The sequence below is a fragment of the uncultured Clostridium sp. genome (genome assembly GCF_900547735.1).
Taxonomy (GTDB): Bacteria; Bacillota; Clostridia; order Lachnospirales; family Lachnospiraceae; genus Otoolea.
In genome coordinates this window covers 1-57,671 of the sequence record NZ_URHZ01000030.1, presented here as the reverse complement: position 1 = coordinate 57,671, position 57,671 = coordinate 1, and the positions used below count along the sequence as shown (strand labels likewise).

The 57,671-nt window shown below is 49.0% G+C and carries 54 protein-coding genes (1 of these 54 running past the window's edge); 51 read left to right on the top strand and 3 right to left on the bottom strand.

Going from position 1 to position 57,671, the window contains the following annotated elements:
* From QZT18_RS11390 to QZT18_RS11345, 10 genes are all read left to right on the top strand, one after another.
* Positions 1 to 728 carry the 3' portion of a YicC/YloC family endoribonuclease gene (locus tag QZT18_RS11390; protein WP_227030071.1) on the top strand. 151 nt of this gene lie to the left of the window's left edge, so only the last 728 of its 879 coding nucleotides appear in the window; the start codon falls outside the window, past its left edge; its stop codon occupies positions 726 to 728.
* A 30-nt stretch (positions 729 to 758) separates the two neighbouring features.
* On the top strand, positions 759 to 1,379 hold the full coding sequence (gene gmk / locus QZT18_RS11385) for a guanylate kinase (RefSeq protein ID WP_294148130.1): 621 nt from the start codon (positions 759 to 761) through the stop codon (positions 1,377 to 1,379).
* A gap of 17 nt (positions 1,380 to 1,396) precedes the next feature.
* Complete coding sequence (gene rpoZ, locus QZT18_RS11380; protein WP_003504161.1) at positions 1,397 to 1,657, top strand: DNA-directed RNA polymerase subunit omega; 261 nt, start codon at positions 1,397 to 1,399, stop codon at positions 1,655 to 1,657.
* Positions 1,658 to 1,742: 85 nt separating this feature from the next.
* Positions 1,743 to 3,080: a 30S ribosomal protein S12 methylthiotransferase RimO gene (rimO, locus tag QZT18_RS11375; RefSeq protein ID WP_294148128.1), complete on the top strand. Its 1,338-nt coding sequence runs from the start codon at positions 1,743 to 1,745 to the stop codon at positions 3,078 to 3,080.
* Positions 3,064 to 3,606 (top strand): CDP-diacylglycerol--glycerol-3-phosphate 3-phosphatidyltransferase, encoded by a 543-nt coding sequence (pgsA, locus tag QZT18_RS11370; RefSeq protein WP_227030073.1) that lies wholly within the window; start codon positions 3,064 to 3,066, stop codon positions 3,604 to 3,606. Before rimO ends, pgsA begins: the two co-directional genes overlap by 17 nt.
* A gap of 2 nt (positions 3,607 to 3,608) precedes the next feature.
* Positions 3,609 to 4,862 carry a competence/damage-inducible protein A gene (locus QZT18_RS11365; RefSeq protein WP_294148127.1) on the top strand — a complete coding sequence of 418 codons (1,254 nt, stop codon included), beginning with the start codon at positions 3,609 to 3,611 and terminating at the stop codon, positions 4,860 to 4,862.
* 70 nt (positions 4,863 to 4,932) lie between these two features.
* Positions 4,933 to 6,234 carry a hypothetical protein gene (locus QZT18_RS11360; protein WP_294148124.1) on the top strand — a complete coding sequence of 434 codons (1,302 nt, stop codon included), beginning with the start codon at positions 4,933 to 4,935 and terminating at the stop codon, positions 6,232 to 6,234.
* Between the two features lie 121 nt (positions 6,235 to 6,355).
* A complete protein-coding gene (locus QZT18_RS11355; RefSeq protein WP_243125211.1) occupies positions 6,356 to 6,544 on the top strand; it encodes a hypothetical protein in 189 nt (62 codons plus the stop codon).
* 5 nt (positions 6,545 to 6,549) lie between these two features.
* Positions 6,550 to 7,512 carry a DUF2953 domain-containing protein gene (locus QZT18_RS11350; RefSeq protein ID WP_294148115.1) on the top strand — a complete coding sequence of 321 codons (963 nt, stop codon included), beginning with the start codon at positions 6,550 to 6,552 and terminating at the stop codon, positions 7,510 to 7,512.
* A gap of 1 nt (position 7,513) precedes the next feature.
* Entirely contained in the window at positions 7,514 to 7,915 is a 402-nt protein-coding gene (locus QZT18_RS11345) for a GerW family sporulation protein (protein ID WP_294148112.1), read from the top strand.
* 387 nt (positions 7,916 to 8,302) lie between these two features.
* On the opposite strand, the gene rpmB is transcribed toward QZT18_RS11345, so the two are convergent.
* The gene (rpmB, locus tag QZT18_RS11340) at positions 8,303 to 8,488 is read right to left on the bottom strand and encodes a 50S ribosomal protein L28 (protein ID WP_125140421.1); all 186 of its coding nucleotides are present in this window, start codon (positions 8,486 to 8,488) and stop codon (positions 8,303 to 8,305) included.
* Between the two features lie 209 nt (positions 8,489 to 8,697).
* Between rpmB and QZT18_RS11335 the strand changes: the two genes are divergently transcribed.
* The 4 genes from QZT18_RS11335 to QZT18_RS11320 all read left to right on the top strand — a co-directional run bounded on the left by QZT18_RS11335 (position 8,698) and on the right by QZT18_RS11320 (position 13,562).
* Positions 8,698 to 9,054: an Asp23/Gls24 family envelope stress response protein gene (locus tag QZT18_RS11335; RefSeq protein ID WP_125140420.1), complete on the top strand. Its 357-nt coding sequence runs from the start codon at positions 8,698 to 8,700 to the stop codon at positions 9,052 to 9,054.
* A gap of 13 nt (positions 9,055 to 9,067) precedes the next feature.
* On the top strand, positions 9,068 to 10,738 hold the full coding sequence (locus QZT18_RS11330; RefSeq protein WP_294148109.1) for a DAK2 domain-containing protein: 1,671 nt from the start codon (positions 9,068 to 9,070) through the stop codon (positions 10,736 to 10,738).
* Positions 10,739 to 10,882: 144 nt separating this feature from the next.
* Entirely contained in the window at positions 10,883 to 13,003 is a 2,121-nt protein-coding gene (recG, locus tag QZT18_RS11325; protein WP_294148107.1) for an ATP-dependent DNA helicase RecG, read from the top strand.
* Positions 13,004 to 13,031: 28 nt separating this feature from the next.
* Positions 13,032 to 13,562 (top strand): GNAT family N-acetyltransferase, encoded by a 531-nt coding sequence (locus QZT18_RS11320; RefSeq protein WP_294148104.1) that lies wholly within the window; start codon positions 13,032 to 13,034, stop codon positions 13,560 to 13,562.
* Here the strand turns inward: QZT18_RS11320 and QZT18_RS11315 are convergent.
* Positions 13,537 to 15,006, bottom strand: a complete 1,470-nt coding sequence (locus QZT18_RS11315) for a GntR family transcriptional regulator (protein WP_294148102.1) — start codon at positions 15,004 to 15,006, stop codon at positions 13,537 to 13,539. The genes QZT18_RS11320 and QZT18_RS11315 overlap by 26 nt on opposite strands.
* 259 nt (positions 15,007 to 15,265) lie before the next feature.
* On the opposite strand from QZT18_RS11315, the gene QZT18_RS11310 reads away from it, so the two are divergent.
* Positions 15,266 to 17,476 (top strand): EAL domain-containing protein, encoded by a 2,211-nt coding sequence (locus tag QZT18_RS11310; RefSeq protein ID WP_294148100.1) that lies wholly within the window; start codon positions 15,266 to 15,268, stop codon positions 17,474 to 17,476.
* A 68-nt stretch (positions 17,477 to 17,544) separates the two neighbouring features.
* On the opposite strand, the gene QZT18_RS11305 is transcribed toward QZT18_RS11310, so the two are convergent.
* A complete protein-coding gene (locus tag QZT18_RS11305) occupies positions 17,545 to 18,759 on the bottom strand; it encodes a ribose-phosphate pyrophosphokinase (protein ID WP_294148098.1) in 1,215 nt (404 codons plus the stop codon).
* A gap of 182 nt (positions 18,760 to 18,941) precedes the next feature.
* Between QZT18_RS11305 and QZT18_RS11300 the strand changes: the two genes are divergently transcribed.
* The 36 genes from QZT18_RS11300 (at position 18,942) to QZT18_RS11125 (ending at position 56,949) form a co-directional block, all read left to right on the top strand.
* Positions 18,942 to 20,321: a DUF512 domain-containing protein gene (locus tag QZT18_RS11300; protein WP_294148096.1), complete on the top strand. Its 1,380-nt coding sequence runs from the start codon at positions 18,942 to 18,944 to the stop codon at positions 20,319 to 20,321.
* Between the two features lie 49 nt (positions 20,322 to 20,370).
* A complete protein-coding gene (gene der / locus QZT18_RS11295) occupies positions 20,371 to 21,705 on the top strand; it encodes a ribosome biogenesis GTPase Der (protein ID WP_294148094.1) in 1,335 nt (444 codons plus the stop codon).
* A gap of 2 nt (positions 21,706 to 21,707) precedes the next feature.
* On the top strand, positions 21,708 to 22,343 hold the full coding sequence (plsY, locus tag QZT18_RS11290) for a glycerol-3-phosphate 1-O-acyltransferase PlsY (RefSeq protein WP_294148092.1): 636 nt from the start codon (positions 21,708 to 21,710) through the stop codon (positions 22,341 to 22,343).
* A 14-nt stretch (positions 22,344 to 22,357) separates the two neighbouring features.
* The gene (locus QZT18_RS11285) at positions 22,358 to 23,368 is read left to right on the top strand and encodes an NAD(P)H-dependent glycerol-3-phosphate dehydrogenase (protein ID WP_294148090.1); all 1,011 of its coding nucleotides are present in this window, start codon (positions 22,358 to 22,360) and stop codon (positions 23,366 to 23,368) included.
* A gap of 381 nt (positions 23,369 to 23,749) precedes the next feature.
* Positions 23,750 to 24,970: an ABC transporter substrate-binding protein gene (locus QZT18_RS11280; protein ID WP_294148088.1), complete on the top strand. Its 1,221-nt coding sequence runs from the start codon at positions 23,750 to 23,752 to the stop codon at positions 24,968 to 24,970.
* 126 nt (positions 24,971 to 25,096) lie between these two features.
* Positions 25,097 to 25,978 carry a branched-chain amino acid ABC transporter permease gene (locus tag QZT18_RS11275; protein ID WP_294148086.1) on the top strand — a complete coding sequence of 294 codons (882 nt, stop codon included), beginning with the start codon at positions 25,097 to 25,099 and terminating at the stop codon, positions 25,976 to 25,978.
* A 10-nt stretch (positions 25,979 to 25,988) separates the two neighbouring features.
* Positions 25,989 to 27,053: a branched-chain amino acid ABC transporter permease gene (locus tag QZT18_RS11270; RefSeq protein ID WP_294148084.1), complete on the top strand. Its 1,065-nt coding sequence runs from the start codon at positions 25,989 to 25,991 to the stop codon at positions 27,051 to 27,053.
* Between the two features lie 3 nt (positions 27,054 to 27,056).
* Positions 27,057 to 27,815, top strand: a complete 759-nt coding sequence (locus QZT18_RS11265) for an ABC transporter ATP-binding protein (RefSeq protein ID WP_294148082.1) — start codon at positions 27,057 to 27,059, stop codon at positions 27,813 to 27,815.
* Between the two features lie 13 nt (positions 27,816 to 27,828).
* The gene (locus tag QZT18_RS11260; protein WP_125140407.1) at positions 27,829 to 28,539 is read left to right on the top strand and encodes an ABC transporter ATP-binding protein; all 711 of its coding nucleotides are present in this window, start codon (positions 27,829 to 27,831) and stop codon (positions 28,537 to 28,539) included.
* 311 nt (positions 28,540 to 28,850) lie between these two features.
* Positions 28,851 to 29,183, top strand: a complete 333-nt coding sequence (locus QZT18_RS11255; protein ID WP_294148078.1) for a hypothetical protein — start codon at positions 28,851 to 28,853, stop codon at positions 29,181 to 29,183.
* Between the two features lie 50 nt (positions 29,184 to 29,233).
* Entirely contained in the window at positions 29,234 to 29,719 is a 486-nt protein-coding gene (locus QZT18_RS11250) for a hypothetical protein (protein WP_294148076.1), read from the top strand.
* 167 nt (positions 29,720 to 29,886) lie between these two features.
* A complete protein-coding gene (locus QZT18_RS11245; protein WP_294148074.1) occupies positions 29,887 to 30,273 on the top strand; it encodes a BlaI/MecI/CopY family transcriptional regulator in 387 nt (128 codons plus the stop codon).
* A gap of 422 nt (positions 30,274 to 30,695) precedes the next feature.
* Positions 30,696 to 32,087, top strand: coding sequence for a M56 family metallopeptidase (locus tag QZT18_RS11240; protein WP_294148072.1), 1,392 nt, complete (start codon positions 30,696 to 30,698; stop codon positions 32,085 to 32,087).
* 23 nt (positions 32,088 to 32,110) lie between these two features.
* Positions 32,111 to 32,839 (top strand): hypothetical protein, encoded by a 729-nt coding sequence (locus tag QZT18_RS11235; RefSeq protein WP_294148070.1) that lies wholly within the window; start codon positions 32,111 to 32,113, stop codon positions 32,837 to 32,839.
* A gap of 22 nt (positions 32,840 to 32,861) precedes the next feature.
* Positions 32,862 to 33,155, top strand: coding sequence for a hypothetical protein (locus QZT18_RS11230; RefSeq protein WP_294148069.1), 294 nt, complete (start codon positions 32,862 to 32,864; stop codon positions 33,153 to 33,155).
* 242 nt (positions 33,156 to 33,397) lie between these two features.
* Positions 33,398 to 34,873, top strand: a complete 1,476-nt coding sequence (gene spoIVA, locus QZT18_RS11225) for a stage IV sporulation protein A (protein ID WP_294148067.1) — start codon at positions 33,398 to 33,400, stop codon at positions 34,871 to 34,873.
* Between the two features lie 61 nt (positions 34,874 to 34,934).
* Positions 34,935 to 36,536, top strand: a complete 1,602-nt coding sequence (locus QZT18_RS11220; RefSeq protein ID WP_294148066.1) for an MBL fold metallo-hydrolase RNA specificity domain-containing protein — start codon at positions 34,935 to 34,937, stop codon at positions 36,534 to 36,536.
* Positions 36,537 to 36,580: 44 nt separating this feature from the next.
* The gene (gene rnhA, locus QZT18_RS11215; RefSeq protein WP_294148065.1) at positions 36,581 to 37,063 is read left to right on the top strand and encodes a ribonuclease HI; all 483 of its coding nucleotides are present in this window, start codon (positions 36,581 to 36,583) and stop codon (positions 37,061 to 37,063) included.
* 139 nt (positions 37,064 to 37,202) lie between these two features.
* Positions 37,203 to 38,117: a lysozyme inhibitor LprI family protein gene (locus QZT18_RS11210; RefSeq protein WP_294148063.1), complete on the top strand. Its 915-nt coding sequence runs from the start codon at positions 37,203 to 37,205 to the stop codon at positions 38,115 to 38,117.
* A gap of 223 nt (positions 38,118 to 38,340) precedes the next feature.
* Positions 38,341 to 40,947 carry an alanine--tRNA ligase gene (alaS, locus tag QZT18_RS11205; RefSeq protein WP_294148129.1) on the top strand — a complete coding sequence of 869 codons (2,607 nt, stop codon included), beginning with the start codon at positions 38,341 to 38,343 and terminating at the stop codon, positions 40,945 to 40,947.
* Positions 40,948 to 41,148: 201 nt separating this feature from the next.
* Positions 41,149 to 41,325, top strand: a complete 177-nt coding sequence (gene rpsU, locus QZT18_RS11200; RefSeq protein WP_003504099.1) for a 30S ribosomal protein S21 — start codon at positions 41,149 to 41,151, stop codon at positions 41,323 to 41,325.
* 207 nt (positions 41,326 to 41,532) lie between these two features.
* Positions 41,533 to 43,332: a DUF6020 family protein gene (locus tag QZT18_RS11195; RefSeq protein ID WP_294147903.1), complete on the top strand. Its 1,800-nt coding sequence runs from the start codon at positions 41,533 to 41,535 to the stop codon at positions 43,330 to 43,332.
* Positions 43,333 to 43,386: 54 nt separating this feature from the next.
* The gene (locus tag QZT18_RS11190; protein WP_227030096.1) at positions 43,387 to 43,659 is read left to right on the top strand and encodes a YabP/YqfC family sporulation protein; all 273 of its coding nucleotides are present in this window, start codon (positions 43,387 to 43,389) and stop codon (positions 43,657 to 43,659) included.
* A 19-nt stretch (positions 43,660 to 43,678) separates the two neighbouring features.
* Positions 43,679 to 44,902 carry a sporulation protein YqfD gene (locus tag QZT18_RS11185; protein WP_294147896.1) on the top strand — a complete coding sequence of 408 codons (1,224 nt, stop codon included), beginning with the start codon at positions 43,679 to 43,681 and terminating at the stop codon, positions 44,900 to 44,902.
* The gene (locus QZT18_RS11180) at positions 44,889 to 45,941 is read left to right on the top strand and encodes a PhoH family protein (protein WP_294147893.1); all 1,053 of its coding nucleotides are present in this window, start codon (positions 44,889 to 44,891) and stop codon (positions 45,939 to 45,941) included. Before QZT18_RS11185 ends, QZT18_RS11180 begins: the two co-directional genes overlap by 14 nt.
* Entirely contained in the window at positions 45,938 to 46,435 is a 498-nt protein-coding gene (ybeY, locus tag QZT18_RS11175; protein ID WP_125140397.1) for an rRNA maturation RNase YbeY, read from the top strand. The genes QZT18_RS11180 and ybeY overlap by 4 nt, the downstream gene beginning before the upstream one ends.
* The gene (locus QZT18_RS11170) at positions 46,432 to 47,553 is read left to right on the top strand and encodes a DUF3048 domain-containing protein (RefSeq protein WP_294147889.1); all 1,122 of its coding nucleotides are present in this window, start codon (positions 46,432 to 46,434) and stop codon (positions 47,551 to 47,553) included. The genes ybeY and QZT18_RS11170 overlap by 4 nt, the downstream gene beginning before the upstream one ends.
* Positions 47,534 to 49,207, top strand: a complete 1,674-nt coding sequence (locus QZT18_RS11165; RefSeq protein WP_294147887.1) for a polysaccharide biosynthesis protein — start codon at positions 47,534 to 47,536, stop codon at positions 49,205 to 49,207. The genes QZT18_RS11170 and QZT18_RS11165 overlap by 20 nt, the downstream gene beginning before the upstream one ends.
* Before the next feature lie 98 nt (positions 49,208 to 49,305).
* Positions 49,306 to 50,055: a GNAT family N-acetyltransferase gene (locus tag QZT18_RS11160; RefSeq protein WP_294147885.1), complete on the top strand. Its 750-nt coding sequence runs from the start codon at positions 49,306 to 49,308 to the stop codon at positions 50,053 to 50,055.
* 363 nt (positions 50,056 to 50,418) lie between these two features.
* Complete coding sequence (locus tag QZT18_RS11155; RefSeq protein ID WP_294147879.1) at positions 50,419 to 50,799, top strand: hypothetical protein; 381 nt, start codon at positions 50,419 to 50,421, stop codon at positions 50,797 to 50,799.
* 110 nt (positions 50,800 to 50,909) lie between these two features.
* Positions 50,910 to 52,139 carry an NAD(P)/FAD-dependent oxidoreductase gene (locus tag QZT18_RS11150; protein WP_294147876.1) on the top strand — a complete coding sequence of 410 codons (1,230 nt, stop codon included), beginning with the start codon at positions 50,910 to 50,912 and terminating at the stop codon, positions 52,137 to 52,139.
* A 2-nt stretch (positions 52,140 to 52,141) separates the two neighbouring features.
* On the top strand, positions 52,142 to 53,767 hold the full coding sequence (locus tag QZT18_RS11145) for an NAD(P)/FAD-dependent oxidoreductase (RefSeq protein WP_294147875.1): 1,626 nt from the start codon (positions 52,142 to 52,144) through the stop codon (positions 53,765 to 53,767).
* A 227-nt stretch (positions 53,768 to 53,994) separates the two neighbouring features.
* On the top strand, positions 53,995 to 54,840 hold the full coding sequence (gene proB, locus QZT18_RS11140) for a glutamate 5-kinase (protein WP_294147872.1): 846 nt from the start codon (positions 53,995 to 53,997) through the stop codon (positions 54,838 to 54,840).
* Between the two features lie 91 nt (positions 54,841 to 54,931).
* The gene (locus QZT18_RS11135; RefSeq protein ID WP_227030108.1) at positions 54,932 to 55,159 is read left to right on the top strand and encodes a DUF896 domain-containing protein; all 228 of its coding nucleotides are present in this window, start codon (positions 54,932 to 54,934) and stop codon (positions 55,157 to 55,159) included.
* Positions 55,131 to 55,706, top strand: coding sequence for a 5-formyltetrahydrofolate cyclo-ligase (locus QZT18_RS11130; protein WP_294147868.1), 576 nt, complete (start codon positions 55,131 to 55,133; stop codon positions 55,704 to 55,706). Before QZT18_RS11135 ends, QZT18_RS11130 begins: the two co-directional genes overlap by 29 nt.
* Entirely contained in the window at positions 55,699 to 56,949 is a 1,251-nt protein-coding gene (locus QZT18_RS11125) for a glutamate-5-semialdehyde dehydrogenase (protein WP_366925860.1), read from the top strand. The genes QZT18_RS11130 and QZT18_RS11125 overlap by 8 nt, the downstream gene beginning before the upstream one ends.
* The last annotated feature ends 722 nt before the right edge of the window (positions 56,950 to 57,671 follow it).

Genomic DNA, 57,671 nt, shown 5'->3' with positions numbered 1-57,671 from the left:
ACCTGCTTAAGAAGTATATCCAGCGCGGCAAGGTGGATCTGTTTATTTCCTATGAAGACTATACCGAAGGCCGGATGTCTCTTAACTACAATGCCTCTCTGGCGGCAGAATACATGGAATATTTCCGCAGGATGTCGGAGCAGTTCGGCATTGAGAACGATGTCCGGGTGTCGTCGCTGGCAAGATTTCCTGAGATCCTTACGATGGAGCAGGAGCCGGAGGATGAGGAGCATATGTGGAAGATTCTGGAGGAGGCCGTCAGCGGAGCCGCCGTCAGGTTTGTAGACAGCAGAATCACGGAAGGCGAGAACCTGAAGAATGATCTTCTGGGTAAGCTTGACTATATGACCGGTCTGGTGGACGAGGTTGAGAAACGCTCGCCGAAGATCATGGATGAATACAGAACCAGGCTGGAAGAGAAGGTGAAGGAGCTTCTGGAAAGTTCTTCCATCGATGAAGGCAGAATCGCCGCAGAAGTTACTATTTTTGCCGATAAGATTTGTACCGACGAGGAGACCGTGCGTCTCAGAAGCCATATCGAGGCTACGAAAGCGGAACTGACTGCCGGCGGAAGCGTGGGCAGAAAGCTCGACTTTATCGCCCAGGAGATGAACCGCGAGGCCAACACGATCCTTTCCAAGGCCAATGATCTGGAAGTGTCCGATAAGGCGATTGCCTTAAAGACCGAGATCGAGAAGGTCAGGGAACAGATTCAGAATATTGAGTAATGACAATTAAGACAGACGGAGACTTGTATGATGAATAATCAGGGTGTTTTAGTGGTTGTTTCCGGATTCTCGGGCGCAGGCAAAGGGACGTTAATGAAGGCCCTTCTTACAAAATATGATAACTATGCTTTATCAATTTCCGCAACAACCCGCGGCCCAAGGGACGGAGAAGAAGACGGAAGAGAATATTTTTTCAAAACACGTGAAGAATTTGAAGAGATGATAGAGAACGATCTGCTGGTGGAGTATGCCCAGTATGTCGGGAATTACTATGGAACACCGAGAGAGTATGTCGATTCCAGCATGAAAGCCGGCAAAGACGTGCTTTTGGAAATTGAGATTCAGGGAGCGCTCAAGATCAAGGAGAAGTTTCCCGAGGCAGTTCTGGTGTTTATTACGCCTCCCAGCGCAGAGGAGCTGCGCCGCCGCCTTGTGAACAGAGGCACGGAGCCGATTGAAACGATCAATGCGAGACTTTCAAGAGCTGCGAAAGAGGCCGAAGGAATTGAAAATTATGATTTCCTCCTGGTCAATGATGATATTGACGAATGTGTGGACAGGATGCACCATCTGATCCAGTCGATGCATGCCAAGGTGAGCAGTCATTTAACTTTTATCAGAACAATCAGAGAAGAAATGAAGGACTTTTGAAAGGAGCCTGATCGATTATGATGTTACGTCCATCCTATAATGATTTAATTAAAGTTGTAAACAGCGGTGTGGAGCCCGGCGACGAGCCGTTAATCCAGAGCCGTTATTCTATCGTCATTGCCACGGCAAAGCGCGCCAGACAGTTGATCGCGGGGGAAGAGTCCGCCGTACCGGCCGATGCAAGAAAACCGCTTTCCATTGCCATTGACGAGCTGTATCAGTCCAAAGTTAAGATTATCAATGACGATAATACTCCTGAAGATGAGATCGAATACTAAAGAAGAAGGCCGTCTCGCGCTGTAAAGCGCAAGGAGATGGCTTTTTATGTAATGAAAAGAACAATTGACCGATTGGAGCGAAAGAATGAAAATACTTTGTATTTCCCTGGGCTGTGATAAAAACCTGGTGGATACGGAGATGATGCTGGGCCTTTTAAATAAGGACGGCCATACATTTACCGACGATGAGAATGAAGCGGATATCATACTTGTGAATACCTGCTGTTTTATTAATGACGCAAAAGAGGAGAGCGTAAACACAATCCTTGAGATGGCGGAACTGAAAAAATCAGGCAGCTGCAAAGCCCTGATCGTAACCGGCTGCATGGCGCAGCGCTATAAGGAAGAGATTATGGAAGAGATCCCGGAGGTGGACGGCATTCTCGGCACATCCACCTATGACGAGATATCGAATGTATTGAATGCGGCCCTGAAAGGCGAGCATATGGCATGTTTCCATGATCTTTCGGCACTCCCTGAGGTGGCGGAGAAACGGATTGTGACCACGGGAGGCCATTACGCCTTTTTAAAGATTTCGGAAGGCTGCAACAAACGCTGTACCTACTGCATTATCCCATCCCTGCGCGGTCCCTACCGCAGCGTGCCGATGGAGCGCCTTTTAGAGGAGGCGTCCGGGCTTGCGGAGCAGGGGGTTAAGGAACTGATTTTGGTGGCGCAGGAGACCACGCTTTACGGAGTGGATCTCTACGGGAAGAAGACGCTTCCCGAGCTTTTACGCCGTCTTTCAAAGATTTCCGGAATTGAATGGCTCAGAGTCCAGTACTGTTATCCGGAAGAGATTACCGAGGAACTGGTCCAGGTAATTAAGGAGGAAGAGAAGGTCTGTCACTATCTGGATATTCCGATCCAGCACGCCAGCGACCGGATCCTTAAGAATATGGGAAGAAAGACGAACAAGGCGGAACTCATGGAACGGATTGCCCGTCTGAGGGCGGAGGTGCCGGATATTGTGCTCCGTACCACTTTGATCTCCGGTTTTCCGGGAGAGACGCAGGAAGATCATGAAGAACTGATGGAGTTTGTGGATGATATGGAATTCGACCGTCTGGGCGTATTTGCCTACTCGGCCGAGGAGGATACCCCCGCCGCAGCGTTTCCGGATCAGGTTCCCGAAGAAATAAAGGCTGAGCGGCGCGACGAGATTATGGAGCTTCAGCAGGAAATCGCGTTTGAGAAGGCTGAAAATATGGTCGGAAAGACTCTGGAGGTTATGATTGAAGGCAAGGTGGCGGATGAAAACGCCTTTGTAGGAAGGACCTACATGGATGCACCAAATGTGGACGGACTGATATTTGTAAGTGCGGATGTTCCCCTTATGTCCGGCGATTTCTGCCGGGTAAAAGTAACCGGAGCCCTTGATTATGATTTGATAGGAGAGATGATCGATGAATTTACCGAATAAACTGACGGTTTTGCGCGTCATAATGATTCCTTTTTTTGTTTTCTTTCTGCTGTATCAGGGAGGTGAAAACACTACCTTCCGTATGATTTCCCTGGTTCTGTTTATTGTGGCGAGCCTGACGGATCTGCTGGACGGCAAGATCGCGAGGAAATATAATCTGGTAACGAATTTCGGCAAGTTCATGGACCCGCTGGCGGATAAACTTCTTGTCTGCTCCGCGCTGATCTGCCTGATCGAGCTTGGACAGCTTCCCGCATGGATGGTCATCATCATCATCAGCCGTGAATTTATTATCAGCGGATTCAGGCTGGTAGCTTCCGACAACGGCGTTGTAATCGCCGCGAGCTACTGGGGCAAATTCAAAACGACATTCCAGATGGTGGCGGTGGTTCTTTTGATTCTGAACATACCGGCTCTTTCACTTATTACAAATCTCTGTGTCTGGGTGGCGCTTGCCCTGACCGTAATTTCACTTATTGACTATATCGCAAAGAACTTCAGGATTCTTACAGAAGGGAGCATCTAAAGATGGTTGTTGAACTGATTTCCGTGGGAACGGAACTGCTGCTTGGAAATATTGTAAACACAAACGCGCGTTACCTCTCTGAAAAATGTGCCATGCTCGGCCTGTCCGTCTATTATCAGACGACGGTCGGCGACAACAGGGAACGCATGGCCGAGGTGATAAAAACCGCGCTTGGCAGGGCGGATGTCATTGTTTTAAACGGAGGCCTCGGGCCGACGGAGGATGATATCACAAAGGAAGTCTGTGCGGAGGTGATGGGATTTAATCTCGTCGAGGACGGTTCCGTCAGGGCCCATCTGGAAGAGTGGTACAAGCTCAGGATGAAGAGCGAACTGCCCGACAGCAACTGGGGGCAGGCTCTCGTTCCGGAAGGCGCCGTGGTCTTTGAAAACCAGAACGGAACGGCTCCGGGACTTGCCATGGAGAAAGACGGCAAAATTGCGATTCTGCTTCCGGGACCTCCAGGGGAGATGTATCCGATGTTCGAAAAGCAGGTCAGCCCTTATATCCAGGGAAAACAGTCCGGCATAATCCGTTCCCAGATGATCAAAATCTGCGGTTTCGGTGAAAGCAAGGTGGAGGAGATGCTCCTCGATCTGATTGACAACCAGACGAACCCGACCATCGCAACCTACGCAAAGACAAAGGAAGTGCATATCCGTGTTACGGCCAGGGCCGAATCGGATGACGAGGCCAAGAAGATACTGAAACCGGTTGTGAAAGAGATTAAAAAACGTTTTGGCATAGCCGTTTATACGACGGATGAGAAAGAGGCGCTGGAAGACGTTGTGGTGCGCCTGCTCACCAAGTATGATTTGACCGTGACGACTGCGGAATCCTGCACGGGCGGCCTTCTGGCCGGACGTCTTGTCAATGTCCCGGGCGCATCGGAAGTATTCCGCCAGGGCTTTATCACTTACTCCAACAAGGCCAAGAGGAAAGTCCTCGATGTCAGCAAAACCACGCTCAGGAAATACGGGGCGGTCAGCGAGCAGACAGCAAAGGAGATGGCGACCGGCGGTGTATTTGCAACCGACGCCGATATCTGTGTGGCGGTTACGGGCGTGGCCGGCCCCGACGGAGGAACCCCGGAAAAACCGGTGGGACTTGTCTATATCGCATGCTACATGAAAGACAGTGTCAAAGTGGAGGAATTCCATTTTAACGGAAACAGGGAGAAGATCAGGGAGCAGACGGTAGTCCAGGCATTGGATCTGCTCAGACGTTCCGTTCTGAACCAGTATAAAAAAGACTAAGACAGCGAAAGCCCGCCCCGCGGACTTTTCATTGCCGGATATGAAGGAGAAAGGCTGAAGGGAAGAAGAATTGGGCAGTACTGATAAGAAAAAGCTGCTTTCAGCGGCGTATTATTATTCCTACACAAGATTTTTGCTTAATCTGTTCAGTTTATTTGAAGATATGGATAAAGCGGAGGCAACCGGATTCTTGGATGACTTTGCAGAAATGCTCACCGAAAAGACGGAGGCCTTTCTGGATGGAAAAAAAGAGTATCCCGGCCTGGTGGCCGTAAGAGAACGGATACTGGGCCTTTTAGACCAGATGACACTTTATCTGGACTGTTACTGTATCCATGAATACGCTCTCGACAGAATGGAAAGAAAGCTGTACGGCGCGGAACCGGTCCGGATTACCCCGGAGGTTCTGGCCGACGATCTGATGGACTTTGTCATGGACGGCGAGAACCAGCTTGATATCAACCGCCGTATCCAGGCAATCATCGGTGAACTTCCCGTCCGCTTTACAAAGAGTAAGTTTTACAGTGTCATAGAGGAGAGCCTGCGGCCATACAAAGGAAGAGACAAGGACGATCTCGACCGCATGATCGGGCGGATCCGGAGCGCGGCGGCGCTGCCCTTATTCGGGAAGGCGGGGGCGGATCCGGAACTCTTTACCGAATTCAGAGGCCTGGCCATGGAGCTTGAAAACTGTGATTATCTGAGCCTCTCTAAAGAGGAGTATAGGAATCTCAAGGACCGCTATGAGGAGAGCTATGAGAACCTTTCGTGTCTTTTAGGGCAGCTCATCTGCCTGCCGCCTCTGATTAATGATCTGTGTGTAATGATGCTGGCCGCTGCTTTTGCGGAACCGTCTCCGTATCAGGCCGTTCTTCACGAAAACCTGAGGACGGTTCTCAAAAAGAGCAGGGAAAAAGACGGGTTTTTCACGGAGGATGACGGCCGTGTTATTGAACTGTTCAGCCCTCTGGAGGGAAAACAGGAGTATTACTGGGAGCAGTATGTAAAACAGATGGATCGGTACGAATCCGGCGACGAAGATATCTTTGCGGCCGGCCAGCTCCTTTCCGGAAATTTTGCAGCGCCGCTTGCGATGAACGCAGACAGCGTGAAAGTGACGGACGAGATTTTCGAGACCTCGCTGGAACGGCTGTTTACAGAACTGGAGACGCGCCTGAAACGCACGGCGAAATTTACTTCTAGAGCCGTTATGGCAAAGGTACTTGCCGAGATTCCGGTCTGGTTTAATACGCTCGAAGAGATCCAGGCGTACATCAGGGACAGCCTGTCGCTGTGCCTGGATACGGCAGAGAAAGACGCCAGTATGGTGAATTTGAAGCAGATAATGGTGGAGGGGAATGCACTGGTATAAGCATTTATATGTAGGCCAAAAAGCCAAGAAAAAACGATTTTCGATTATTCAGAATATCCGTAAAGGCCGGTTTCAGGCCGGAGTCCATGTGATCACCCCTTCATCCGGAGGAAAAAATATCATGGATATTTATCCTGCCGCCGTGCTCCTTTCGGAATATTACAGTAAGAAAGAGGATTTACTGATTCTCGGAATTGCTGCCGACTACTATGAGGCACTGGAAGTGGTGCGCGATATTGTAGATGAAATGTACCAGAAAACAGGCGGGTTTTCCATTCAGGAATTTCTTTCTATAAATGGGCAGAGGTGAATGGAATGCTCCATATTTTGTTGCTAATATTAAAAATAGCGGGATTCCTGCTGCTTGCCGTCCTGGGACTGCTCCTATTGATCCTTCTGTCTGTCCTGCTTGTTCCGCTCAGATACAGGCTGCAGGGCTCCTATTACGGAAAGCCGGAGGGAATGTTCCGTCTGACGTGGTTTCTGCATCTTTTGTCGGTGCGGGTGAGTTATTACGGGGAACTGAAAATACTGGTCCGGATTCTGGGCTTTCCCGTATTCCGTGAGAATGGGGAAGAGGCGGAAGAAACCGTGGAGGAAGAACTTATTCCCGACGCCGAGGAGTTTATCGACGGCGTGGCGGACAGTTATACCGGTGATTTCCGAGAGGAACCGCTTCTTTCCGCACAGGAACTGGGCGGAGATGAGCCGGAGAAACCGGGGGTGGAAGAGCCGGAGGAAGAAGACGGGGCGCCGTTTTTACGGTCTGAGGAAGAAATTCCCGTGCCGCCGCATAAAGATAACGGTAAGGGAACTATTTTTTCACGCATTGCCGCCGGGATTCAGAATTTTTTCCGCAGAGTGATGCTTTTTATCAGGAATGTCATGGCGGCCCTGAAAAAGGCGGACGACTGGAAAGAAACCGTGACGGCTTTTCTGAAAGACGAAGAGAACAGGAAAACGTACCGGCTGATAAAAAAACAGCTTAAAAAGGTATTACGCCACATTTTGCCGGTGAAACTTAAAGGGAATATTACCTTTGGATCCGATGAGCCGTATATAACCGGACAGGTGCTTACCTGGGCGGCTCTTCTCTATCCCCTGTACCGCGATAATCTCGTGATTGAACCCGTTTTTGACAGACAGGTACTGGAGGGAAACGTATCTTTAAAAGGGCGCATCCGGACGGGAACGCTCCTTATGGCAGGAATCAGAGTATTGCTAAATAAAAATTTCAGGAAACAGCTTAAGCGGTTTCTGAACCGAGGAGGAATGTAATATGGCAGATAATCAGTTTTCATCTACGGTAGATGCGCTGTTTAAAGGAATGGATAATTTTGTGACCACAAAAACCGTGGTGGGAGAAGCGGTGAAGATCGACGATACGATCATCCTGCCGCTGGTGGATGTGACCTGCGGTATGGCGGCAGGCGCTTTCAGCCAGCCGTCCAAGAATAACGGCGCCGGCGGCATGAGCGCAAAGATGAGCCCAAGCGCGATCCTCGTGATACAGAACGGGGTTACAAAGCTTGTAAATATCAAGCACCAGGATGCCGTAACGAAAATCATCGATATGGTGCCCGATTTTGTGAACCGTTTCACAAGCGGCAAGGACAGCGTGATCTCCGACGACGTGATGGAGAAAGCGGAAGCGATGGCCGAAGACTTATCCGAAAAATAATGGAAAACGCTAAGATGCATCAAACGGCCAGGCCGGGCATATACTACTCATAACCGGATTATTCAGGGAGGAGACTGCCGTGAGGCGTCTATGCGGGCTTGTAATATTTTCCATTGGCATTGGAATGATGCTGGTACTCATTTTTCCCAAGAACTTCCTGTGGGTCTGTGCCGCCATCTCATGCCTGATTATCGGATATAATATGTTTTTTTGTTAAAGTGAACAAATCAGAGGGGATCTTAAAAAGAATTCCTTATTGCAGATAACGTAAGAGTCCGGCGTGCCGGGCTCTTGTGCTTATGGAAGATTTATATCATAGGAGCACTTTCAAATGATATAAAAAAAACAGCCCCCGGCAGATACCAGGGGCCACACTTTCCATGACGATTAAGCTCTTTCTACTAAACCGGCTCTTAAGCAAGAAGTACATACATACATCTTCTGAGCTCCGCCGTTAGTTTTTACCTTAACAGACTTAACGTTAGCTTTCCACATTTTGTTGGATCTTCTATGTGAGTGGCTTACTGCATTACCGAAGTGGGCAGCTTTTTCACAGATTGCACATTTAGCCATTATTGCACCTCCTTAACCGAACATTGGACTTCCTATTAAAAATCCATAACAAAATTTATAATAGCAGAAAGCATGGAATTTTGCAAGTGAAATTTAAAAATTTGTTTCTTTTTTTGTGAAAATAATGTATAATCACTAATAGCCGGATACGCAAATGCCATCCGGCATAAAAAGCTCAGTAATTGAGTAAGAAATGGAGGCTGTGAGATATGAAAGGTCGCATTAATAATAAATTAGGTTCGATCCAGATCGACCCTGAAGTAATCGCCATGTATGCCGGAACGACAGCAGTGGAATGCTTTGGCATAGTCGGTATGGCCGCTGTAAGTATGAAGGACGGGCTGGTAAAGCTGCTTAAGAGGGACAGTCTGACCCATGGCATTAATGTTTCCATCAAAGAGAATGAAATCAGCATTGACTTCCACGTCATTGTCAGCTATGGTGTAAGTATTTCAACTGTTGCAGACAACCTGATAGAGAATGTTAAATATAAAGTTGAAGAATTTACAGGCATGACGGTCGAGAAGATCAATATCTTCGTTGAAGGCGTAAGAGTGATAGATTAAGGAGGAACTACCCGTGGGTATGAACTATATAGACGCCGAGATGCTGAAAAAAGCATTTCTGGCCGGAGCAAAAGGCCTTGAGGCTAATAAAGAATGGATTAATGAGCTGAACGTATTCCCCGTGCCGGACGGCGATACGGGAACGAATATGACGATGACGATACTTTCAGCGGCCAGAGAGGTTGCGGCGATTGAAGCGCCGACCATGGAGTCTCTCGCCAAGGCGATTTCATCCGGTTCTTTAAGAGGAGCCAGAGGTAACTCAGGTGTAATTCTTTCCCAGCTTTTCCGCGGCTTTACGAAGGAAATCAAGAATGTGGACGTCATCACGACAACGACGCTTGCCAATGCGTTCAACCGGGGAACCGAGACGGCGTATAAGGCCGTCATGAAGCCGAAGGAAGGCACGATCCTCACGGTTGCCAAGGGAATGGCGGACAAGGCCTCCGAACTTGTGTCACAGACGGAGGATATTGTAGAATTTGCGCAGAAGGTGATAGAGCATGGCGACTATGTGCTGAGCCAGACGCCGGAGATGCTGCCGATTCTTAAGGAGGCAGGCGTTGTGGATTCCGGCGGCCAGGGCCTGATGCAGGTGTTAAAGGGCTGTCTGGACGGCCTCATGGGCAAGGAGATTGATTTATCCGTCGAGGGAGCGGTTAAGGCTCCCCAGGCGTCACTTCAGACCGGCAGCGCTGCCGGTGATTTCGACATTAAATTCGGTTACTGCACCGAGTTTATTGTGAATATTGAGAAGACATACAACCAGAAGACGGAACATGAATTTAAGAGCTATCTCGAATCCATCGGAGACTCCATCGTGGTGGTGTCCGACGACGATATGGTAAAGGTTCACGTCCACACCAACGATCCGGGCCTGGCAATCCAGAAAGCCCTCACCTACGGTTCCCTCTCAAGAATGAAGATTGACAACATGAGGGAAGAACATCAGGAGAGGCTGATCAAGGATGCCGAGAAACTGGCCAGGGAGCAGAAGGAAGAGGAGAAGGCCAGGGAACCGAGAAAAACATATGGCTTTATCGCCGTTTCCATCGGAGAAGGCATGAGCGGGATCTTTAAGGGCATCGGCGCCGATTACCTCATCGAGGGCGGACAGACGATGAACCCGAGCACGGAAGACATGCTCAACGCCATCGACTGTGTCAATGCCGACACCATCTACATCCTGCCGAACAACAAGAATATCATCCTGGCGGCGGAGCAGGCAAAGAGCCTTGTCAAGGATAAGAAGATTGTCGTTGTTCCTTCCAGGACGGTTCCGCAGGGAATTACGGCCATCATCAATTTTGCGCCGGATCTCTCCCCGGAGGAAAACCTGGAGCTGATGATTCAGGAGATGGGACGCGTAAAGAGCGGCCAGATTACTTATGCGGTGCGCAACACCTCCATCGACGGAATGGAGATCACCGAGGGCGATATCATGGGAATCGGCGACAGCGGCATGCTGGCGGTCGGTAAAGAGGTGGAAGAGGTAGCTCTTCAGACACTCCGCGCCATGATTGACGAAGAGTCGGAACTGATTTCCATCTACTACGGCGAGGATATTAAGGAAGAGGAGGCCGGAGTCCTGTACGCAAAAGTGCAGGAGGAGTTTACCGGCTGTGAGATAGAGCTTCACAACGGAGGCCAGCCGATCTATTACTATATGATTTCAGTAGAGTAACGGCGGGACAGGTACAATGATGATACAGAGGCAGACCAGGGCTGACGATTCCGGTCCGCCTCTGTTTCTTTCGTTAAGTGGTAATGAAAAGTCCGCGAAGCGTTCTTTTCGTTGTTCAATATAATTTTTGCAGGTAAAACAACAATGAGAAATGATAATTCCAAAAAAGATGTAAATACAGAAAGCGGCCCGGTTAAGAAAGAAACCGGCTTTACGGAACTGCCGGTTACCTCCCTGAAGGGCATCGGGGACAAGACTGCCAAACTTTTCGGTAAGCTGGGCGTGGAGACCGTGGAGGAGCTGCTCCACTATTACCCCAGAGCCTACGATACCTTCCGCGAACCGCAGCCCATATCGGAACTGCTTCCCGAGACCATGGCCGCCGTGGCCGGAATGCTTACGAAGACGGCGGATGTAGTGAAATACGGGCACCTTCAGGTGACGACGGTGACGCTGCGCGATATCAGCGGGTTTCTGACCCTCACCTGGTTCAATATGCCCTATTTAAGAGGAACCTTAAAGGCGGGGGAACACTTTATTTTCCGGGGCCGGATCGTGAAAAAGCGCGGCCGCCTCACAATGGAGCAGCCGGAAATCTACCGGCCGGAAAAATATGCATCCCTCGTGCACTCGATGCAGCCGATTTACGGCCAGACCAAGGGGCTGGGCAATAAAACGATTGCAAAGACCGTGGCGGAGGCCCTGGAGGCCCGCAATACGGAGCGCGATTATCTGCCCGCCGGACTCAGGATAAAGTATGAACTGGCGGAATACAATTTTGCCCTGGAGCACATCCATTTTCCCAAGGATGAGACGGAGCTGCTCTTTTCCAGGAAGCGGCTGGTATTTGATGAATTCTTCATGTTCCTGCTGTCCGTACGGCTTTTGAAGGATAAAAAAGAGGACAGGCAAAGCCCCTGTCCGTTTAAAATCGGCGGGGAGGCCGCGGCGCTGGAGGAAAAACTTCCGTTTGCCCTCACGGGGGCCCAGAAAAAGGTTTTAGGCGAGGTCTATGCGGATCTGTCGGGAGGCCGCGTCATGAACCGCCTGATTCAGGGCGACGTCGGCTCCGGCAAGACGATCATCGCCGTCCTGGCCCTCCTTCAGGCCGCGTATAACGGCTTTCAGGGCGCTTTAATGGTTCCGACGGAGGTTTTGGCCAGACAGCACTTTGAATCGATGAATGAGCTGTTTACGGGCCTCTCACTGCCTGTTAAACCGATCCTCCTCACCGGTTCCATGACGGCGAAGGAAAAAAGGCTGGCATATGAAAAAATTGCAGGCCATGAGGCCGATATCATCATCGGAACCCATGCGCTGATCCAGGAAAAAGTCGTCTATGATAAGCTGGGGCTTGTCATCACCGATGAACAGCACCGATTTGGCGTGGGACAGAGGGAGATGCTCGGCAGCAAGGGCATGGAGCCGCATATCCTGGTCATGAGCGCCACACCGATACCGCGTACGCTGGCAATCATTATCTACGGGGATTTGGATATCTCCATCATCGATGAACTCCCGGCGGGCCGCCAGGCCATCAAAAACTGCGTGGTAGGAAAGGATTACCGCGAAAATGCCTACCGTTTTATCGAGAGGGAGGCGGGAGCGGGCCGCCAGGCCTATGTCATCTGCCCGATGGTGGAGGCCAGCGAGATGCTGGAGGCCGAGAACGTAATCGACTATACTAAAACCCTGAGGGAACATCTTCCTGCGGATATCCGCGTGGAATATCTGCACGGAAAGATGAAGGCAAAAGAGAAGAATGCGATTATGGAGCTTTTCGCCGCCAATGAGATACAGGTCCTGGTGTCCACAACGGTCATCGAGGTCGGCATCAATGTGCCGAATGCAACCATCATGATGATAGAAAATGCGGAGCGCTTCGGTCTTGCCCAGCTCCATCAGCTGAGGGGCCGCGTAGGCCGTGGAAAGGACCAGTCCTACTGCATCATGGTGAACAGCTCCGGCGAGGAGGATGCCAGAAAACGTCTGGAAATCCTCAATAAATCCAACGACGGCTTTTTCATCGCCTCCGAAGATCTGAAGCTCAGGGGTCCGGGGGATCTCTTCGGCGTGCGCCAGAGCGGGGATCTGGAATTCCGTCTGGCCGACATCTTTACCGATGCCGATATTCTGAAAACCGTATCCGAGGAGGTAAAGGAACTGATGGATCGGGACCCGCTCCTGGAACACGAGGAGAACAGGGAGCTGAAACGGAAACTGGATCTCTATCTGGAAAGAAGTTACGAAAAACTGAATCTGTAGGAGAAAAAGCAGGCAAAGGAGGAAGAAAATGCTGCGTTTAAGACCATATAAACCAGGGGACGCCGGTTATCTGATGGACTGGCTGAAGGACGAGAGGACCGTGCGCCTGTGGAGGGCGGACCGCTTCTCTTATCCGCTCACAAAGGAGCAGTTGGAGCAATACTGGGAGGACTTCCTTTCGGACGATAATGCCTGGATCTTCCTGGCCGTGGACGAGAAGGGAAACCCCTGCGGCCATTTTTCCTTCCGCAGGGTGGATTATGCGAAAAACAGCGCCCACATGGGATTTATCGTGGTAAACCCCATGGAGCGCGGCAAAGGATACGGAAGGGAAATGGTTACCCTGGCCCTCCGGTATGCGTTCGATATTCTCAGAGTGGAGCGGGTGACGCTGGGTGTCTTTACGGTTAACGAGGCGGCTCACAGATGCTATCTCTCGGTGGGATTTAAGGATGAAGAGCTTCACCGGGACTACGACTGCTTTAACGGGGAGCCGTGGGATTACCGGGACATGGCGGCGGTCCGGGAGGACTTTAAAGGGGCGGCGGTTCCGGTGTGACAAAAACGTCCGCTTCCGTCAGTCCGTACGCTGCTATAAAATCACGCACCACCGTTAAAATATGACAATAGCACAGGGACATCCGGCGTGCAAAGCCGTCCCTGTCACCGGCCTGCAGGCTGTGAAACGCCTGCAGGCTCTTTTTATTGATCTCGTTGGACATTTGAAACCCTCCGGGAAAGAAGGAAAAATAATAGCCCCAGTGAAGCAGGTCTTTTACCTCGCACAGGACGGTTTTCAATGGTTCCAGACTAAGATGGGATACAATGCATTCAAACAGGCGGTCCAAAGGAATGAGATCCGTCCGTCCGAGCTGCTTTCCGAGGTCTTTTATCTCTTCTCGGCCTATCCGGGGAAAGGCCAGTTCTGCCGCCGGAATGATGGCAACCGCCATCAACTGGAGGCCGCTCAGATAGGTGAAGGTATCCGTCTTATGGACCCTGCTCTTTAAGGAGCGGATGGCGGCTTCGTCATTATAAAGAGAGACCTGAGTCCCTTTTACGTTGAAGGTGCGGCAGAAACCAAGCTCGTTCAGGGTAGCGATTGCCTTACGTATGGTAGCGACCGAGACGCCGTACTCTGCGGCGAGGGCGGCCTCGGAAGGAAGAAAATCGCCGTCTTTGTAGATGCCGAACCCGATCTGATCAATCAGGGAGCGGACTATCTGCATATAGTAGTGGTCACGCCCCTGCTCCGGATGCCAGGAGTAGTAGTGCTCCCGCTGCACCGGCTCGATTTGGTACTCTGCGGATATTTCATTCAGATATCCGCGCACAGAAGCGGTGATGATATGATACATTTCGGTGAAGCGTCCCTCAACTTCCGATGGTAAATCGGTATCAACCGCATCAATGATCCAGGCAGGATCGCTGTAGCGGCGGTATGCTTCGGAAAAGGACGGAGACGGCCCGGACTCCAAAAAGGCAGGAACCCTGGCATGGATTTCGAAACTTGTGAACAGATCGCGAAGCAGCAGGTTTCCCGAGGCGTCAAGCAGGTTGTAAAGGGAAGAGGAAGCCGCTTTCCAACGGGCCTGTGTATCTTTTTTCCTGAGCCTTTTCAATTCATAGAAGCAGAGATCCCGTTTCTCTCTGCTGCAGTTTTGCAGTGAGAAAGAAAAAAGGCGTGGCATCAGCAGGGTCATGGTTTCATAGACCTGCAGGATGGCATCCTTTTTTTCAAGCAGCAGACGGGCGGCGGTGCCGCTGTCCTCCGCCTCCGGACGCCGGTAGGAGACAACGGACGGGCGGCGTTCCGCCGTCTTTATATATCCTTCGGCCTTCAGGGTTTCCAGGACGTCTTTCACCGTCCTGATGCCGACGTGATAATTCTCACAGAGCTGGGTCATGGAGGGGAACGGCTCCCCATATTGGAGATACCCCGTCTCTATCTGTTCCCGGAGAAGCTGATATAAATAATCAAACAGTGTCCGTTTATTTTCCACGTGTCGATCCTCCTTTGAATGTAAAAATACGGATAGATTTAAGAACGTCAGTTGCCGCTGAGCGTCCTTCCTTTATTGTAGCACAAAACTCTTATACTATGTGTATACGTACACAAATAATTGATTGATTTGTCCGGCTGCACCTTTTAGAATAGAATTGTTTAATTAAGACAGACAACAGTAATGCAAGCAGGAGTGTGAAGTTTTGAAACAGGATTTATCGGATTATCAAAAACCGGTTTACCGAAGAGGTAGGCAAATGTGGCTGCTCTCAGCCCTTCTCATCTTTATTTTCAGCGTCCTGATATGGAACGCAGGAAAGCTTCATGTTATTTTATCCGATAATACGGAGCTTTATCTGAGTGATGTAACGACCCATATGACTGCGGAAATCGGGGAATCCATGAGAAATAAAATGACCAGCCTGGAGCTGATATCCTGCTCCATCTCCCAAATCGGGCCGGAGCAGGGAGATGGGAAACTGCAGGAATTTTTGGACCGCAATGCTGCGATGCTGGATTTTCGTCCGCTGATACTGATCGACAGGCAGGGATCTGCCGTCTCATCCTCGGTATTCTCTAAGGATTTGGTGGAAAAGCCGGAAGAATTTTTTGATGCCGCTTCCATCCAGGCCTCCTTTCACGGCGAGACCCGGGCCAATTATGTCGGGGGCAAATGGGTTTTCTATTCCGTACCCGTGTATCACGGGGAAAAAATCGAAGGAGTTCTGGTCGGGATACGTGATAAAGAGAAGATGCAGTCGATGATTTCTTCCAAGAATTTCAGGGGACAGATGCTCAGTTGTATTGTCGACAGCGGCGGACAGGTGGTGATCTCGCCGACCGATCTGAATCGGTTCCTTCAACTGGAGGACATATTCCGGGACGAGAAAGAACAGAAGGCAATTGCCGCTATCAGGAATATGCAGAAGGATATGAAGAACGGAGAGGACGGTATCCTGCATTTTAATGCAGTGGACGGCCAGGAGACGTTCATGTCCTACAATGCCCTGGGAGTCAACGACTGGTTTGTTCTGACGTTAATCCCTGCAGACATTATATCGGGAGATGCGCAGAGGTACATTTTCCGCTCTCTGGGCGTCCTGGGAATTACAATACTGGTCTTTTTTCTGCTGCTCCACAATGTATACCGTTTTTACAATATGCACCGGAAACAACTGGAATATCTCGCCTTTTTCGATCCGATTACGGACGGGAGCAACAATATTGCTTTCCAGCTCAAATACAGGGAATTATCAAAAACGATGAAGCCCCGTACCTATACGATTGTGCTGCTGGATGTCAGCGGTTTTAAAATGGTCAATGAAAGATTTGGAATCGAGGCCGGAAACAGGATTCTCAGCCATATCGCCGCTGTCCTGGACCGCCATATGAAGGCGGAGGCAGGGGAATTCTCGGCCCGGGGAGAGACGGATCATTATTTTCTCTGCCTCAGGGAACACGAACCGGAAACAGTCCGGAAAAGACTGGATGAAATGATACATGACATTAATCAGTTTAATGAGGAGGAGCTGCGCGGCCTTCACCTGAGCTTCAGGCAGGGAGCCTGCCTTGTGGAGGACCCGAAACAGGAGATTACCCTGCTTCAGGACCGGGCGAGAATTTCCTGCCGGAACAGCAATCCGGAAGTTTCAGGGGAATGCATTTTTTACGACGATGCCCTGATTCTAAAAATTAAGAAAGAGCAGGAATTGAACAGCCTCTTTGACCAGTCGCTTGAAGAACACGATTTTCAGGTTTATCTGCAGCCGAAAGTGCGCCTTGAAAGCGGAAAGCCGGAGGGGGCCGAAGCGCTGGTCCGGTGGAACCATCCTCAGAAGGGAATGATTTATCCGTCCGATTTTATCCCGCTGTTTGAGCAGAACGGTAAAATCTGCCGGCTGGATCTCTATGTTTATACCGAAGTCTGCATCCTTCTGAACCGGTGGCGCAGGGAGGGGAGAGAGCTGATTCCGATCTCGGTGAACTTATCGAGGCAGCACTTTAAAGAACCCGATTTTCTGGACCGCTTTGCAGAGATAGCCGGGCAGTATGAAATTCCGGGCGGAATGATTGAATTTGAACTGACGGAGTCCATCTTTTTTAATAACAGCCAGATCCATCTTGTCAAAGAGGCAATTGACAGAATGCACGCCCTGGGCTTTCTGTGTTCCCTGGATGATTTCGGCTCCGGTTTTTCTTCGCTGGGACTTTTGAAAGAATTTGACGTGGATACACTGAAGCTGGACCGCTCCTTTTTCGTAAATATGGACGGGGAGAAGGCAAAGGATGTCATTACCTGTCTGATCGAGCTTTCGAAACGGCTGAAGGTGCAGACCGTGGCGGAAGGGATTGAGGAGGAAGAACAGCTTGAGTACCTGCGCGGCGTGCGGTGCGATATGGTGCAGGGGTATGTTTTTTCAAGACCTCTTCCAGCCGGTGAATTTGAGAAATGGCTTTACGGTAATTAAAAAAGCCTGAGCTTTACCATAGTGATATGGAACGGCTCAGGCTTTTTATTGTTTATATCATATCAAATCTAAACTAATGTTTTAAAATACTGGAAACCGTCGGTGTTTTCGTTATATCTGCGGATCAGTTTCTGGATCTTTGCGGTCGGCGTCAGTGCATTCTCAAGGGATACGTTGTGGTTCAGCGCATTGATGATGGCTGCGATAAATTTGCTCATATCGGCCTCCACGTACCACTCGCGTTTCAGAAGTTCTTCCGGACGGTAGTTTAAGTTGGTCGACACGACGCAGTCGATATATTCTTTGGCATAGAATTCATCAAATTTATCGAGGCCGTTGGTAAAGAGGCCGAAGGTGGTGCATACGACTACACGCTCCGCCTTCCTGTCCTTTAACGCCTTTGCGGTATCAAGCATGCTTTCGCCGGAGGAAATCATGTCGTCGATGATGAGGACGGTCTTTCCTTCCACGGAGGAACCTAAGAATTCATGGGCCACGATTGGGTTGCGGCCGTTTACGACGCGGGAATAGTCGCGGCGTTTGTAGAACATACCCATATCCACGCCAAGGTTGTTGGCCAGATATACGGCGCGGCTCATGGCGCCCTCATCCGGGCTGATTACCATCAGATGCTCCTTGTCAATCTTAAGGGTCTTATCGTGGGCGAAGAGAGCCTTGATAAACTGGTAGGTAGGCATGAAGTTATCGAAGCCGTTTAACGGGATTGCATTCTGGACTCTCGGGTCGTGTGCATCAAAGGTGATGATATTGTTTACGCCCATCTGAACCAGCTCTTCCAGCATCATCGCGCAGTCCAATGATTCGCGGCTGGTTCTCTTATGCTGTCTGCCTTCGTATAAAAAGGGCATAATAACATTAACGCGGTGCGCGGTGGCAATCGTGGCGCCGATGATGCGTTTTAAATCCTGGAAATGATCATCGGGAGACATGTGATTGGTAAAACCGCTCATTTTGTAAGTGAGGCTGTAGTTGGTTACATCCACCATGGCGTAGATATCGGTGCCGCGGACAGATTCATGAATCGCCCCTTTGCCTTCACCGCTGCCGAAACGCGGACAAGAACAGTTTAACAGATAGGAATCGGCGTCATAACCGCGGTATTGAAGGTTTTCCTGGCGTTTCTTCAGGATCTCAATATCGTTGTGGCGGAAATTGAGAATGTGTTCATTCACCTTCCCGGCCAGATCCTTACAGCTTTCCAAAGCGGCGATTTTTAAAGGCGCCACCGGAAGGGTGTCATTAAAAACATAGTCATTAGACATGATGTGTGCTCCTCCATAAATAAGGCAGGATAATCCCTGCCTGACTTTTATATAGTTTTTATACCATTATCAGACAAGAATCGTCAATAGAAAAACAGTAATTTTTAACAAAAAGACAAAAACTTTACAAAATTCTGTAATGTTGTTATGATAAAGAAAGGTATAGAAAGGCAGAGTAAAGTATGGTGAAAAAAGGACATTTAATCAGCAAAGTCGATCCCGGCTCCATTGCGGAGGAGCTGGAACTGGAACCGGGGGACATGCTGTTAACAATAGACGGGGACGAGATAGAGGACATATTTGACTACGAATACATGATTGACAGCGAGGCCATTACCCTGGTTGTGAAGAAGAAAAACGGGGAAGAATGGGAGCTGGACATCGAGAATGAATACCAGGATCTGGGACTGACCTTTGAAAACGGTCTGATGAGTGATTACCGTTCCTGCAAGAATAAGTGTATTTTCTGTTTTATCGATCAGATGCCCGCGGGGATGAGGGAGACTCTTTATTTTAAAGACGATGATTCCAGGCTTTCATTCCTCCAGGGCAATTATATTACCCTGACGAATATGAAGGACAAGGATATTGACCGGATCATCCGCTACAGGCTTGCGCCCATCAATATTTCCGTCCAGACGACGAATCCGGAGCTGCGGTGTCTGATGCTTCACAACCGCTTTGCCGGCGATGCGCTGTCAAAGATAGACACGCTCTATGAGGCTGAGATACCGATGAACGGGCAGATTGTCCTCTGTAAGAATGTAAACGACAAGGCGGAGCTGGAGCGGTCCATCCGTGACCTTTCCCGTTATGCTCCCTGCATGGCAAGCGTTTCGGTGGTTCCGGTCGGTCTTTCGAAGTTCCGGGAGGGACTGTTCCCCCTGGAACCGTTCACAAAGGAAGACGCGGAAGAAAACCTCGAGATCATTGAGCGGTGGCAGAAGATTATCTATGAGAAGCACGGAATCCATTTTATCCATGCCAGCGATGAGCTCTATATGCTGGCCGGACGGCCGATGCCGGAGGAAGAGCGGTACGACGGTTATATCCAGCTCGAGAACGGAGTGGGTATGGTGCGCCTTTTGACGACCGAGATAGAACAGGCGTTAAAGGATGCCTGCGACGACGGGGGGACGGAGGAGCTTTCCATGGCTACCGGCGCTCTGGCTTATCCTTATATTAAGGAATATCTGGATCAGATCATGAAGATTTATCCGGGCCGAAAGGTACACCTCTATAAGATCATCAATCATTTTTTCGGAGAGCAGATTACGGTGGCCGGTCTGATTACGGGAACCGATCTGATCGAACAGCTAAAGGGGCAGGAACTGGGAGAGCGCCTTCTGCTGCCCTGTGCCATGTTCCGCAGCGGAGAAGAGGTTTTTCTGGACGACGTGACGAAAACAGAAGTACAAAATGCTTTACAAGTCCGGGTGGATATTGTAAAATCAAGCGGACATGACTTTGTAGATGCAGTGCTCGGGCCGGTGGAAGAGGAGGCGCCCGAACATGGGGAATATGAATTATCTTCCTATAATCAAAAGACAGAAGAGATCTAAATTGCAGAATAACGATGCACAGAATATTTGAACGGAGGCGTAACGTAATATGAATAAGAAGAAACCGGTTGTGGCCGTGGTTGGACGTCCGAATGTGGGAAAATCCACGTTGTTTAACGTCCTGGCGGGCGACATGATTTCCATAGTAAAAGATACTCCGGGCGTAACAAGAGACCGGATCTATGCCGAATGTACCTGGTTAGATAAGGCGTTTACCCTGATTGACACGGGTGGTATTGAGCCCGATACGAGAGATGTGATCCTGTCCCAGATGCGTGAGCAGGCGGAGATAGCCATCGCTACGGCGGATGTGATTATCTTTATTGTAGATGTAAGGCAGGGACTGACCGACTCGGATTCCAAGGTGGCCGACATGCTCCGCAAGTCGAAAAAACCGGTGGTTCTGGCGGTCAACAAGGTGGACAGTTTTTCCAAGTTCGGCAACGATGTATATGAATTCTACAACCTGGGAATCGGGGATCCGGTTGCCATATCGGCAGCATCCAGGCTCGGCCTGGGCGAGCTTCTCGACGAAGTTGTAAAACACTTTGAGGACGGAGCCGGTGAGGAAGAGGAGGATGATCGTCCAAGAATCGCCATCGTAGGCAAGCCCAACGTGGGTAAATCTTCCATTATCAATAAACTGCTGGGAGAGAACCGTGTTATCGTATCGGACATTGCGGGAACCACGAGGGACGCGGTGGATACCGAGATCATCCACAATGGTACGGAGTATGTATTTATCGATACGGCCGGACTGAGAAGAAAGAATAAGATCAAAGAGGAACTGGAACGTTACAGCATCATCAGGACCGTAACGGCGGTAGAGCGCGCCGATGTGGTGCTGGTTGTCATCGATGCCGTGGAGGGCGTGACGGAGCAGGACGCCAAGATAGCGGGAATCGCCCACGAGCGGGGAAAAGGCATTATTATCGTTGTCAACAAATGGGATGCCATTGAGAAGACGGATAAGACGATCTACGAATACACCAATAAGATTAAAATGACCCTGTCCTTTATCCCTTATGCGGAGTTCATCTTTATTTCCGCCACCACGGGACAGCGTGTTAACAAACTCTACGATATGATCGATATGGTGAGGGAAAACCAGACGCTGCGTATCGCGACGGGCGTGCTGAACGAGATTATGACGGAGGCAGTGGCGCTGCAGCAGCCGCCGTCCGATAAGGGCAAGAGACTGAAGCTCTACTATATGACACAGGTATCGGTAAAGCCGCCGACCTTTGTCGTCTTTGTCAATGATAAAGAACTGATGCATTTTTCATACACCAGATATCTGGAAAACAGAATCCGTGACGCGTTTGGATTCAGGGGGACTTCTCTTAAGTTCTTAGTCCGTGAAAGGAAGGGAAAGGAGCAGTAAGTATGGAACGGCTTATCTGTGTTGTAATCGGCTATGCATTCGGCCTGATTCAGTCCGGCTATTTATTTGGAAAAGTGAAGAAAATCGATATCAGGCAGCACGGAAGCGGCAATGCCGGTTCCACTAATGTGCTGCGTGTGATGGGAAAGAAGGCGGCGGCCGTCGTTTTCCTGGGCGATTTTTTCAAAGCGGTGATCGCGATGTGCCTTGTCAGGGTTTTATTTGCTTCTGCTTCGGACAGTACGGATCTCCTCGCCCTGTATGCCGGGCTCGGCGTTACGCTGGGACACAATTTTCCTTTTTACCTGCATTTTAAAGGGGGCAAGGGGATTGCCTCCATGGCCGGTATTATGACGGCTATGGATTTCAGGATTACCCTGACCTGCTTTGTGGTCTTTGCAGTTGCGGTAGCGGTTACGAGATATGTTTCCTTAGGCTCCATTCTCGTGTCGGTTACCTTTTTTGCCGAGCTTATTATCTTCGGACGGATGGGGAGCTACCATGTGGCGGCTGCCCTTCTGCCGGAATTTTACATACTGGGCGGCGTATTGATGTGTATGGCCATATGGCGCCATCGGGCCAATATCGGCCGGCTGCTGTCCGGGACGGAGAATAAACTGGGCGCATCGAAAAAATAGCGGAGGATTACGAAATGACTGCAGTTGGTGTGATTGGATCAGGGACATGGGGAACAGCCCTCTCCCTGCTGCTTTGTAAGAATGGCTGTCAGGTTACGGTATGGTCTGCCATCGAAGAAGAGATTACGGAGATGAAGGAGAGCAGGAGACATAAGAACCTGCCGGAAGTAGTGCTGCCGGATGAACTGAGCCTGACGGCCGATTTGAAAGAAGCCATGTCGGAAAAAGACATTCTCGTGCTGGCGGTTCCTTCCGTCTACATCAGAGCGACGGCCGCCAGGATGAGAGAGTACATCCGCTACGGACAAATCGTCATCAATGTCTCCAAGGGAATCGAGGAGAGCAGTTTAAAGACGATGTCCCAGGTCATCGAGGAGGAGCTTCCCGAGGCCGAGGTGGCCGTCCTCTCGGGACCGAGCCATGCGGAGGAGGTAAGCCGTGGAATCCCGACAACCTGTGTGGCCGGAGCCCATAGAAAGAAAGTGGCCGACTATATCCAGTCGGTATTTATGAGTCCTGTCTTCCGTGTCTATACAAGCCCCGATATGCTTGGAATCGAAGTGGGAGCGGCGCTTAAGAATGTAATCGCTCTGGCGGCCGGCATCGCGGACGGACTGGGTTACGGAGACAATACAAAAGCAGCCCTGATTACAAGGGGAATTGCCGAGCTGACGCGTCTGGGCGTCAGGATGGGGGGAAAAGAACAGACCTTCGGCGGACTTTCCGGCATCGGCGATTTGATTGTAACGTGCGCCAGTATGCACAGCCGCAACAGAAGGGCCGGTATCCTGATTGGTAAGGGATATACGATGGAAGAGGCCATGAAGGAAGTCCAGATGGTGGTGGAGGGCGTTTACTCCGCAAAGGCCGGTAAAAAGCTGGCTGAAGGTTACGGAATCGATATGCCGATTGTGGAGCAGGTCAACCAGGTGCTTTTTGAAGGCAAGCCAGCAAAAGATGCCGTTGGCGATCTGATGCTGCGCGATGGCCGGATTGAGAGCAGCAGCCTGCCGTGGGAAGCTTAAGAGGTTTAAGAGTTAATGTTCACACCGCATTGCGATGTGAACATTAACTCTTATTTTCTATGTTTCCCTGAAAAGATGAAAAAAGATGATTTTTGTAGAAAAAAAGCCGTTTGTCTTCCTGTTGTAACCAAGCGTGCGTAGGCGGAAGACAAACGGCCTGTTTTTACCACTTTCTATAATCTGAAGAGATGGCTGATATAACAACAGGTTATGCTTCGCAGGGAATTGAACGGAAAAATGAAGTTTTTCTTTCGAATTCCTTTTTTTTGTTCGGTTTTCATATTGACAATTCAAATTCTTAAACTTATAATGTCGTCAATCAATCAGTTAGCATCGTTGTCCGAAAGACCGGTGCCAGCGGAAAAATTGGAGGAGATCATTATGAAAAAGAAAGTATTAAGCTTAGGCCTTGCAGTGGCCATGGCAGCATCCTTAACCGCATGCGGCGGTTCAGGCAGCAAACCTGCCGACACAACGGCAGCAGCAGGAGAAACACCGGCGGCACAGGCCGAAGGCGAATCACAGGCACCAGCCGCTTCAGCAGACGGCGTATTTAAGATTGGCGGTATCGGACCTCTGACAGGACCGGCAGCAGCTTACGGAATTGCCGTTAAAAACGGTATGGAACTGGCAGCGAAAGAGATCAATGCAGCCGGCGGAATAGGCGGCGTTCAGATCGAATACAATTTCCAGGACGACGAGCACGATCCTGAGAAGGCAGTCAATGCCTACAATACATTAAAAGACTGGGATATGCAGATGTTACTCGGCACCGTTACTTCCAAGCCGTGTATCGCAGTAGTGGCAGAGTCACAGGTTGACAACTTATTCCAGATTACACCATCCGGCTCAGCCGTAGAGTGTATTTCCGGCGACAACGCATTCCGCGTATGCTTCTCCGATCCGGATCAGGGTAAAGCTTCCGCACAGTACATAGGCGAGCACAAGCTTGCAACAAAGATCGCGATTATTTACGACAGCTCCACAGAGTATTCCGACGGTATCCGCGAGTCCTTCGTGGCAGAGGCCGGCAACCAGGGACTTGAGGTAGTTGCCAGCGAGGCATTTACGGCAGACAGCAACACCGATTTCTCCGTACAGCTTGACAAAGCGAAAGAAGCCGGCGCAGAGCTGGTATTCCTGCCAATCTACTACCAGGAGGCATCCGTTATCTTAAAACAGGCATCCGACAAAGAATTCAGCCCAATCTTCTTTGGCTGTGACGGTATGGACGGTATCTTAAGCGTTGAGAACTTTGATAAATCCCTGGCGGAAGGCTTAATGCTGTTAACACCATTCTCCGTAGATGAGGAGAGCAGCAAGGATTTCGTTGAAGCATACAGAACCGCTTACAACGAAGAACCGCTTCAGTTCGCTGCAGGCGCTTACGACGGTATGTACGCTATCAAGGCTGCCGCTGAGAAGGCAGGCATCACACCTGACATGAGCGCATCCGATATCTGTGACGCAATGAAGACAGCCATGACTGAGATTTCCATCGACGGCTTAACAGGTACGGGAATGACCTGGACCGCAGCAGGCGAGCCGAACAAAGCTCCTAAGGCTGTTAAGATTGAAGACGGAGTATATGTATTACAGTAATTATAGTAATTAGCCCTTCGAGAGGGTTGTCTGAATGACAACCCTCTTTTTTAACATTGACGGCGGTAAAAGCCCACAGCGCTTTGAAGCCGTGAGAAAAAAGACAAAGAGGTAGGTGTAGGCGGTATGAGTTTTCTTTCTTATTTAATCAACGGGATCAGCCTTGGAAGTGTATATGCGATCATTGCCCTTGGTTACACCATGGTTTACGGCATTGCCAAGATGCTGAACTTTGCCCATGGAGATATCATTATGATCGGCGGTTTTACCGTATTTACGGTCGTGAGCACGGCAGGGGGATCTCCGGTCGTCGGGGTTCTGGCTTCAATTGTAGTATGTACGGTTCTGGGCGTGACCATTGAAAAGGTCGCTTACAGGCCTCTCAGGGGAGCTTCCCCACTGGCAGTTCTTATTACGGCTATCGGCGTCAGCTATCTGCTGCAGAATATTGCTCTGCTGATGTTCGGCTCCAATGCCAGACAGTTCACTTCCGTTGTGACTCTTCCGGCGCTTAAGCTGGCAGACGGAAAGCTGTCCATCTCCAGCGTAACGATTGTAACAATCGTCACCTGTATCGTCATTATGCTGGCTCTGACCACCTTCATCAATAAGACGAAGATGGGGCAGGCAATGCTGGCCGTATCGGAAGATAAGGGAGCGGCAACCCTGATGGGAATCAATGTAAACGGAACGATTGCCGTTACATTTGCCATCGGTTCTTCCCTGGCAGCCATTGCAGGCGTGCTTCTCTGTTCCGCATATCCGTCCCTGACTCCTTATACGGGTTCCATGCCCGGTATCAAGGCATTCGTGGCCGCCGTATTCGGCGGTATCGGTTCCATTCCCGGAGCCATGATCGGAGGAATCCTGCTCGGCGTGATAGAAAACCTGGCGAAAGCCTATATTTCTTCCCAGTTGTCCGACGCTATCGTATTCTCGGTACTGATTATCGTGCTTCTGGTGCGCCCGACCGGCATCCTTGGCAAGAAAATTAACGAGAAAGTGTAGGTGGTTACAGATGAAAGCATATAAAAATAAAATTCTGGTTCAAAATGTCATCACTTACGCTCTGGTGATCGGCTGCTATCTCCTGATCCAGGCCCTGATGGCCGGAGGCCATATCAACAGCCTTTTAAAGGGAATTCTGGTTCCCCTTTGTACTTATGTTATCCTTGCGGTATCTCTGAACCTCACGGTTGGAATTCTGGGAGAGCTCAGTCTCGGTCATGCGGGCTTCATGTGTGTCGGTGCATTTTCGGGCGCTTTCTTTACCCATGCGATGGCGGCCGCCATTCCAAGCAATCAGGTCCGTTTTATCATAGCCCTTTTCGTGGGAGCTCTTGTGGCTGCCGTTTTCGGCATTCTCATCGGTATCCCGGTATTGAGGCTTAAGGGCGACTATCTGGCGATTGTAACGCTGGCATTCGGTGAAATCATTAAGAATGTCATCAACGTTCTTTACGTGGGCATGGATGCAAATGGGCTCCATATTTCCACGAAAGACGTGGCATCTTTAAATCTTGCGCCGGAAGGCGAAGTGATTATCAAGGGCGCTCAGGGTATTACAGGCACACCCAAGATGGCGACGTTTACCATCGGTTTTATCCTGGTGTTAATCTCCCTTTTTATCGTCCTCAACATGATCAATTCCAGGACGGGACGCGCCATCATGGCGATCCGTGATAACCGTATCGCGGCGGAATCGATTGGAATTAATATTACAAAGTACAAACTGCTGGCATTCTCCGTATCGGCGGCTCTGGCCGGCGTGGCGGGTGTGCTCTATGCTCATAACCTGGCGACACTGGCTGCGACTCCGAAGAGTTTCGGCTACAATATGTCGATCATGATCCTGGTATTTGTCGTGCTGGGCGGCATCGGCAATATCCGCGGCTCCGTGATTTCGGCCGTTATTCTGACTCTGCTTCCGGAGATGCTCCGCGGACTGAATAATTACCGTATGCTGATCTATGCCATTGTGCTGATTGTCATGATGCTTCTCACGGCAAGCCCGAAAGCAATCCAGGTGCGCGAGAGGCTCGTGGCCTCAATCAGGAAACCAAAGACAAAGGAGGAGGCATAGGTTATGGCAATGCTGGAAGTAAAAAACTTAAGTATCTCCTTCGGCGGCCTGAAGGCGGTCGACGACTTTAATGTAACAATTGAAAAAGGCCAGCTCTACGGCCTGATCGGACCGAACGGAGCCGGAAAAACGACGATTTTCAATCTGCTGACCGGCGTATACAAGCCCGACTGCGGTCAGATTACACTGGATGGAAAGAATATAACAGGCCATAAGACGGCCGATATCAATAAGGCAGGCGTTGCCAGGACGTTCCAGAATATCCGCCTTTTCAAGGAACTGAGCGTTCTCGACAATGTAAAAGTGGGACTTCATAACCACAATACGTACTCCACGCTGTCCGGCATCTTCCGCCTTCCCGGATATTATAAAGTGGAAAAGAAGATGGATGAGAGGGCAATGGAGCTTTTAAAGGTCTTTGATCTGGATAAGGAGTTCGGCTATAAGGCATCCAACCTTCCCTACGGAAAACAGAGGAAGTTAGAGATAGCAAGGGCCCTTGCGACGGAGCCGAAGCTCCTCCTTCTGGATGAGCCGGCGGCCGGAATGAACCCGAATGAGACGGCGGAGCTGATGAACACCATCCGTTTCGTCCGCGATAATTTCGATATGACAATCCTTCTGATTGAACATGATATGAAGCTTGTATCAGGAATCTGCGAGCGCCTGACCGTATTAAACTTCGGCCATATGCTGGCGGAAGGCCCCACAGGCGATGTACTGAACAACCCGCAGGTAGTTGCGGCATATCTGGGAGAATAAGGAGGACAGTCTTATGGCAATGCTGGAAGTAAAAGATTTAAACGTATATTACGGCGTCATACAGGCGCTGAAGGGGATTTCCTTTGAAGTTGACGAGGGCGATGTCATCGCCCTGATTGGAGCCAACGGAGCCGGAAAAACGACCACCCTTCACACAATCACCGGACTGATTCCTGCCAAATCGGGCAGTATCGTCTTCGAGGGAAAGGACATCACCAGAGTTCCCGGCTATAAGCTGGTGCCCATGGGAATTGCCCATGTCCCGGAGGGCAGAAGGGTATTTGCCCAGCTCACCGTACTGCAGAACCTGAAAATGGGCGCTTACACGCGAAGCGATAAGCAGGAGATAGAGGATACGCTGGCAAAGATTTATAAACGTTTCCCAAGGCTGGAGGAGAGAAAAAACCAGCTTGCAGGAACCCTCTCGGGCGGTGAACAGCAGATGCTGGCCATGGGCCGCGCCCTGATGTCACATCCCCGTCTGATTGTTATGGATGAACCTTCGATGGGCCTTTCCCCGATCTATGTAAATGAGATTTTCGATATCATCAAGGAGATCAGCGCCGACGGGACCACGGTCCTTCTGGTGGAACAGAATGCAAAAAAAGCGCTTTCGATTGCCAACAAGGCCTATGTCCTTGAGACGGGAAGTATTGTTTTAAAGGGCGATGCGAAAGAGTTGATGAATGATGATTCGGTGAAGAAGGCGTATTTGAGCGAGTAGGATAGACTGGTATTGTTTTTGAGCAAGGAAGAGCTGTTGCAGAATAGAATTTATCTATGATATTTTTCTATTTTGCAGCAGCTCTTTTCGGATATATCGACAGTCGAGTTCCCGGAGTGACCGGGGATAATTTATAAAATAAATGTCAGTGAATTGTCAGGAAAAAGAAAGAAAAGGGGGGCGGTGGACATGGTAAAATTTAGGGGAGGTATGCAACTATACAGTTGTGATATTTTTACTGTCTGACAGTATCTCAGGCTGGATTGTCACTGTGATTTTAGAAGGTATTTTCATATTAGGGAGGTAGCAGGATGATGAGTAGCGGGAAGAACCTTATAGTGTCGGAACGGATCAGAACCGGCAGACAGCAGGCGGCGGGGATTTTGTTTGCCGACCTGTGTATCTTTGGAAAAGGGCTGTCTTCGCTCCTGGGAGTGGCATGGCTCTATGATAATGGGTTTTGGCTGCTGGGACTTACCGGTATTTCTGCATCGGTTTATTTTGGGCTTTTGATGAAACCCAGAATCGAAACTTCAAAAGAATGGTTTCAGGTCGTGGCAAAGGATAGGGTCACGAAAATGCTATGGATACTGAGTCTTGTTGTGATCGTCATAGATATTTTGTATTTGGGACTTGCGTTATAGAAATGTGAAAAATAATAATGAACTGCATTTAAGGCGGAAAGGAGACAGGCATGACAAAGAAAAAAGGGGTTGTAAAATTGCTGGATTCCAAACCAGGGTCTATCGACTCAATGCAGGCTGTAGATATTAATGAGCTGGAATCCCGTCTTTTAAAGCTGAGGACATGGGAACGATTCCTGATCCGCTTATTGATAGCAGCTACGGCAATAAATATCATGGGTGGATGTTTGTATAAAGGAAACCATGATATTATAATTACTTTTTCATACCTGTCATGTATCATTATTATGGCATGTCTTCTTGCCGTTTCCTGTTATATGCGAAAAACGGACGCTGCCATACGGGAAAGCGTCAAGTCTCTGCTTGGGGGTAAGGAATTAATATATTTTGTCCTTTTAGGCAGCTTTTGTGTGGGGTTATATGATATGTTGTTTCACTCCAACTTTATATTTGATTTTTTTTGTACATGGCTTTTTTTACTTTTGATGATCTGTATTTTGCCGATAAGCTTTATGCTTTTTTACATTCATATCTAAATGTTACTTGTTGTCAAATTTATAACCGAAAGGATTGATTTGGTAGAGGACAGGCGATATCCTTGCAGTTGACAACTGATTTTAAAAAAATTATACTTTATAGTATCAGAAAAAATAATTCGGTACGATAAAGACATTTTTTGAAATATAGAGTAGGGAGAAGATAAATGAGGCAAAATAAGATAGAAAAATTGACAAAAGCAGAAATGGAATTTATGGAATATATCTGGACTTCTGAAGGGAAAAAAACGCTTCAGAATTTTGTTGACTACTTTTCTGAACATAAATGGGAACGTCCAACTATATCTACTTACTTGCACAGACTGACTCAGAAGGGATTTTTAAGATATGAAAAACAGGGAAGATATTATTTTTATGAACCTCTTATCACAAAACTGGAGTATGAACAGTTTCAAATTAATGAATCCATGCGCAAGATGTATGGCCAACCACTGGAAGGGGTAGTTGCTTCTTTCTTTGGAAAGGGAAAATTGAGTGAAGAACAACTTGAACGGGTTCGAGATTTTCTAGATGAATTAGGAGATGGAGAGTAATAGCAACTGAAAAGAAATATGTAAATAGTTTAAAAAGTGATTTTATGTTTTTTATATGTTAAATTTCCCAGCGAAGTGGTCTCTATACTGCTTCGCTTTTTTTATGTAGCTAAAGACTTTGTTTGTATTCTACCCGATCCCAATATTTATTACGAAGGCTCTTGTTTAATTCCTCATTTTTTGCTTTAGAAAATTTACACATGTCAAGAAAAATATAACATTTTAAAGAAAAAAGATGTTGATATATTTAAAAATATATAGTACAATATAAATACATTTAAAAACAATATGATAATAATAAATTTATTTTCACTTAAATAAAGTAAAGGAGATGATCAACATGGTATTTCTATTATTAAAAGGATGAACTCATTAATAAAATATGTTAAAATATTCCTTAACTTCATGAAAAGGGGTATTTTATGGGTGAATTCTTGATGATTTTATTAGGGGTATCTGTAGCAGGAACTGTGTCTTTTGTATTTTTACTAGCAATCCAAAGTGTTTTTAATGGCTGTCGAATCTGGTATTATTTATTAATAAAATTGCTGCTCTTATTTTATCTTTTTCCTGTTTTTATTCTGGCAATAATTGCTTTCAAGTCAAGTATAGGAGGGATAGAAGTATTACTTAATGGACCTGATTTTGTTAAAGGATATTTAAATATAACACTTTTGACGTATACCAGATTTCTACAGTATCATTCACTATTCATGAAGATAGGTATAATATGGATATTGGGAATGGTTATCACATTATTTCTGACTCTCTTATATGGACAACTTAGCCTTTACAAGCTTTACAAAAAAGCTGATATCAAAGAGGAGAATGAGCTAAAACAGTTATGTGCCAGTATCAGAAAAGAACTTGGGATAAAGAAGAATGTAAAACTACTTAGATGTTCCAGTGTTATTTCACCGTTTACTTCGGGTATTTTCTTTCCTGTGATTATTCTGCCAGATGTAACGTACAACCAAGAAGAATGGAAAATGTTGCTAAAGCATGAATTTTTTCACCTAAAAAGCAGGGACGTACTTTTTAAACAATTAGTTACATGGATCAGAATTGTACACTGGTTTAATCCGGCTATATATTTTTTTGGTAAGGAAGTATTTGAAGCAGCAGAAATGGCATGTGACGAAAAAGTAATTGGTAATGCTCCTCTAAAAGAGAAACGTTTCTATGCAGAGCTGATACTAGCAATATTAGAACGAGCAATCGAATGTCAGAAGAATATAATGCTTGCTGGTTTTTCCAACAATGAAAAGGCGCTAAAAAGGAGGCTTAGCAATTTTATGCAGAAAAAAAGTCTATCGAGGGGAAAAAAAGTCTTATTATTTGTAATATCTGTACTCATGATAGTTACCTGCCCTGTGGTTGGTTATGCATCGGTGACAGGCATTTTGATGGGGCAGAACAACTCAACTGAAAGAGTATTATCGGAAGCTGTTGAAGTAGAACAGATGAATGATTTTAAAGAATTTACAGGAACTGTAAAGATGACGGCGGAAGAATCATATTCAATGAATTTAAGTGTAAGAGGAGACAATTGGATTGATATTACAATCGAAGCAGGGGACAGATTTTGGATTGACGGAGATTTGAATTCGACTTCTATGGATATTTCCCTGACGGCTTCTTCGTCAAGTGACAGCTTTCGAGTTGGTTATCTCAAAGGAAGTACAGCAAAATATGTAAATTCCAGCAAAGGGGCTGTAAATTACTCTTTTACAATCGTACCGGGTAGCTATAGTATTTATATTGAGAATTTGTCGGATCACGCAATTCATGTTTCTGGGAGAATTACAGTGTAGGAAGCTAAGAAGAGGAGAAAACTATGATAAACAATTTCAAAAAAATATGTTCGATATTATTATCATGTGCTTTATTGTTTACTGCATTTCCGTTTGTTTCATTGGCAAATGATAGAGCCATGTCAGTTGCAGTGGCAAAAATGATGGATTCTGTTCAAATATCATATCAGACAACAGATACTTCTGTTACAGAAACGGCTCTATTTACTGATATTGATGGTAAAGAGGTTACAATGCGACATGTAGTATACTCAAATGGAACTGGTTTCTTGACAATCATCAAAGATAATCAAAATCAGGTTATTAATTACAGTGATGATGATTATGAATTATTCCTTAACTTGGCAAATAATTCAAAATCTCCTCACACAAGAGGAGCAACACAGGGCAAAGAAATAACAGGTTCGCAATTTAAACACCAGTATATTGGCGGAAATAATTTCACCTTGTTAAATAATGAGATTACTGCCATAGCTAATGGTGGAGTTTCAACCGCTGCTTCAATAATTAGTGCATTTATGGGAGTATCTCTTCCAGCCTCTATTTTAATTTCATTAGGTGGGTACGCATATACTATTATTACAGCTCATGGCCCTGCTAGAATGGATGTAAGTCATAGTACTTATGAAGTGCTATTCACGGCTGATAATGGGTATTATATTCATTGTTATCATGACACTGTGGTATCATATGATAGCGGTGATCACAAAATAGATTCAACAATGTGCTACTCTCAAGCAATTGGTGGATGACCTGAATCAGAGGGGGTAAGAGTTGAAGGATGAAAATAAAAAGAAAGCTTTGACTGGATTGGTAGTTATACCTTTTGCAGTTTATGTATGGATTTTTGTATGTTTTAACTTTAAAGCATGGAAAGACATTGTCAGCGCTGAAATACAATTTGGCTTACAATTTGGCAGTGCTTTAATTACCCTTTCTATAGTTATTTATTATATTCTCCTTTATGTGTTTTTGCTTCGTGCCGGGAGAAGGAAAGAGTATTTCTATTTTGTTTTAATTATGATTATTATGAGCATTTCAGTTTTTTTTATTTATTGTGGTTTTTGATATATTGGTCTCTCTAAAAAGGAAGGGAATAGCAGTGCCATAAGCTGTTTTGCTACCCCTTCCTTTTTAATAACGGGGTGCCTATTTTCAAAAAAAAGAACTTCTATGTAAAAATTATGCTGAGCACCTTATTCATACCCTTTACCCATTTTTAAAACTACCAAGAACCAATTAAATAATCCCGCATACTCCCGCCTCCCCCTTGCATATACTTGTATCAGCATAGTCAAGGGGGTATTTTTATGGACAATTTTAACGTATACAGCGACATTAAGGCCAGAACCAACGGAGAAATCTATGTAGGTATCGTAGGCCCCGTCAGGACCGGCAAATCCACTTTTATCAAGCGCTTTATGGAGCTGATGGTGCTGCCGGGCATGGAAGATCCCCATTCCAGGGAACGCACGCGAGATGAACTTCCCCAGAGTTCCGCAGGGAAGACGATTATGACGACGGAACCGAAATTTATTCCAAAAGAGGCGGCCCAGATCGCATTGAGCGACGGCGTGGATGTGAAGGTGCGTCTGATCGACTGCGTCGGATTTATGGTGGAAGGCGCGGCGGGCCATATTGAGAATGACACGGAACGCCTCGTAAAAACTCCATGGTTTGACACGGAGATTCCATTTACGGAAGCGGCGGAGATCGGAACCCGGAAGGTGATCAACGACCACTCCACCATCGGCCTTGTCATCACGACGGACGGTTCCTTCGGTGATATTAAGCGGGGCAACTACATAGCGGCGGAAGAGAAGACGATCAAAGAACTGAAAAACCTCAAAAAACCGTTCCTGGTTCTTTTGAACTCGATGAGGCCCTATTCCGATGAGACCAGGGAAATGGCAAAGCAGATGGAGGAGAAATACGGCGTCCAGGTAATGCCTGTCAACTGCGAGCAGCTCAAAAAAGAAGATATCAAGGTGATCATGGAAGAGATTCTGCATGAATTCCCGGTCACGGAGATCGATTTTACGATTCCGAAGTGGATGGAAATTCTCCCGAAGGATCACTGGCTGAAAAGCAGGGTCATCCAGTCCGTAAAGGATATGCTTAAGAAGACCGACCACATGAGAGACGCCCAGGACGCCCTTCCGGCCGAGGACAGTGAGGCGGTGAAGAGAATTAAGATCACAGGCATGAAGATGGCCGACGGCAGCATCCAGGCCCAGATCGAGGTGGATGACAGCCATTATTACCAGATTCTGAGCGAATACGTGGGCGTGCCGATTGAGGGAGAATACCAGCTCATGCAGACCTTAAAGAACCTGGCCTCCATGCAGAAGGAATATGAGAAGGTGAGCAATGCCGTGTGCCAGGTAAGATTAAAAGGCTATGGCGTCGTGACGCCGGACCGCTCCGAGATTGTGCTGGATGAGCCGCAGTTAATCCGCCACGGCAATAAGTATGGGGTAAAAATGAAAGCGCAGGCGCCGTCCATCAACCTGATCAAAGCCCATATTGAGACTGAGATCGCACCAATCGTGGGAAGCGAACAGCAGGCGGAGGATCTGATTACATACATAAAAGAAAATGCCGGCCAGAGTGAAGAGGGTGTCTGGAGCACCAATATTTTCGGAAAATCCATTGAACAGATAGTGGATGACGGAATCCAGGCAAAGATTTCCCAGATGACGGAGGACTGCCAGATGAAGCTCCAGGATACGCTCCAGAAAATTATTAATGACAGTAATGGCGGTATGATTTGCATTATTATCTGATATCGGGTATACTTAAACCATCAGTTTTGGCAAAAACAAATACAATACAGGAGATGGTTACATGAAATTAACTTTTATCGGTGCGGATCATGAAGTAACAGGAAGCTGCCATTTACTGCAGGCATGTGATTTAAATGTCCTGGTAGACTGCGGAATGGAGCAGGGGATTAACAAGTTTGAGAATGCGGAACTTCCCATCAGCTATGCTGATGTGGACTATGTGCTGGTAACCCACTCCCATATCGACCACGTGGGGATGCTGCCGTTTATCTATGCACGGGGATTCAGGGGCCAGGTGATGGGGACACGGGCCACCTGCGATCTCTGCGAGATCATGCTCAGAGACTGTGCACACATCCAGGAGACAGAGGCGGAGTGGAAGAACAGGAAGGCAAAACGTGCAGGCAAGTCGGAGGTTCCGCCTCTCTACACGATGAACGATGCCAATGGGGTGCTGGAACACTTTGTACCCTGTAACTACGATCAGATAATTAAACTGAAGGACGGCTTTGAGATCCGCTTTACAGATGTTGGCCATCTCCTGGGTTCCGCTTCAATTGAGATCTGGATGACCGAGGAGGACTGCTCGAAGAAAATCGTCTTCTCCGGCGATATCGGCAATAAGAATAAACCGCTGATCCGAAGTCCGCAGTATATTCACCAGGCGGATTATGTCGTTATGGAGAGCACCTATGGCGACAGGTTCCACAAGCATGTCGGCGATCACGTGGAAGAGTTTGCCAAGGTGATCGAGGAGACGCTGGACCGCGGCGGCAATGTGGTAATCCCGGCCTTTGCAGTCGGCCGTACCCAGGAGGTTCTCAACTATATCAGGGTAATCAAGGAAAAACATCTGGTCAAGGGCCACGATAATTTCCCGGTTTATCTCGACAGCCCGATGGCGGTGGAAGCCACGGCCGTGTTTAAAGAAAACATGATGGACTGTTACAACGATGAGACGAAAGTCCTGATTAAAAAAGGCATCAACCCGATTTCATTTCCGGGGCTGCACCTGTCGATCACAAGTGATGATTCTATCGCCATCAACTTTGACGAAGAACCGAAGGTGATTATCTCAGCGGCGGGCATGTGTGACGCCGGCCGTGTCAGACACCATCTGAAACACAACCTGTGGAGGCCGGAGTGTACGATTCTTTTTGCCGGATACCAGGCTGTGGGAACTTTGGGACGCAGTATCGTGGAGGGCCGGGAAGAAGTTAAGCTCTTTGGCGAGTCTATCGAAGTCAGAGCCAAGATCGAAAAGATCGAGGGAATCAGCGGCCATGCGGATCAGACCGGACTTCTTGAATGGGTCGGCAATTTCATGGAACGCCCCAAGCATGTATTTGTTGTACACGGAGACGACGAGGTCTGTGATACCTTTGCCTCTATTGTGAAGGAGAAGTTCGGAATGGAGGCGGATGCCCCGTTCAGCGGAAGCTCCTATGATTTGAAAGAGGGCTGCTTTATCACCGTTACCGAAGGAATTCCGATTAAGCGCGATGCGGAACCGGCTAAGAAAGCGTCCGGTGTATTTGCAAGACTTCTGGCTGCGGGCGACAGGCTCCGTAAGGTCATCATGCACAATGAGGGCGGCGCTAACAAGGATCTGGCCCGTTTTGCGGATCAGATTAATTCGCTCTGCGACAAATGGGACAGATAGTGATACAATAAGACTGATAATAAACCTGCAAAGGAGACCTGAATTTGAAAGTAGAAGTATATACAGACGGTTCTGCCAGAGGCAATCCTGACGGACCGGGCGGTTTCGGCAGCGTCCTTCATTACCGGGACGCAGCCGGACAACTGCATGTAAAGGAGATATCCGCCGGATATAAACGCACCACAAACAACAGGATGGAGCTGATGGCCGCCATCGCCGGCCTGGAGGCGCTGAACCGTCCCTGTGAGGTGAGCCTTTATTCCGATTCCAAATATCTGGTGGATGCCTTTAACCAGCACTGGATAGACGGCTGGCTGAAAAAGGGGTGGAAGCGCGGAAAGAATGAGCCCGTCAAGAATGTGGACTTGTGGCAGCGCCTTTTAAAAGCCAAGGAGCCCCACCAGGTAACCTTTATCTGGGTGAAGGGCCACAACGGACATCCTGAAAATGAGAGATGTGATTTCCTTGCAACCTCCGCCGCCGATGGGGACAACCTTCTGACCGATACCGGAGCCGGAGCAGATTGATTTTTTCCGCATATGGGAATGTTTGTAACCAGTCATTTATTAAATAAATCTTACAAAATATTACTTATTTTTGGCACCTATTTCCTTTCCCGCATAAATATGATATCTTTAATTCAAACAATGCGAGGATGGATCGATATTGAAAAATAGAGGAGTAATAATTGCAATTATTTTAATTTTAATAATGGGTGCAGGCGTAACCGTAGGAACCAGGCGTTTTATACACGATAAAACGTCTGATGGCGTTGCGTCCAATTTTCAGGGCCAGATTCCGCCCTCCGAAGAGCTTAACATGGAGAGTATGGCCATGGCGGCTGCAGGGATGACTTCCCTGCCGGAAAGCGGAGGACAGGAAGCCGGGTTGGATACGGGAGATACCCGAAGCCGGGAGACGGCAAAGGAGCAGGCTCCTGCAGAAGCCGGTTCTGAGACGGGAGAACAGAAAGCGGCAGGCCGGATGCCGGATGCCGCGGCGGGAAGCGGATCGGTTTCCACTTATTCGGATTCGGAAGGTACGGCTTCCGCAAAAGAGGAAGCGGCCGCTGTTTCCGCAGATACCGATGCGCTGGCCGCAGCCCCGGCTGCGGAGAATGCGCCTGCCGCCAAAAGCAGCGTCGTGATATCTCCCCTGACCGGCGTCAGTGAATCGGATACGGCAGTAACGGAATATGTTACAACCCTTGACGGTTACAGGAAGAAGCTGAACGAGATAGACGGCCTGATCCAGAATATGCAGGGATCGGAAGCCAGCTCCAATACGGATTCCCTGAAGAAGGTTGCCGACTACGAATACTATCTCTGGGATACGGAACTGAACCATATTTACCAGGCAATCCTGGAAGGGATGACCGAGGAAGAAGCGCAGGACCTGAAGACCGAAGAGAGGGCCTGGATTCGAAGCCGTGATCTGGCAGCCAAGAAAGCAGCCTCCAAGTTCGGCGGAGGCACGATGGAAAGCCTGGAATACACGGCGTCCCTGTCGGATTCCACCAGGACCAGGGCCTATGAATTATTAGAACAATACGGAACATATATAACAGAGGGGAAGGACTGACAGAGTCCTTCCTTTGTTATTGTTCACATTCCGCTTAAAAACAGCGTGCTGCGCAGTGAACAATAACCTGCCCTTTTCCTCCCCGGCAACACATTCAATTTCCTCTTGATAAATGGATTTTCCTATGATAGGATATAAAGAATGAAGAATTATATAATAGAAAAGACAGAAACTTACAGGAGGAAGCAACGTGGAAAAGTACGGTGTAAACGAACTTAGAAAGATGTTTCTGGAGTTCTTTGAGAGCAAGGGACATCTGGCAATGAAGAGTTTTTCTCTGGTTCCACACAATGATAACAGTCTGCTGCTTATCAATTCCGGCATGGCGCCGTTAAAACCATATTTCACAGGACAGGAGATCCCGCCGAGAAAGAGGGTGACAACCTGCCAGAAGTGCATCAGGACAGGCGATATCGAGAATATCGGTAAGACTGCCCGCCACGGCACTTTTTTTGAGATGCTTGGAAACTTCTCATTCGGTGATTACTTTAAGACAGAAGCAATCCACTGGTCATGGGAGTTTTTAACCGAGGTTGTGGGACTTGACCCCGACCGTCTCTATCCGTCCGTTTACCTGGAGGACGATGAGGCATTTGATATCTGGAACAAGGAGATGGGAATTCCCAAAGAGAGAATTTTCCGTTTCGGCAAAGAAGACAACTTCTGGGAGCACGGCGCAGGCCCCTGCGGTCCATGTTCCGAGATTTATTACGACCGCGGCGAGAAATACGGCTGCGGAAGCCCCGACTGTACCGTAGGCTGCGAATGCGACCGTTATATGGAAGTATGGAACAACGTATTCACCCAGTTTAACAACGACGGTCACGGCAATTATACGGAGCTGGAGCACAAGAATATTGATACGGGCATGGGACTTGAGCGTCTTGCCGTTGTCGTGCAGGAGGTGGATTCCCTCTTTACCGTAGATACGAACAAGGCTCTTTTAGACCGTGTATGCGAGATGGCCCACACGGAATACCAGAAGGATCATGAGACCGATATTTCCCTTCGTATCGTGGCCGACCATATCAAATCATGTACATTCATGATCTCCGACGGCATCATGCCTTCCAACGAGGGACGGGGCTATGTACTCAGAAGACTTTTAAGACGTGCGGCCCGCCACGGAAAGAAACTCGGCATTGAAGGAAAGTTTATGGCCGAACTGGCAAAGACGGTAATCGCCCTCTCCAAAGACGGCTATCCGGAGCTGGAAGAGAAGAGCGCTATGATTTTCAAGGTGCTTTCTGAGGAAGAAGATAAATTCAATAAGACCATTGATCAGGGCCTTGCCATTCTCGTCGATATGGAGAATGAGATGGCGAAGAACCATGAGACGGTGCTTTCCGGAGAGAATGCATTTAAGCTCTACGACACCTACGGATTCCCGATCGATCTGACAAGGGAGATTCTGGAGGAGAAAGACCTTTCCTTAGACGAGGACGGTTTTGCCGCCGCAATGAAAGCGCAGAAAGAGAAGGCAAGAGCCGCCAGAAAGACGACCAACTATATGGGAGCCGATGTCACCGTATACCAGTCTATCGATCCGTCCATCACTTCCGAGTTTGACGGATACGGCAAGCTGACGGATGAATCCGTAATCACGGTTCTGACGACGGAGACAGAGATTGTGGAAGCGCTGACAGACGGAGAAGTAGGCACTCTGATTGTTAAAAAGACACCGTTTTATGCTACGATGGGCGGCCAGCAGGCCGATATCGGCGTTATCACGACACCGGATGCCGAATTCACGGTAAAAGATACAATTAAGCTTCAGGGCGGCAAGATCGGCCATGTCGGCGTTGTCACAAAAGGCATGTTCCGCACGGGCGACACCGTAACCCTGACCGTTGATAAAGAGAACCGCGAACTGACGGAAAGAAACCATTCCGCAACCCATCTGCTTCACAAGGCCCTGCGCACCGTGCTGGGCACTCATGTAGAGCAGGCAGGTTCCCTGGTTACAAGGGACAGGCTGCGTTTCGACTTCACCCATTTCTCCGCTATGACGGGCGAGGAGATTGCAGCGGTGGAGAAGATTGTTAATGATGAGATCGCCGATTCCCTTCCTGTGGAAACGATGATCATGAGCCTGGATGAGGCAAAGAAGACAGGCGCCATGGCCCTGTTCGGCGAGAAGTACGGCGACAGCGTCCGCGTTGTTAAGATGGGAGATTTCTCCACAGAGCTTTGCGGCGGTACCCACGTGGGCAATACGGGCACTATCTCCGCATTTAAGATTGTATCCGAGGCAGGCATTGCGGCCGGCGTCAGAAGAATCGAGGCACTGACTTCCACAGGTCTTATGAATTATTACAAAGAGATGGAGAAAGAACTCCATGAAGCAGCCAGAGTGGTTAAGTCCACACCAGCCGATTTAAGAACCAAACTGGAAGCTATGCTCGACGAGCTCAAAGCTCTTCATTCCGAGAATGAGAAGTTAAAGAGCAAACTGGCCAACGATTCACTCGGTGACGTTATGGATCAGGTCCAGGAAGTAAACGGCGTGAAGCTTCTGGCAGTCCAGGTGAAGGATGTCGACATGAACGGACTCAGGAACCTGGGTGACCAGCTCAAGGAGAAACTGGGCGAGGGCGTTGTTGTGATTGCATCCGTTCAGGACGGCAAAGTAAACCTGATGGCATCCGTTACGGATGAGGCTCAGAAGAAAGGCGCCCATGCGGGCAACCTGATTAAGGCTATCGCAGGTCTTGTCGGCGGCGGCGGCGGCGGAAGGCCGAATATGGCTCAGGCCGGCGGTAAAAATCCTGCCGGTGTGCCGGACGCGCTGAAAAAGGCGGCGGAGGTCGCAAAAGAGCAGATTAAATAAGGTTTGCCGTCAAATTGTAACTGTTCACAGTGCAATGCGGTGTGAACAGTTACATCAAATCAAAGAAAATTTAAGAAAACATAAAAATCCTGTTGACGTATGGAATTTTTATGATATAATTTTACTAGTGCTAAAAAAATACCCAAACAGTTGTATTAATATGCACTTATTACACAACTGGAGGGAGGTTAGGTGTGAGCTATGTCAAATGTAATCGTTAAAGATAACGAAAGCTTAGACAGCGCTTTACGCAGATTCAAAAGAAACTGTGCAAAGGCTGGCATTCAGCAGGAGATTCGCAAAAGAGAGCATTACGAAAAACCAAGCGTTCGTCGTAAAAAGAAATCTGAAGCTGCTAGAAAACGCAAATATAATTAATTATACGATGAAAAGATATGTTAAGCATACTTTTCACCGCGGTTAATGGGTGAGGAGTGTGTTAAACATGCTTTTCACTGTCAAGAGCGAAATGAAATCCCTGGTTTATTTAAACCAGGGATTTTTGTTGAGTGACAATGAAAAGTTCGCGAAGCGTGCTTTTCGTTGTTGAGTGGTAATGAAAAGATCGCGAGGAGGTTATGGAAGATGACAGGAATGAAGAGGAGAATATTGTGGTCTGCGGTTCTGGCAATCGCCACTGTTTTTTTTCTGACCAGTGAAACCACACTGGCCTTTCCTCTTTTAATGGATCCGGCATCCGTCTTTTGTCTGCCGGTCACGGCAGGGATTGCCTTCCTCTATCTGAAAGCTTTTTTTCCATTTGAAAAAAGAAGATTTATTCTGAGCCTGATATCGGGATTCCTGATGGGGCTTATGTTCATCCTGGGTATCCGCTACTCTCTGAATGAGATACCGGCGCCCACGGCCTTTGGTTTCTTAACGGCGCTTTCGGCCGCCACGCTGCTGTTCTCGGCGTTTACCGGCATCTTTTTGAGGATGATTCCCTTTGTGTCCAAAACAGTGGGAGAGGGTGGGAAGAAACCGGGAATAAAACCGCTTGCCCTCCTGTTCCTAATCACCTTTGCCGTCTATATGACGGCGCTCCTGGCTGTTTATCCGGGAGTGTATTCCTACGATGCCTCGGTTCAGATCCTGCAGGTTTTCGGAAGCGATCCGCTGACAAGCCATCATCCGGTTCTGCATACGCTGTTTCTCTGCGGCAGCCTGAAGATTGGGGAAGTGTTTTTCCACAGCTACCAGATCGGCCTGGCGCTATACAGCCTGATCCAGATCACAATGATGGCGGCGGTGTTTTCGTTCGTCCTGTACCGCATGATGCGAAGAAATGCGCCTCTTTGGCTGGTGCTTGCCTCCTGGCTGTTCCTGGCGGCGAATCCTTATATGCAGGTACTCGTCCTGCTCACAACAAAGGATGTGCTTTTCAGCGCCTTTTTCCTGCTGGCTTTTGATTTTTCCATCGACATGATATCCGATCCGGAGCATTTTTTCAAAAGCCGTGCATTAATGGCCGGTTTCTTTTTATCCGCGCTGTTTTCCTGCTTTTTCCGGAACCAGGGTATTTATGTATTTCTGTTTTTCTCTCTCTTTGCCCTCCTTTTCTTTATCAGATATAAAAAGCAACACGGCGGAGCGCGTCCCCCGGCATCCAGGTGGCTCATCTTTTCCGTTGCCCTGGCTGCGGTATATCTGACGGTAAACGGGCCGGTGTTTACGTCCCTCGGCGTGGAAAAGGGAGATGCGAAGGAAATGCTGTCCGTCCCGATGCAGCAGCTTGCCAGGGTTTGGCATGAAAAGCCGGAGAGCCTTTCAAAAGAGGAGAGGGCCTATATTGAGGCGCTGATCCTGCCGGACGCCCTGGAGGGTTATGTCAGGGTGAACGCGGATCCGGTGAAGAGCGGTTTTCAGACAGAGGTTGTGAAAAAGGATCCCGGAATGTTTTTAAAGACGTGGGCCGCCATTGGCGCAAAAGAGCCTCTCGTCTACCTCGATTCCTTTTTAATGGGAAACTGGGGATACTGGTATCCCGGAGACACCCAGTACTGGATCGACTATATCGTCTTCGACGGCTCTTTTATGGAGGAAGAATATAATATTCTCCACATATTCAGAAACAGCCGTTTCCCGCAGTATGAAAACTATCTGCGGAGTATCAGCCTGACCCCGGAATATGAGAAACTTCCGCTGCTGGCCCTGATTCTCAACCAGGCGTTTCCGTTCTGGCTGATGCTTCTTACGGGAACCGCGCTGGTTTACAGGCGGCAGGCCGCGCTTCTCGTTCCGCTTTCGATGATTTTCGGATACTTCGGCACGCTCCTTCTCGGGCCGGTCACCTGTGTCAGGTATGCGCTGCCTCTGATTGTGTGCGTTCCCCTGATGGCGGAAATTCTCCTGTACCGGACGCGGGAGAGGATTGTAAAAGAATAAAACCGGATATTTTTTCATATAATCTCAGTAAGGACTTCAAAAGGCGGTACGCTCTTGTTTAACAGGCAAAAAAAAGCGGTGGTATCGGCCCTCAATCTGCCGGAAGATGTCTTTTTTGGAGAGATGCTTCTGTCCTTTACCGGCAGCCATTCGGCTGTAGTGGAAAATTACAGAAGCATTGTTTTATTTACGGACACGATGTTGAAACTCCAGGGAAAGACCACAAAACTGACCGTGGAGGGAAAAAATTTATCGATTGAATATTATGATAAGGAGCAGTTGAAGCTGACGGGACACATCAAGTCGGTGGATTTTGAATCTCTCTGATTTCAGGAGGCGTTATTTTATGAAGTTTCTGCGAAGGTTTTGGTCCGGCAGTGTACGGATCCAGATGACGGGGCAGTCTCCGGAACGTTTTTTTAATTTATGCGCGGCTTCCGGGCTCGATATCTGGGATGTAATATTTTCTAAAGGCAATTACATATTTTCAATGGGGATACGGGATTTCTTTTCCAGCAAGCCCTATGCAAAAAAAGCGAAGATCAGGCTTAGGATACAGCGAAAACTGGGACTTCCTTTTTTTTTATATAAAAACAGGAAAAGGAAGCTGTGGGCCGCCGGTTTTATCTGCTTTTTCATGCTTCTTTACACACTCTCATTTTTTGTATGGGATATTGGATATCAGGGCAATGTAATGTATACGGACGATGAACTTTCTCATTTTCTGGACACACTGGGGATCCACTGCGGAATCATGAAGAATCAGGTTTCCTGCGAAGATCTGGAAGCGGCGCTCAGAAACCAGTATAACGGCATCACCTGGGTTTCGGCCCGGTTGAGCGGAACGAAGCTCTATGTCCATGTCAAGGAAAACGACGTGCCTCTGGAAATTCCGGTCAGGGATGATACGCCCTGTGATCTCACGGCCGACGCCGACGGAACCATCACATCCATGATTGTGAGGAGCGGAATTCCGATGGTGAAACCGGGCGACGAGGTAGTAAAAGGCCAGATTCTCGTCAGCGGGGCCATTCCCATCACCGACGACGGCGGCACCGTGGTGGCGGAGCATTATGTCCATTCCGACGCGGACATCATCGCCAGACGCACCAGACAGGAGACAAAGGATATTTCCCTCTGGCATGAGAGGGAGGAAAAGACGGGCCGGGTCAGGAAGGGGCTTATGGCGAACATCGGCGTCCATTCCTTTGTCTATCTGCTTCCCAACTTCCGGAATACGGAGTGGAGGACGGTGACCGAGATCCGCCAGGTAAGGCTCTTCGGCGATTTTTATCTGCCTGTGGAGCTGGGGCTTATCACGTCGCAGGAAGTGTGTTCCTACGATGAAAAATACACGGAAAAAGAGCTGGAAGAACTGGGCGAGGCCTATAAAAATGAAGTTGCGGAAAAATTAATGGAAAAAGGGGTACAAATTATTGAAAATAATGTTAAAATATTAGTTAATGGCTCTTCCTGCCGCTTTGAGGTCAACATGCAGACGGAGGAACCGTTTAAAACAGAAACAAATGTCGAAACACAAGGAGAACAGCCAGACGATGAGCATAATTGAAACAGTAATTGATATTCCCATGGAACATGTACAGAACGTCTGCGGCCAGTTTGACGCATATTTAAAAAAGATAGAACGCACACTGCATGTGACCATGATTACAAGAGACGGAGCCCTGAAGATCATCGGCCCCGAGCAGGCGATCCGGCAGGCCAAAAGTGTATTCAACAACCTGCTGGAGCTTTCGAAGCGGGGCAATACGATCACGGAACAGAATGTGGATTATGCCATTTCCCTTTCTTTTACGGAGCAGGACAGCCAGATTCTGGAGATCGATAAGGATATTATCAGCCGTACGATAAACGGCAGGCCGATCAAACCCAAGACCGTGGGCCAGAAGCAGTATGTGGATATGATACGGAAGAAGATGATCGTATTCGGCGTGGGCCCCGCCGGAACGGGAAAGACTTATCTTGCCATGGCTATGGCCATCCAGGCATTTAAGAATGGGGAAGTAAACCGGATTATCCTGACGCGCCCGGCCATTGAGGCAGGTGAAAAGCTGGGATTTCTTCCGGGAGATTTACAGAGCAAGATAGATCCCTATCTGCGTCCCCTGTATGACGCTCTTTATCAGATTATGGGAGCCGAGAGCTATCTCCATAATTCCGAGAAGGGCCTGATTGAGGTGGCCCCGCTGGCCTATATGAGAGGACGTACGCTGGACAATGCGTATATTATCCTGGATGAAGCCCAGAATACGACGCCGGCCCAGATGAAGATGTTCCTGACGCGTATCGGTTTCGGCTCCAAGGTCATTATCACTGGAGACCAGTCCCAGAAGGATCTTCCGGCCGGGGCGGTGTCCGGCCTCGACACGGCGGTCAGGGTCCTGAAGAAAATCGATGATATCGGCTTCTGTTTTCTGACCAGCAGCGACGTTGTGCGTCATCCGCTTGTCCAGAAAATCGTTGAGGCCTATGAAAGTTTTGAACTGAAAGAGAAAAAGGAACAAAATGAGGGCAGACGGCGCGGAGAACGCGGATTTCACGGCGCGTCCGAGGACAGGCCCTCACCCAGAGGGAGAAAAAACAAATGACAATCAATATCGAGTACGAAGCCGAGAAGAAGCTTGAACTGCCGTATGAATCCATCATAGAGGAAGTGGTGACGGCCTCGCTGGACTATGAAGAATGCCCTTACGAGGCCGAGGTCAATGTGGTATTGACCGACAACGAAGAAATCCGGCGCATCAACCGGGAATTCCGCCAGATAGACAATGCGACCGACGTACTGTCTTTCCCAATGGGAGATTTTGAAACCCCGTCCGATTTTGAACGCATGGAGGAGCAGTCGGAAGATTATTTCAACCCGGAGACGGGGGAGCTGCTTCTCGGGGATATCGTGATTTCGGTGGACAAGGTGGAAGAGCAGGCGGAGAAATACGGGCATTCCGAGTCCAGGGAACTGGCCTTTCTGGTCGCACACAGCATGCTGCATCTCTGCGGGTATGACCATATGGAAGAGGAAGAGCGCGCCGTCATGGAGCAGAAGCAAGAGGAAATCCTGAAGGCGGGAGGGTATACCAGATGATGAAACGGGGGGTTATTCTGGCGCTGGCGGCCGGACTCTGTCTGACTGCAGGATGCACCAGGTATGAAGAAACATCGGTTACTGCAAGTGTGAAAGAAACAGAGGAAACCCGGGTAATCCGGATTACGGAACCGGAGACGGAGCCGGAACCCGAGACCGAAGGGAGCCGGGAACTGGAACGTGTGGAGAAGGACGGAAAAATCCCCAGTTATCTGACCGGTGAGATGACGGACGTGGCGATCGCGGACCGCCGTCCCATTGCCATCATGATCAGCAACGACAAGGCGGCGCTGCCTCACTACGGAATTAACCATGCGGGCGTCATTTATGAGGCTCCCGTGGAGGGCGGAATGAACCGGTATATGGCAATCCTGGAAGATTATGATAATCTGGACCGCATCGGTTCGGTCAGAAGCTGCCGCACCTACTATACTTTTTTTGCGAATGAGTTTAAAGCGATCTATGCTCACTTCGGGCAGAGCACCTTTGCGCGCCCCTACCTGGATAAGATGGAGCATTTAAATGGCATAGAGGGAAAGGGTTCCGTAGCCTTTTACAGGACCAAGGACAAAAAATCGCCCCACAATGCCTATGCCAGTGGGGACCGTATCCAAAAAGCAATCGAAGCGATGGGCTATTCCCAGAAATATCCGGAGGACTATAAAGGCCACTATCATTTCTCAAAACCGGAATATCCGGTGATGCTTGAGAATGGTTTTGCGGCCGCTTTTGTGCGTCCGGGATACATAATGAATAATCCATGGTTTGAATATAACAGCAAGGACGGCCTGTATTACCGTTTCCAATACGGCGGTCCTCAAAACGGCAACGAAGGACAACTGACGGCCAAAAATATTATTTTCCAGTATTGCGGCTGGAAATATTATTCACCGTCCGAATATCTGGACATTGACGTACATAGCCCGGGGCTGGGGTATTATTTCACGAATGGAAGAGGGGAAAAGATCACCTGGACCAAGGGAAGCGCCGAGGCTATGACAAAATACTATGACGAAAGCGGTCAGGAGATTATGATGAATCCGGGAAGCACCTGGGTCTGCATCATACAGTCTGAACGTATGGATAAGGCGGAATTTTATGGAGAACAGACAGAGTAGACGTAAATCAACGGGCAGAAAGGAATCGAATTTCGTTGTCCAGGGAAGTATCCTGGCAGTGGCGGGAATTGTAGTAAGGCTGATCGGAATCCTTTACCGGGTGCCGATGACCAACATTATCGGCGACGAGGGGATGGGATATTACTCTACGGCATTTAACGTATACAACATCATGCTGATCCTCTCCTCATACAGCCTGCCGCTCGCGGTGTCCAAGATGGTGTCTGCGAGAATGGCGAAGGGGCAGTACCGGAATTCGGTCCGGGTCCTGAAGGCAGCCCTTGTCTATGCCACCGTGGTGGGGGGACTGGCCTGCTTTATCACCTGGAACTTTGCAGGTTTCTTTGCAACCACAGCGTTCAATACGCCGTTTTGTGTTTATGCGCTTAAGACCCTGGCGCCCACTATCTGGATCATGGCTTACCTCGGCGTTCTCAGAGGTTTTTTCCAGGGGCATGGAACGATGATTCCCACGGCTATTTCCCAGATCTTCGAACAGATCATCAATGCGGTAATCAGCGTGGTGGCAGCCGGCGTCCTGTTTAAGGTCGGGCTGGATTCCAACCGCGTTTACAACACGACAGGTTACCCGCAGGCATTCGGCGCCGCCGGAGGCACCATCGGAACGGGAGCCGGCGCACTGGCCGCCCTGCTTTTTATGCTCCTTCTTTTTGCCATCTATGCACCCGTGATGAAACGCCGCAAGAGGCGCGACAGAAGCAAACGCACCGATTCCTACGGCGATATCTCGGTAACATTTTTATTTACCGTTGTACCGGTCATTATCAGCTCGGCCGTTTACAATATCAATGCGGTTGTGGACAACAGCATTATGGCTTACGGTATGGAATCCCTGGGTCAGGGAAAGGAATTCCTGTCCCTGTGGGGAATTTATAATAACAAATACATGCTTCTCGTCCATGTGCCTCTGGCCATGGCCAACTCCCTTTCCTCCTCTCTGATCCCCTCCCTGTCGGGAGCGGTAGCCAGAAAAGAGAAGGGGGCGATTATTGCGAAAACAGGCCTTGCCATCCGCTTTGCGATGCTGATCGCCATTCCGTCCGCCGTTGGGCTTACGGTTCTTTCTGCGCCGATCAACAATCTGCTTTTCAGAGGCGGTAACAACGCGGAGGCGATCCGGATGCTGATTATCGGTTCGGCGGCGGTCATCTTCCTGTCGCTCTCAACGGTAACCAACGCCATCCTGCAGGGCATCAACCACATGAACGTACCGGTCAGAAACGCTTTTATTTCCCTGATCCTGCATGTGATTGCCCTCTATATTATGCTGATGGTATTTAAGATGGGAATTTACAGCATGGTCTTTGCCAATATCCTGTTCGCCGTTTTCATGTGCGTCCTGAATGCCCTGGCAATCCGGAAATACCTGAATTACAGACAGGAGTTTCTCAAAACCTTCCTGCTCCCGGCAGTCGCGGCGGCTTTTATGGGCGCAGCGGCCTTCGGAGTATATAAGCTCGTGATACTGATTGTAAAGAGCAATCTGATCGGAACAATCCTGGCGGTTATCACAGCCGTTGCTGTTTACGGGATTCTCCTGATTAAGCTGCACTGCATTGATGAGGAAGAGCTTTATACTATGCCGGGCGGAACGAAGATGATCAGGATATCAAAGAAACTGAGGCTGATGTAAGAAATGAGGCAGCGGGCGGGACGGGAAGACGCGGAAATTTCGACATCCCGTCGGTCCTGCGGAGCCTGTGGAACTCTTTCTTGGGAAGGAGAGAAGATATGGATAACGAATTTGTGAATTTGACGGCGGAAAATATTGCCGATGAGCATTTGTGCTGTATTATCCGCAGTAAAAAGCCGCATCCGGGTGTTGAGGCGAAGCGGCAGTGGCTTCTGGAGCGGCTTAACGAAGGCCATGTCTTCCGGAAACTGAATGCGAAGGCTACGGTTTTTATTGAATATGCCCCTCTTGAAACAGCCTGGGTCCCGATTGCCGGGGAGCATTATTATTACCTGTATTGCCTGTGGGTTTTAGGAGATTATAAGGGGAAAGGATATGGAAAAGAGCTGATGGAATATTGTCTGTCCGACGCCAGGGCAAAAGGAAAATCCGGTGTCTGCATGCTTGGTTCCAAAAAGCAGAAATCCTGGCTCTCCGATCAGTCGTTTGTGAAAAAGTACGGTTTTAAAGTGGTCGATACAACCGAGGACGGATACGAACTGCTCGCCCTTTCATTCGACGGAACCACTCCAACCTTTGGCCCCAATGTCAAAAACGGGGAAATCGAAAACAGGGAGCTGACCATTTATTACGATATGCAATGCCCCTTTGTCGGCCGGACCATTAACATGGTAAAAGAGTATTGTGAAACAAACGATGTCCCTGTATCCTTAATCCAGGTGGATACACTCAAAAAAGCCAAAGAACTGCCCTGCGTATTTAATAACTGGGCCGTATTTTATAAGGGAAAATTCGAAACCGTGAATTTGCTGGATCTTTCCTACTTGAAGAGAATTCTAAAAAAATGAGGACATTCCAGAGGCAGTGACCGATGGCGGGCGGGCAATAAACTTCGCGTCTTCGGTCCCGGCGAAAGAGTAGTGGGGGAATCCGGGAGAAAAAGATTCCGCAGGGAACCTTGGAGTGCATCAGCACTTAGGCGGCGTATTATGACGCCTTAGTACTGTTATGCACTCCACCGAGCGCAAGCGTTTCCCGAAGGAACTTTTTCTGCCCGGATTCCCATCCGCGACACCCTCCAACAGGACCGAAGACCCATCCCACCCACTCCCCGCCCGCCATCCCCTCCCTCAGTCCTCATTTTTCACCCCCATTTCGTGTTTAAGATAACAGAAAAAGGCAGATACTAATAATACTTAAGGAGGAATTCCATGAAAAAGTATTATGTCTGCTTTTTTCTATTAGCAGTATTTTTAGCTGCATCCATTCTAACGGGAGCCTATATTTATTTCTACCGGCCGGAGCACGCGCAGCCGATACCGGGACAGATTCTGGAATCGGAGTCTGCACCGGAGGATAATGTGGTAATCAACCAGCGCCAGGTAGAAACCAGGGAAGAAACAAAGAACTACTGTCTGGTGGCAGAGGAAGGTTTTCTCCTTGTCTTTGCTAAGGACCGTAACAATGTATGCCTGGACACTCATATGCCGCTTGCCGAATTCCCGCTGGAGGAGCAGGAAAAACTGATGGAGGGCATCTGGTTTACATCCATGATGGATGTGTTCAGTTATCTGGAATCGTACAGCAGCTAAAATCTGTTACTGTTCACGCCGTGCACAGTAACAAAATTCTGTCTTAAACGCACATTTAAAAGCGGGAACCGGGAAGATCCAAATTGTTACAAGACAGGAGTAAAAGGATTATGAAAAAACAGGTTATTATTATCGGAGCCGGGGCTTCCGGCATGACGGCGGCCATATTTGCCGCCAGACAGGGCGCGGACGTGACTCTGTTAGAACACACGGACCGCGTCGGTAAAAAGATTCTTTCCACAGGGAATGGGAAATGTAACCTGTCAAACCGTGTAATGGATGAAAACTGCTTCAGAAGCGGGAAAACCGATTTCCCGATGAATGTCGTCAGCCGCTTTACCGTGGAGGAAACTCTCTGTTTCTTCCGTGATCTCGGCATTGTCCCTAAAGATAAAAACGGATACCTGTACCCGAATTCCGGACAGGCGGCCTCTGTTCTCGATGCCCTCCGGTCGGAGCTTATCCACCGCAGCGTGCATGTCGTCACGGAGTGCCGAATCGAGAAGGTTTCTTACAGAGAACAGGGAGGAAAGAGGTTTGAAGTTACTGCCTCAAAGGGCAAATTTTCCTCCGACTCCCTGATTCTCGCCACCGGCTCGAAGGCGGCACCTGGCACCGGTTCCGACGGGAGCGGATATAAACTCGCAGAGCAGTTTGGACACCGTGTCATAAAACCCCTTCCCGCCCTCGTACAATTGCGCTGCCGGGAGAAGTTCTACAAACAGATCTCAGGGGTCCGGACGGAGGCTTCCGTCGCTCTTTTCTGTAACGGAAAGGAGATGGCAAGGGATCAGGGGGAGCTTCAACTGACCGATTACGGAATTTCAGGCATCCCTGTGTTCCAGGTCAGCCGTTTTGCGTCAAGGGCTCTCGACCAGGGCAAAAAAGTCACCGGAGTCCTGGATTTTTATCCGGAGGAGACGTACGAGAAAACCCGCGAAATGATAATAGAGCGGAGCTTAAGCTGCGCCCATAAGACAATGGAGGAATTTTTTACGGGCTGGTTCCATAAAAAGCTCTCTGTGCTGTTTATCAAACTGGCAGGAATTGAGCCGCAGAGGCCGGTGAAACTTCTGACCGAGGAGGAGATGGGGCGGCTGACCGGCATAATCAAGGCGTTCAGCACGGAAATTACGGCTGCCAATCCCTTTGAGAATGCCCAGATCTGCTGCGGCGGAGTGGATGTATGCGGGATTGATCCCGAGACAATGGAATCTAATATAAAGAAAGGCCTGTATCTGATAGGAGAACTATTGGATGTGGATGGTATCTGCGGAGGATACAATCTGCAATGGGCGTGGAGTACCGGAGCAATCGCCGGGACTCACGCAGGACTGTAAACATGATTCGTATTAACCAGTTAAAACTGCCTGTTAATCACACGGAGGCGGACCTTAAGAAAAAAGCAGCCAGGATGATGCGGATCCCGGAGGAGAAAATTATTTCCCTCACCCCGGTCAGACAGTCCCTGGACGCCAGAAAGAAAAACGAACTGCTGTACATATATTCGCTGAATGCCGCCGTCTCCGGCAAGGAGAGCGCCGTCATTAAAAATGCGAAAAACGTAAATGTGCTTTTCGATAAGGACAAAGCATACCGTTTCCCTGAACACGGAGAAGAACCGCTTAAAGAACGGCCCGTCATTATCGGATTCGGTCCGGCCGGTATGTTCTGCGGCCTGATGCTTGCAAGAGCCGGATTTGCGCCTCTGATTCTGGAGCGCGGAGAGGATGTCGATTCCCGTGCGGAAAGAGTAAACGAGTTCTGGGCGGGCGGAGCTTTAAATCCCGAGTCCAACGTCCAGTTCGGAGAGGGCGGCGCCGGGACATTTTCGGACGGAAAGCTGAATACCCTGGTAAAAGACCCGTCGGGCAGAAATAAAAAGGTGCTGGAAATTCTCGCCGAAGCAGGCGCGGATCCTTCTATTACTTATGTGAATAAACCTCACGTCGGCACGGATGTTCTGAGCCTTGTCGTGAAAAATATCAGGCAGGAAATCATCCGCCTGGGCGGAGAAATACGTTTTAACTGCAAGATGACCGATTTTAAGGATGAAAACGGGCAGCTTACCTCCATCACCGCATCACAGAGACAGGAGGATGGAACGTTTAAGGAAGAAACCATCCCGGCGCAGACCGTTGTCCTAGCCATCGGGCACAGCGCCCGCGACACCTTCGCCATGCTGGCGGGAAAAGAACTGGATCTGCAGGCAAAAGCATTTGCGGTGGGACTCAGGATTCAGCATCCCCAGAGCCAGATTAACCTTTCACAGTACGGAATGGAAAATCCCGGCGCCCTGGGAGCCGCCAGCTACAAGCTGACAAAGCAGACCTCGTCGGGCCGCGGCGTTTATTCCTTCTGTATGTGTCCGGGTGGCTTTGTCGTCAATGCGTCGTCGGAGGACGGCAGACTCGCCGTCAACGGCATGAGCAACCACGACCGGGCCGGGAAAAGTGCCAACAGCGCCCTCATCGTCACGGTGACGCCGGAGGATTTTCCGGACAATGGGCCGCTGGGAGGCGTGTCATTCCAGAGAAACCTGGAAGAGGCGGCATACCGCGCGGGAAACGGTAAAATTCCGGTCCAGCTTTACAAAGACTTTAAGACGGGCGCCGTGTCGGCCGCTTTCGGCGATGTAGAGCCCGCCTTTAAGGGCGGCTATTCCTTTGCAAACCTCCGCGATGTGATGACTGAGCCGCTGTCGGAGGCTCTGGTGGAAGGGATAAACAGTTTCGGACGCATCATATCGGGCTTTGACCGGGACGACGCGATTCTGGCAGGCATCGAAAGCCGCACCTCATCACCGGTCCGCATCCCCAGGGACGAGGGCCTGGAAAGCCGTGTCAGGGGACTCTATCCGTGCGGAGAGGGAGCGGGATATGCCGGAGGCATCACCTCGGCCGCGATGGACGGCCTCAGGGCGGCGGAAACAATCGTTTCCAGATTTTCCCCTGTTTTTATATCATAGGAAAATGCTCCTATGATATAAAAAGCCCTCCGGGCAGGATGCACATGCCGCGCAGAGGTAAATGGTTGCAGAAGCAACCGCGCGGCAGCGCAAGAGTTCCGCAAGCGGAACTCTTGGTTCTTGACGTAATTTTGTAAATGAGGTAAACTTGCAGAAAATGGATTAAGAAAATGGATTACTGTTCAACGAAAAATGGTGCACAATGCTGCGGGAAAAGAGGAATTGATATGACAGAGGAAAGAGCTGCCTTAAAACAGAAAAAAAGAATTGTTATTAAAATAGGTTCGTCCTCCCTGACCCATCCGGAGACAGGGGATTTGAACCTGAGAAAGATCGAACAGCTGGTGCGGGTACTCAGCGATCTGCGCGGAGAGGGCCGGGAAGTGATTCTCGTATCCTCCGGAGCCATCGCCGCCGGACGTCAGGCCCTCGGCTTTAATGAACGGCCCCGCCTTCTGGAAGAGAAGCAGGCGTTTGCCGCGGTGGGGCAGGCCAGACTGATGATGGTTTACCAGAAGCTGTTTGCGGAGTACAACCAGACCGCCGCACAGATTCTGATGACGAAAAATACGGTGACGAATGAGCAGTCGCGCTTTAACGCCCACAATACGTTCAACGAACTTTTAAAACTTGGTGCCATCCCCATAGTCAATGAAAACGATACGGTTGCGACCGATGAGATCCAGTTTGGTGACAACGACAGGCTTTCGGCCATCGTGGCCGCCCTGGTGGAGGCCGATATCCTGATACTCATGTCGGACATCGACGGTCTGTATACCGACGATCCCAATAAAAATCCGGATGCCGAATTCATCCCATTTGTCAAAGAGCTGACGCCGGAACTGAAAGCCATGGGCAAGGGTTCCGCAAGCAGTGTGGGCACGGGCGGAATGTCGGCCAAACTGGCGGCGGCGCAGATTGCCACGGGAAGCGGTTCGGATATGCTGATTGCCAATGCAAACGATCTGAACGCAATCTATGAGATTCTGGAGGGCAAAGAATGCGGCACCCTCTTTGCCGCCCATGAGAACAAAGACTTTGATTTGAATACATACCTGAACAGCGAAAACTGAGCGGGGAAAAGATCAGCCGGGATTTACATGCCGAAACGCATGATTCCCGGTGAGATACCAAAATCTGAATTATGACACAGGAGCGTACAATATGGACCAGGAAAAAATCGACCGCATCAACGCACTCTACCACAAGAGCCAGGCAACCGGCCTCACGGAAGAGGAGAAAAATGAACAGGCTGCTCTGCGCAAAGAATATATCGAGACTATTCGGAAAAACATGCGCGGAACCTTAAACAGTATATCAATTAAGGAGGAAGACGGTACAATTACCGATCTGGGGAAAAAATATGGGAATATCAGTGACATCCAAAGCTGACCTTAGGAAAAAGGTACTGGAACTTAGAAAACACCTGACCACGGAAGAGATGGCAGAGTGGGACAATGCAATCTGTGAGAAAATAAAGGAACTTGAACTGGAAAAGCAGTTCGGCACCGTATACTGCTATGTCAGCGTACGCGGGGAGACGGGAACCGAATCCCTGATCCGTTCCTACCTGGAGCAGGGGATCAAAGTAGCTGTTCCGAGAGTAAAGGGCAAGGAGATGGATTTTTATTACATCAACCGTTATGAAGATCTCGAACCCGGCTGCTTCGGGATCCCTGAACCGAAAAAGAGCTGTGAACTTGCTGCCGAACAGGATGTGCCTGTCATCGTGCCGGGAGTTGCATTCTCCGGGCGCTTTGAGCGAACCGGTTACGGCGCAGGCTACTACGACCGCTTTTTTGAAAAGGAGCCACAGCATGAGAAGATTGCCATCTGCTATGATTTCCAGATGACGGAGGCGATTGCCGTAGATCAATACGATATTCTGATGGATCGGATTATCACGCCTCAAAAGAGCCTGAACAGAAAGGATGATTAATATGCTCGAAATGATCGGCAAACGCGCAAAGGACGCCTCCAGAAAGCTGGCCCTACTCGGTTCCGTGAAAAAGAATGAGGGACTGAAAGCGGCTGCAGAAGCTCTTCTAAAAGGCGAAGAGGAAATCCTTTTGGCCAACCGTAAGGACATAGAAAGGGCCCGCGAGGCCGTAATGAACCCGGGAATGATCGATCGCCTGACGCTCACCCATGAACGGATCGAGTCTATCATTGAGGGCGTGAACCAGGTAATCAGCCTGGACGATCCCGTAGGCGAAGTCCTGGGAATGAAGGAGCGTCCCAACGGCCTTTTAATAGGGCAGAAGCGTGTACCGATGGGCGTTATCGGCATGATTTACGAGGCCAGGCCCAATGTCACCGTGGATGCCTTCGCCCTCTGTTTCAAGTCCGGCAACGCCGTGATCCTGAAGGGCGGCAGCGATGCCCTGGAATCGAACAAAGCGATTGTGAAATGGCTGAGAGAAGGACTTAACAACTGCGGACTTCCCGAGGACTGTGTGCAGTTAATCACCGATACGGACCGCGAGGTCACAAAGCGGTTTATGCGTATGAACGGCTACATTGACGTACTGATTCCACGCGGCGGGGCCGGGTTAATCCGCACCGTTGTTGAGAACAGCACCGTGCCGGTCATCGAAACAGGGACAGGGAACTGCCATATCTATGTGGATGAAACCGCTGATTTTGATATGGCGCTCGATATTATATTCAACGCCAAGACCCAGAGAATCAGCGTCTGCAACTCCTGCGAATCACTGCTGGTGCACCGGAACATTGCCGGTGAATTCCTGCCATTGTTGAAGAAACGCCTTGATGAAAAACAGGTGGAAATCCGCGCAGATCACGAGTCGCTTTCCATTGTGCCTGAATTTAAAGCCGCGGCCGAGGAAGACTGGGGAACGGAATACCTCGATTACATACTTTCCGTAAAACAGGTCGGTTCGGTGGAAGAGGCCATAGACCACATTAACCGGTATAACACCGGCCATTCCGAGGCCATCATCACAAAAGACTACGACAGTTCCAGAAAATTCCTGGAGGGCGTCGATGCCGCTGCGGTCTATGTCAACGCGTCAACACGGTTTACTGACGGCTTCGAGTTCGGCTTTGGAGCGGAAATCGGGATCAGTACGCAGAAGCTTCATGCAAGAGGGCCGATGGGGCTTAAGGAATTGACTACCACGAAATATATTATTTACGGAAACGGGCAGGTTCGGCCATAAGCGGCTGAAGTTAGGCTGCGGGACAGCAAGGAACCAAAAACGAAGGATTAGGGCTATATCATGGATAACATGGTATAGCCATTTTAAATGCGGGGGTTTTGAGGAAGGAGAACGCCGCCGGGACGGTCGGGGTTCGGGATGGTGAGAGGGAGGTTATGAGTCTTCAGTCCCGGTTTGCAGGTTGTCGCGGGTGGGGAATCCGGGCAGAAAAAGTTCCTCCGGGAAACGCTTGCGCTCTTCGAAGTACATAACGGAACTAACCTCGAAAAAACCTCGGTAAGTGCCGATGAACTTCAGGTTCCCTGCGGAATCTTTTTCTCCCGGATTCCGCACGGGAAGTTTATGGCCCGGGACTGAAGACGCCGAGGTTTTCGCCATCCCGAACCCCGGCCTGCGGCCGCTGATTTGTTCTATTCCTTCAAGGGGGAGGGTATTGTTGCGGCCACTATGTTTTCGAAAGCCGGGAGAATACCTTCCTTTTCTGGTCTTGGAAGAGAGTTTCTATGATAAAATATGGATTTAATATGTACTTAGATATAGTTATTGGTTCTCCGATATAGATTGAGCTATATATTTATCCTGAAATGATGCATGAAGCGGTAACTTTGAAGATATTGAATCGATTAAAGTCTAATAACGATGCAGTGGATGCGACAATACCTCTCATCCGCACTTGACGAAAGAGACAATCAGCCCCTGAAGACGGCGGACGGGGCAATACC

What these genes read in the sequence shown, in the direction of transcription:
- QZT18_RS11195 (WP_294147903.1), top strand. Translation starts at nt 41,533, where the DNA reads ATGACAGGAATGAAGAGGAGAATATTGTGGTCTGCGGTTCTGGCAATC.
- spoIVA (WP_294148067.1), top strand. Translation starts at nt 33,398, where the DNA reads ATGGACAATTTTAACGTATACAGCGACATTAAGGCCAGAACCAACGGA.
- QZT18_RS11285 (WP_294148090.1), top strand. Translation starts at nt 22,358, where the DNA reads ATGACTGCAGTTGGTGTGATTGGATCAGGGACATGGGGAACAGCCCTC.
- QZT18_RS11335 (WP_125140420.1), top strand. Translation starts at nt 8,698, where the DNA reads ATGAAAGGTCGCATTAATAATAAATTAGGTTCGATCCAGATCGACCCT.
- rpoZ (WP_003504161.1), top strand. Translation starts at nt 1,397, where the DNA reads ATGATGTTACGTCCATCCTATAATGATTTAATTAAAGTTGTAAACAGC.
- proB (WP_294147872.1), top strand. Translation starts at nt 53,995, where the DNA reads ATGACAGAGGAAAGAGCTGCCTTAAAACAGAAAAAAAGAATTGTTATT.
- QZT18_RS11320 (WP_294148104.1), top strand. Translation starts at nt 13,032, where the DNA reads ATGCTGCGTTTAAGACCATATAAACCAGGGGACGCCGGTTATCTGATG.
- QZT18_RS11145 (WP_294147875.1), top strand. Translation starts at nt 52,142, where the DNA reads ATGATTCGTATTAACCAGTTAAAACTGCCTGTTAATCACACGGAGGCG.
- QZT18_RS11275 (WP_294148086.1), top strand. Translation starts at nt 25,097, where the DNA reads ATGAGTTTTCTTTCTTATTTAATCAACGGGATCAGCCTTGGAAGTGTA.
- rpmB (WP_125140421.1), bottom strand. Translation starts at nt 8,488, where the DNA reads ATGGCTAAATGTGCAATCTGTGAAAAAGCTGCCCACTTCGGTAATGCA.
- gmk (WP_294148130.1), top strand. Translation starts at nt 759, where the DNA reads ATGAATAATCAGGGTGTTTTAGTGGTTGTTTCCGGATTCTCGGGCGCA.
- der (WP_294148094.1), top strand. Translation starts at nt 20,371, where the DNA reads ATGAATAAGAAGAAACCGGTTGTGGCCGTGGTTGGACGTCCGAATGTG.
- QZT18_RS11165 (WP_294147887.1), top strand. Translation starts at nt 47,534, where the DNA reads ATGGAGAACAGACAGAGTAGACGTAAATCAACGGGCAGAAAGGAATCG.
- QZT18_RS11220 (WP_294148066.1), top strand. Translation starts at nt 34,935, where the DNA reads ATGAAATTAACTTTTATCGGTGCGGATCATGAAGTAACAGGAAGCTGC.
- QZT18_RS11135 (WP_227030108.1), top strand. Translation starts at nt 54,932, where the DNA reads ATGGACCAGGAAAAAATCGACCGCATCAACGCACTCTACCACAAGAGC.
- QZT18_RS11255 (WP_294148078.1), top strand. Translation starts at nt 28,851, where the DNA reads ATGATGAGTAGCGGGAAGAACCTTATAGTGTCGGAACGGATCAGAACC.
- rpsU (WP_003504099.1), top strand. Translation starts at nt 41,149, where the DNA reads ATGTCAAATGTAATCGTTAAAGATAACGAAAGCTTAGACAGCGCTTTA.
- QZT18_RS11125 (WP_366925860.1), top strand. Translation starts at nt 55,699, where the DNA reads ATGATTAATATGCTCGAAATGATCGGCAAACGCGCAAAGGACGCCTCC.
- QZT18_RS11185 (WP_294147896.1), top strand. Translation starts at nt 43,679, where the DNA reads ATGAAGTTTCTGCGAAGGTTTTGGTCCGGCAGTGTACGGATCCAGATG.
- QZT18_RS11305 (WP_294148098.1), bottom strand. Translation starts at nt 18,759, where the DNA reads ATGTCTAATGACTATGTTTTTAATGACACCCTTCCGGTGGCGCCTTTA.
- rimO (WP_294148128.1), top strand. Translation starts at nt 1,743, where the DNA reads ATGAAAATACTTTGTATTTCCCTGGGCTGTGATAAAAACCTGGTGGAT.
- recG (WP_294148107.1), top strand. Translation starts at nt 10,883, where the DNA reads ATGAGAAATGATAATTCCAAAAAAGATGTAAATACAGAAAGCGGCCCG.
- QZT18_RS11155 (WP_294147879.1), top strand. Translation starts at nt 50,419, where the DNA reads ATGAAAAAGTATTATGTCTGCTTTTTTCTATTAGCAGTATTTTTAGCT.
- QZT18_RS11280 (WP_294148088.1), top strand. Translation starts at nt 23,750, where the DNA reads ATGAAAAAGAAAGTATTAAGCTTAGGCCTTGCAGTGGCCATGGCAGCA.
- QZT18_RS11180 (WP_294147893.1), top strand. Translation starts at nt 44,889, where the DNA reads ATGAGCATAATTGAAACAGTAATTGATATTCCCATGGAACATGTACAG.
- QZT18_RS11250 (WP_294148076.1), top strand. Translation starts at nt 29,234, where the DNA reads ATGACAAAGAAAAAAGGGGTTGTAAAATTGCTGGATTCCAAACCAGGG.
- plsY (WP_294148092.1), top strand. Translation starts at nt 21,708, where the DNA reads ATGGAACGGCTTATCTGTGTTGTAATCGGCTATGCATTCGGCCTGATT.
- QZT18_RS11270 (WP_294148084.1), top strand. Translation starts at nt 25,989, where the DNA reads ATGAAAGCATATAAAAATAAAATTCTGGTTCAAAATGTCATCACTTAC.
- QZT18_RS11130 (WP_294147868.1), top strand. Translation starts at nt 55,131, where the DNA reads ATGGGAATATCAGTGACATCCAAAGCTGACCTTAGGAAAAAGGTACTG.
- QZT18_RS11260 (WP_125140407.1), top strand. Translation starts at nt 27,829, where the DNA reads ATGGCAATGCTGGAAGTAAAAGATTTAAACGTATATTACGGCGTCATA.
- QZT18_RS11300 (WP_294148096.1), top strand. Translation starts at nt 18,942, where the DNA reads ATGGTGAAAAAAGGACATTTAATCAGCAAAGTCGATCCCGGCTCCATT.
- QZT18_RS11265 (WP_294148082.1), top strand. Translation starts at nt 27,057, where the DNA reads ATGGCAATGCTGGAAGTAAAAAACTTAAGTATCTCCTTCGGCGGCCTG.
- pgsA (WP_227030073.1), top strand. Translation starts at nt 3,064, where the DNA reads ATGAATTTACCGAATAAACTGACGGTTTTGCGCGTCATAATGATTCCT.
- QZT18_RS11170 (WP_294147889.1), top strand. Translation starts at nt 46,432, where the DNA reads ATGATGAAACGGGGGGTTATTCTGGCGCTGGCGGCCGGACTCTGTCTG.
- ybeY (WP_125140397.1), top strand. Translation starts at nt 45,938, where the DNA reads ATGACAATCAATATCGAGTACGAAGCCGAGAAGAAGCTTGAACTGCCG.
- QZT18_RS11355 (WP_243125211.1), top strand. Translation starts at nt 6,356, where the DNA reads ATGGATATTTATCCTGCCGCCGTGCTCCTTTCGGAATATTACAGTAAG.
- QZT18_RS11160 (WP_294147885.1), top strand. Translation starts at nt 49,306, where the DNA reads ATGGATAACGAATTTGTGAATTTGACGGCGGAAAATATTGCCGATGAG.
- QZT18_RS11310 (WP_294148100.1), top strand. Translation starts at nt 15,266, where the DNA reads ATGTGGCTGCTCTCAGCCCTTCTCATCTTTATTTTCAGCGTCCTGATA.
- QZT18_RS11245 (WP_294148074.1), top strand. Translation starts at nt 29,887, where the DNA reads ATGAGGCAAAATAAGATAGAAAAATTGACAAAAGCAGAAATGGAATTT.
- QZT18_RS11240 (WP_294148072.1), top strand. Translation starts at nt 30,696, where the DNA reads ATGGGTGAATTCTTGATGATTTTATTAGGGGTATCTGTAGCAGGAACT.
- QZT18_RS11235 (WP_294148070.1), top strand. Translation starts at nt 32,111, where the DNA reads ATGATAAACAATTTCAAAAAAATATGTTCGATATTATTATCATGTGCT.
- alaS (WP_294148129.1), top strand. Translation starts at nt 38,341, where the DNA reads ATGTTTCTGGAGTTCTTTGAGAGCAAGGGACATCTGGCAATGAAGAGT.
- QZT18_RS11365 (WP_294148127.1), top strand. Translation starts at nt 3,609, where the DNA reads ATGGTTGTTGAACTGATTTCCGTGGGAACGGAACTGCTGCTTGGAAAT.
- QZT18_RS11150 (WP_294147876.1), top strand. Translation starts at nt 50,910, where the DNA reads ATGAAAAAACAGGTTATTATTATCGGAGCCGGGGCTTCCGGCATGACG.
- QZT18_RS11350 (WP_294148115.1), top strand. Translation starts at nt 6,550, where the DNA reads ATGCTCCATATTTTGTTGCTAATATTAAAAATAGCGGGATTCCTGCTG.
- QZT18_RS11345 (WP_294148112.1), top strand. Translation starts at nt 7,514, where the DNA reads ATGGCAGATAATCAGTTTTCATCTACGGTAGATGCGCTGTTTAAAGGA.